Origin of the sequence: Bradyrhizobium jicamae (genome assembly GCF_001440395.1) — a bacterium.
In the GTDB taxonomy this organism is placed as follows: Bacteria; Pseudomonadota; Alphaproteobacteria; order Rhizobiales; family Xanthobacteraceae; genus Bradyrhizobium; species Bradyrhizobium jicamae.
Map to the genome: position 1 here is coordinate 56126 of NZ_LLXZ01000177.1, position 54019 is coordinate 110144.

Genomic DNA, 54019 nt, shown 5'->3' on the forward strand with positions numbered 1-54019 from the left:
TCTTGGCGGTGCCGGCCTCGTCGATGATCGCGTCGATGCCGGTGGCGTTGATGCCGTTCTTGCAGAACAGATGCGTCGCCGCGTTGAGCAGGCGGTCGCGCGCGGATTCCTCGTCGCCCGCGGGGAGGTGCTTCTTCTTCGAAACCGATTTGGCCATGCGCGGCAGTTAATCGAACCGCAGCGCAATCATCAAGCCGCATCTTTGCGTCGAAAATAATCGCCAGCAGGCGGCAACTGCATCGCGCGTGAGCAGCATCGCTCTGATCAATTTCCGGGCAGGCGCTCCTAAGCGACGAGAGACGTTCGGCTTTTGATTTCGACCGGTTCTGGCACGCTTAATGCAGGAAACAGAACGTTCGGTATCCTACCAGGGAGAGAAAACGATGACCGCGGTCGCCCAGAAAACAGTGCTCACCGGCTGCCTAGCGCCGATCGACAAAGGCGGGCTCGAGCAGCTCATTGCCAACGATGGAACCGCGCCATCGCGCCGCTCTGGCGTTCCCGGCCTCGACTGCGTATAATCATGATGCAGTCGGGTGGTCGCGCGGATGTCGATATTCTCAGGCAGATTTGGTCTTGCAACAGTCGCAGCGTTGCTGTGCCTGGGCGCGCCGGCGGCGCATGCGCAGGCTTCGCCGATCAGCTACTGGACTCCCGGCTGGCCGATGGGGTTCAGCGGTGATGCGGGCGAGGGCGTGAACGCCTACGGCAATTTTCCGAGCTTTGACTTCCGCGACCTCGGCAACGGCTCCGCCGTCGCGCGCTATAATTTCTCCAACGGCTTCTTCGTCGGCAGCCAGCGCAACACCATGGGGTTTGCCGGCCTCAGCCAGAGCGCGTTCGGCGGCTTCGGATCGATCTACAGCGAAGGCACGCAGTTCGGCTACAGCCTGAAGAACGCCGGCGGGCCGCCGATCACGTTCTTTGCCGGCGTCGATACGCTGAAATACAACAGTGGCATCGGCAGCAGCGCGTTCGCACCATTCGATTCCAAGTCGGGCACGCTGCCCGTTTCAAGCGCCTATGCCGGTGTCGAATTCCAGCCGACGTCGAATCTCAGTCTGTCGCTCGGGGTCGGCGTCGTCCAGCAGACGGGACGGCTCGACAGCGAGATCAATTCGCTGCCCGGCGCTTCGTCTTTCTCCGTCGGTAACCGCCGCTACTAGAGCAGATCCGGAAAAGTGTGTAGCGGTTTTCCCTCGCGACAAACGCGACCGCGTTTGCGCGGAGATCATGCTCAAACAAAAAGATGAAGCGGGATGACGATTCGAAGAAAAGTCATCACGCTTGAGTCTCAGTCGTCCCGCTGTACCAACTCGACGGTGATGCCCTCGGGCCCCTCGAAGAGCCGCAGCTTTCGGCCGATGTAGTCCATCTCGTCGCTCAGCACAGTTACGCCGTTGGCCACGAGGTGCGCAGTAGCAGCCTCAATGTCGTCGACGCGGAACGCGAGGTGATTGAAGCCCCGTTTTCGCAGGTTCGTCGGGTGCGCACCCGGATCGGTCCCAGGCGGCGGGTCGAACTCAAGCAGCTGGATCTCGAAATGATAGGCTCCTTCGAGTGCGAGGGTGATGTGCTGCGCTTTCATGCTCGGCATGCCCATGTACCGGGCGGGAACGCCACCGTCGATCGTTGCGACGTGATCCTTTCTGAAACCAAGGAGCGCGAAGAACCCGATCGCCGGGCCGGCGTCGGCGACTGCGATCGTAACATGATCCGGATTGAGTATCATTTTGTCACTCCGTGTGATCAACGCCGTGCGGACGCTCCCGAGTATGCCTTGTGAACGAGGCTGGTTGAGAGGCCGCTGCGCCCGTTCACAACACTGTTATTGCGACCTGTCGCGCCCGTCGCTCCCTCAACTGGGCGTGTCGGGCTTGTTGTTGTATCCTCACCGGAGCACCTGCACGGTCGCCAGGAGGAGTTACATGACTATTGTCGTACTCAACCGCCGCAACCTCCTCGCTGTTGGCGGCTCCATCCTCGCAACCGGGGTTTCCGGGCTCCTGATGCCCGTGCGCGCGCAAGGTCTCGCACCGACCCCTTCGATGTCGGGCGGGGCTAACAACTACCGCGCGGGCGCGCCGACAGTGGATCGGATCGGCAAGGGCGGCTTCTGGATGAGTGGCACCGTGCGCCGCGCAGGCGACGGCGCTCCGCTTGCCGGGCAGCGCATCCAGATCTGGGCGCACACCACTGAAGGGCGGGAGCACGAGCCGCAGAGTCATGGCGCCACGCTCACCGACAAGGACGGGGCGTTTCGTCTCGAGATGCCGCAGATCGTTCCCATCTTCGGCCAGCCGCATGGTCACCTCGCCTATGACAGCGGCGAATTCAAAACCGTCTTTCTACGTCCGGTGATGCGGAGCGCAAAGGATACCAGCCTGGAGGCGCACTTCGTTCTTCAGCCGGTCTAACCGAGTTGCCAACGAAGGGATGGACATTAGCCCGGGTGGCCCTGGTCTGGGTCGCCCTTGCAGCCGCAATTTGCGTGCCGATTGCCGCTGCAGCGGTGAGCCCGCTGCTCGCATGGCGCGATCCGGTCTACATCCTGGCCTGCTTCGCCGGGATTGTCGCGCTGGGGCTCATGCTCGTTCAGCCTCTGCTGATTGCTGGATACTTGCCGGGACTGTCGGCTCATCGTGGCCGGCGTACACATCTCTGGATCGGAGGTGCGCTCGTCGTGGCGGTGGTGATCCACGTCGGCGGCCTCTGGATCACCAGTCCGCCCGACATGATTGACGCCCTTGTGTTCGCATCGCCGACGCCGTTCTCACCCTGGGGTGTGGTCGCGATGTGGGCAATCTTCGCCGTCGCGATTTTTGCTGCCCTCCGCCGGCGATTGGGAATACGGCCGCGAACGTGGCGCATCGCCCATACACTGCTCGCGATCGTCATCGTCGTAGGCAGTGTGGTCCATGGCCTCCTGATCGAGGGCACGATGGAGACGATATCGAAGGCTGTGCTTTGCGCGCTGGTCCTCGCGGCGGCCATAAAGGTCATGACTGACCTGCAGGTGTGGAGAAAGCGAGCGAAGTTACGCGGTGAGAGCATCGCGCGACAGTAAGCCAGGCAGAATCGATGGTGCCGCGAAGCTTACACTTGAGGGGACAGTGACGAGCGCGAGCTATTGCTCCGATGACAGGCGGATCATCTGGCGCCCGTCATTCATCGCCTTCAGACTGTTGACGTAGTTCTCAGGACGCTGCCAGCGGTGAGGAACCTTCAATCCCATGAATTCCGCGATGCTGCCGATAAACGCAGTGCAATTGGTGGTCTCGGCATTCCAGACCGGTGAACTCGCCTGCAATTTCTTGATGTAGGCGAAAACCCTCTTTGCGTCCGGCTCATTCAGGTAAACGCGGTAACTGGCGGTCAAGTACTGCGGATCAAGATCGCCATAACTCGCCCCGGTCTCGGACGGCACCCACATCAGATGACCAAGTACATAAGGGACGTTGTCTCCCGCAGGGGTAAGACCCGCGACTTCAACGGCTCGCTCGCTTGTCTTCCCGAACCAGACGAAAGCGTGTCCCCAGCTCGCCGCCGTTCTGGCTCTGAAATCTACGTAGTACGGGCCCTTTGCCGATCCCGGCTTCCGGGTCGACTGTGACGCCGATTTCGATTCATCACTGGAAACAAGCGCGTTCGCGTTGGCGACGCGCTTGTAACCTTCCTGTATGTGGGAAATGAAACGCTCCAGATCGCCCCGAGTGTCAATCTCGCGTGCGGAAGCTGGATGGATTTCGCACGCCAGCGGGACAGCGAGAGTGAATCCCGCGAGCAAACACAGTGCTAATCTCTTCGGCCCACTTGCCACAGTTCGCCCTTCAGCTGTCGAAGGTCAGAATCGACGAGATCCGACTCAGTACCGCGTATAGGGCCGCGGCGCGACGGGCGTCTTGCCGACCGGAGTCTTCCCGATTGGGGTCTTGCCAATCGGCATCTTGCCGACCTGGGCGGTCTGATAGACGGGCTGTGCGCGCGGGATATCGGCAGCGCTGGCGGCAGTCACCAGTGCAAGCGTCGCACCCGCGATAATCACAATCTTCTTCACAGTACTGTGTCCTCTATGTTGGAGAAGCAAGGCGGTCAGCCGCGCTTTCCTCAGCCGCGCCGGGACATGAATATCCGAATGCGTCTACAGTACGGCAGGTTGGCCGCGTTCGAGCGATAGGTCTGCAGTGCGGCAGTTATGAAACAGGTTGGAACCTGAATTTCCGCCGTGGATCACAAGTCACCAATCCCACGCACGTTCGCGATCCCCAACGCCTTGATGCGTGAGGCCAGCGTTGTCGGCTTGATGTCGAGCATCTCGGCGGCGCCGCCGGGGCCGAACACCTTGCCGGAGCAGGCCTGGAGCGCGGCGAGAATGTTGGCGCGTTCGTGCGCGCGCATTTCCGCTGATGTCATGACGGCGGGACGGCTATCTGCTTTCACGCGCGCCGCGGTGGGGGAGGGCTGAACGCCTGATACGTCGGGTAGATCGATGCGCAGGCGGCCGTTCTGAGCGAGAATAGCTGCGCGCTCGATCACGTTTTGCAGTTCGCGGACATTGCCCGGCCAGTCGTAGCGCGAAAGCCTGCGTGCATCGCCTTCTGACAGACGCAGGTCGGATTTCAGCGCCTTGCTCTCGCGCGTCAGAAAATGCTGCGCCAGCAGCGGAATGTCCTCGCGCCGCTCGCGCAGCGGCACTGATTCCACCGGGAAGACGTTGAGGCGGAAGTAGAGATCCTCGCGAAACCGGCCGCGCTGCACTTCCTGCTTGAGATCGCGGTTGGTGGCGGCGATCAGGCGCACGTCGACGGCGCGAGTACGCTCCTCGCCGACGCGTTCGAAATTGCCCTCCTGCAGCACGCGCAACAGCTTGCCCTGCAGCTCCAGCGGGATCTCGCCGATCTCGTCGAGGAACAGCGTGCCGCCGTCGGCGAGTTCGAAGCGTCCGATGCGGTCGCGCATCGCGCCGGTGAAGGCGCCTCTGATATGGCCGAAGAACTCGCTTTCAAAGAGTTCGCGCGGGATCGCCGCGCAATTGACCCGGATCAGCGGCCGGTCGCGGCGGCTGCTCGCCTCGTGGATCGCGCGCGCGATCAATTCCTTGCCGGTGCCGGATTCACCCGTGATCATCACGGCGGCCGAGGTCGGCGCCACCAGCTTGACCTGGCGCAGCGTCTTCTGGATCGCTTCGCTCTGGCCGATGATGCCGCGCGGATTGGTCTCGATGCGGATTTCTTCCTGCAAGTAAGCGTTTTCCAGTTCCAGCCGCTCGCGCAGGCGGTCGACTTCGGCAAGCGCGGCGTGCAGCTTCTCGTCGGCCTCGCGCCGCTGGCTGACATCGCGGAACACGATGACGGCGCCGACCACCACGCCGCGGTCGCGGATCGGCGTCGAGGTGTATTCGACCCAGACCGGCGTGCCGTCCTTGCGCCAGAACACCTCGCCCTCGACCTGATGCACGGCGCCGTCGCGAAACGCCGCATAGATCGGGCAGTCATGATCGGGATAGTGCCGCCCGTCATGGTGGGTGTGATGGACGATCGGGTGGATTTCCTTGCCGACCAGCTCTTCCGCGCCCCAGCCCAGCATCCGTTCGGCGGCCGGATTGACGAAGGTGGTCTTGCCCTCGGCGTTGACGCCGTAAATGCCTTCGCCGGCGGCGCGCAGGATCAGCTGGTTTTCGCGTTCGATATCCCTGAACACCCGCTCAACCCGCTGCCAGGTCGCGATCCCACCGCGCATGTGGTCTTCGGCCGCGGCATCCACATAGCGGCGGCGGCGCGCATCGAGATCGCTCATCGTGAGCAGCACCAGCGCGCGCTCGTCGCCCGGCACCAGCGAGCCGGCATATTCCAGGCGCAGGCTTTGCCCCGTCGCATGACGCGGCGTGAGCGCATTGGTCCAGTACGCGCCCTTGTCGAGCACGGCCTGGGTGAAAACGATCAGCGCGGGCAATTGTCCTGTGTGCAGCTTGCTCACCTTGGTCTGCCGCAGCAGGGCACGATCGTAGCCGAGCAGGGTGCAGGCGGCCGGATTGGCGTCGAGGATCTGGTCGGCGTGGGGATCGAGCAGCAGCGTCGGCTCGATCGCGAACTCGAACGCGGCTGTGCGCCATTCGACATCCTGCGGCGGGGCGGTTGAACCAAGGGCGAGATCCATCCGGTCGTAACTCCGAAAATTCGTAATCTGACTACGATATTTCGTTTAACACGAATTTTCGTAATCGCCAATCTCAGCGGAATCGCTGTGATGTCAGCGCCATCGCCGAAAAACGAGGCTGGCATATGCCTTGCTTAATTAGGGGGCAACGTCGCGCAGGAGGGCTGATGTCTACCTTCGACAACCCATTCGATCCGAACCGCCGTCTCCACGCCGGTGGCTGCTCATGCGGCCGGCATGTCAGCGAAGCCGAGCATCAGGCCGCGCAACTGCAGGCCCAGTCCGCCATCGAGAGCGAGAAGCGCTACGAGGGCGTCGTCGCCTCGGCCGTGATGCGGGCGATGTTTCCGCAGGATGTCGCGCGGCGCGCATTCCTGAAATCGGTGGGGGCTGCAACCGCCGCCGCCGCGCTGTCGCAATTCTTCCCGCTCAAGACCGCGACCGAAGCGTTCGCGCAGGGCGGGCCATTGGAAAAGAAGGACCTCAAGGTAGGCTTCATCCCGATCACTTGCGCCACGCCGATCATCATGGCGGCGCCGATGGGATTCTATGCCAAGAACGGCCTCAACGTCGAAGTGATCAAGACCGCCGGCTGGGCCGTCATTCGCGACAAGACCATCAACAAGGAATACGACGCGGCGCACATGCTGTCGCCGATGCCACTCGCCATCACCATGGGTGCCGGCTCCAATCCGATTCCCTACACCATGCCGGCGGTCGAGAACATCAACGGCCAGGCGATCACGCTGTCGATCAAGCACAAGGACAAGCGCAATCCGAAGGACTGGAAGGGTTTCAAGTTCGCCGTGCCCTTCGACTATTCGATGCACAATTATCTCTTGCGCTATTATCTCGCCGAGCACGGCCTCGATCCCGATACCGACGTGCAGATCCGCGCGGTGCCGCCGCCGGAGATGGTCGCCAATCTGCGCGCCGACAATATCGACGGCTTTCTTGGCCCCGATCCGATGAACCAGCGCGCGGTGTTCGACGGCGCAGGCTTCATCCACATCCTCACCAAGGATATCTGGGAAGGGCATCCGTGCTGCGCCTTCGCCGCGTCGAAGGAATTCGTCACGACGATGCCGAATACCTATGGCGCCTTGCTCAAGTCGATCATCCAGGCGACCGCGTATGCGCACAAGGCGGAGAACCGCAAGGAGATCGCGAACGCGATCGCGCCGGCCAACTATCTGAACCAGCCGCCGATCGTGCTGGAGCAGATCCTGACCGGCACCTTCGCCGACGGCCTCGGCAACATCGTCACGCAGCCGAACCGCGTCGATTTCGATCCGTTCCCTTGGCAGTCGTTTGCGGTCTGGATCATGACCCAGATGAAGCGCTGGGGTCAGATCAAGGGCGACATCGACTATGCGGGCATCGCCGCGCAGGTCTATCTCGCAACTGATGCCACAAGGCTGATGAAGGAAGCGGGGCTAACGCCGCCCACGGCGACGACCAAGAGTTTCTCGGTGATGGGCAAGGCTTTCGATCCCGCCAAGCCCGAGGATTATCTCGCCAGCTTCAAGATCAGGAAGGCGTCGTGATGACGAGCTTCGCCTTTTCCTCCTCCCCGCAAGCGGGGAGAAGGAGATGACCTCATCCCTTCGCTTCCGCGCGGCCGTGGTCTCGATCGTGCTGTTGGCCGCGTTCCTCGGCATCTGGCATCTCGCCACGCGGCCGACGGCGGCCGCCACCAACATGTCGCCGGAATACGCCAAGCTGATGGGGCTGACGGCAACGCAAGGCAAATCGGCGATGCCGGGCCCGCTCGATGTCGGTGCCAAATTGTGGGAGCACCTCAGGCAGCCGTTCTACGACAACGGTCCGAACGACAAGGGGCTCGGCATCCAGCTCGGCTATTCCATCGCGCGCGTCGGCCTTGGTTATTTTCTCGCGGTGATGGTCGCGATCCCGCTCGGCTTTCTGATCGGCATGTCGCCTTTGATCAGCAAGGCGCTCGATCCCTTCATCCAGGTGCTGAAGCCGATCTCGCCGCTCGCCTGGATGCCGCTCGCGCTCTACACCATCAAGGACTCCTCGATTTCGGCGATCTTCGTCATTTTCATCTGTTCGGTGTGGCCGATGCTGCTCAACACCGCGTTCGGGGTCGCTTCCGTGCGAAAGGAATGGATCAATGTCGCGCGCACGCTGGAGGTCGGCACGGTCAGGCGCGCCTTCACCGTGATCCTGCCGGCGGCGGCGCCGACGATCCTCACGGGCATGCGGATCTCGATCGGCATCGCCTGGCTGGTGATCGTCGCCGCCGAGATGCTCGTCGGCGGCACCGGCATCGGCTACTTCGTCTGGAACGAGTGGAACAACCTCTCGATCACCAACGTCATCATCGCCATCCTCATGATCGGCATCGTCGGCATGCTGCTCGACCAGATCCTCGCGCGGTTCACGCGCATGGTCACCTTTCCGGAATAGCTGTGATGACCGACAAGTTCATTTCCATCGAAGGCATCGCGCGGCGTTACCCGGAGGCAGGGGGCGACCAGACCACGATCTTCGAAGATCTTTGGCTGTCAATGAGCCGCGGCGAATTCGGCTGCGTGATCGGCCATTCCGGCTGCGGCAAGACCACGGTGCTGAACATCCTGGCTGGGCTCGATCAGCCGAGCGAGGGCGCTGTCATCGTCGACGGGCAGGCGATCGAGGGGACGAGCCTCGACCGTGCCGTGATCTTCCAGAGCCATGCGCTGCTGCCGTGGCGCACGGTGCTCGGCAACGTCGCCTATGCCGTGACCTCGAAATGGCGCAACTGGGACCGCGCCAAGGTCAAAGCGCATGCGCAGAAGTTCATCGATCTCGTGGGCCTGACCGGCTCCGAGCACAAGCGCCCGTCGGAATTGTCCGGCGGCATGAAGCAGCGCGTCGGGATTGCGCGCGCGCTCTCGATCACGCCAAAGATCATGCTGATGGACGAGCCGTTCTCGGCGCTCGACGCGCTGACGCGCGGCACGTTGCAGGACGAGGTCCGGCGCATTTGCCTGGAGACCGGACAGACCGCGTTCATGATCACCCATGACGTGGACGAGGCGATCTATCTCGCCGACAAGATATTTCTGATGACCAACGGTCCGGGCGCAGTACTCGCCGAGATCGTGGAAAATCCGCTGCCGAAGGATCGCGGTCGCATCGATCTGCACCGTCATCCGCTGTACTACGCGCTGCGCAATCACATCGTCGATTTCCTTGTCAGCCGCAGCAAGACGTTTGCGACAACCGTGACCGACCACGATCCGCGCAACGTGCCCGTGGTGCGGATCGGGAAGCCGGAACTGGTGGTCGCCGCGGAGTCCGAGCATTCAACACAGGCGTCATGGCCGGGCGTGTCCCGGCCATCCACGTCTTCCTAGATCGCCAGCAAGACGTGGATGCCCGGCACAAGGCCGGGCATGACGAGAGTTAGAAGGAGACGGAGCATGAAGCGCGAAGACCTCACCGAAAAGCTGCTCGACATCAAGCGCGAGAAGGGCTGGAGCTGGAAACACATCTGCGAAAAGATCGGCGGCTATTCGGAAGTGCTGATCGTCGGCGCCATCATGGGCCAGATGAAGCTGACGAAGCCGCAGGCTGCCAATGCGGGCGAGCTGTTCGGGCTGTCCAAATCGGAAGTCGCGATGCTCAACGAGGTGCCGATGCGCGGCACCGGCACGCCGATGCCGCCGACCGATCCGCTGATTTACCGTTTCTATGAGATGGTGATGGTCAACGGCCCGGCCTGGAAGGCGCTGATCGAGGAGGAATTCGGCGACGGCATCATGTCGGCGATCGATTTCGACATGGCGATCGACCGCGTCGCCAATCCAAAGGGCGACCGGGTCAAGATCACGATGTCCGGCAAATTCCTGCCATACAAATATTACGGTGCCAGCGGGAACGTGCCGGAGTATGGATTTAAGGAAGAGTGACGCACTCTCCACCGTCATTGCGAGCAAAGCGAAGCAATCCATCTCACGGCATAACGGATAGATGGATTGCTTCGTCGCTTGCGCTCCTCGCAATGACGGCAGGAGAGACCGTCACCCGAACGCCGCCCGCACTTCCCCGATCGGCGCCATCTCGCGCACAAAGGTGAACGCGCCGTGATCCTTCATCTCGCGGGCACTCTTTAGGAACGCCGCAAGCGCGTAACGCTCCATGGCGCCGCCGACGCTGATGCGCTTGACGCCGGCTTTCGAGAGCTGATCGACGGTCAGCGTCGGATCGGCAAAGCCCATCACCAGGTTGAACGGCTTGCCGACCGACGACACCACGGTGCGGATCGTCTCGAGGTCGTAGAGGCCGGGCGAGTACAGGACATCCGCGCCTGCAGCCTCGAACGCCTGCAGCCGCTTGATGGTGTCGTCGATATCCTTGCGGCCGTGCAGGAAATTTTCGGCGCGCGCGGTCAGCGTGAACGGAAAGGGCAGCTTGCGCGCCGCCTCGACGGATGCCTGCACGCGCTCGACCGCAAGCGCAAAATCGTAGATCGGTTTGCGCGGATCGCCGGTCGAATCCTCGATCGAGCCGCCGACCACGCCTGCTTCGGTTGCGCGCGCGATCGCCTTTGCCGCCGTGTTCGGATCGTCGGCGCCGCAATTTTCCAGGTCGGCGTTGACGGGCAGGTCGGTGGCATCAGCAATCGCCCGGCAATTCTCGATGATGGCGTCCAGGCTGACGGTCGTGCTGCCGAGCGTGTTGGCGAGGCCGAGGCTCGTGGTCGCCAGCGCCTCAAAACCCATCGCGGCAAGCAGTTTTGCTGTGCCGGCATCCCAGGGATTGGGAATGATGAACGCGCCGGGCCGCGCATGCAGCGCGCGAAACGCTTCGGCTTTTTCCGTCTGAGTTCGCATCGTTAGCTCCGCTTGGTTTGTCGGTTCGGTCGGAGCCAAAACTAGCGGGCTGTCGCCCATCAGCCAAATTTGTTATTTCTCTTGGTATAATCAGCTTTTTGCATGAGTCTGACATGGACAGCGATGCGCTTCTCACCTTCCTGACCATTCATCGCCGCGGCGGCATTTCGAGTGCGGCCAAGGCGCTTCACCGTTCGCAGCCGGCGATCTCCCGGCGCATTGCGCTGTTGGAGCAGGAACTCGGTGTGCCGCTGTTCGAGCGGATCGCGGGCCGCACCATGTTGAGCGATGCGGGGAGGGTGCTGGTGCCCTATGCCGAGCGCGCCGTCGCCGCGGCCCAGGATGCCGAGAATGCCGTTCGCGCGCTGGCGCAGCCGAATTCAGGACCGGTCGCGCTCGCCGTGGTCGGCACGCTCGCCGGTGGCCGGCTGTCGGCAATCCTAAAACGCTTCGCCGCCGAGCATCCCGACGTGGAATTGAGCCTGCGCACGGCAACCAGCGCCGAAGTCAGCGACCTGATCCGCCGCGGTGAGGCGACCATCGGCCTGCGCTATGACCGCGACCGCTCGCGCGATCTCGATTGCGAATTGCTGTTCTCCGAACCGCTGCAGGTGGTGTGCGCGCTGGATCATCCGCGCGCCGGCCATCGGATCGCAAAGCTAGCCGATCTCCGCGGCGAGCGCTGGATCGCATTTCCGATCGTGCCGGGCAGGCGCGAGATCACGGCCGCGCATGTCTTTGCGCTGTTTCAGATCCATGGCCTGGGCGAAATCGAGTGGACGCCGGTCGACAGCCTGACCGCGCAGAAGCGGCTGGTCGAAGCGGGACTTGGCATTGCGCTGCTGTCGGAGAGCAATGCCGCCGAAGAGTTGCGACACAAGACGATCTCGACCATCGGCGTCGGCGATCTCAAGGCGAGCTACGATGTGGTGGCAGTAACGCGCCGCGGCGGTTTCTTGAGCGCGGCGGCGCGGCGGTTGCTGGAGATTGTTCGGAAGGAATATCGCTAGGTCATCTCAACGTCATTCCGGGATGGTCCGAAGGACCAGACCTCAGGGGTGCAATTGCACCCCGGGGAATCTTGAGATTCCGGATCGCCGCTTCGCGTCGTCCGGAATGACGCTGGAGGGTTACGTCCCCGCCTTCACCTGGGCGACCGCGGCCGCCATCAGCTCATCCATCTTGACGCGGACCTCGGCGGCGGAAATGGCGACGCCCTTGGCGGCAAAATCCTTCGCGACCTTGTTCTGGACGTCGGTGTCGCCAGCTTCCTCGAAATCGGCGGCAACCACTTCCTTGGAATAGTCGGTGGCGGCGTCGCCGGTCAGTCCGAGCTTCTCCGCTGCCCAAAGACCGAGCAGCTTGTTGCGGCGTGCCTCAGCCTTGAACTTCTGTTCCGAGTCGAGGGCGAATTTCTTCTCAAAACCTTCCTCGCGCTTGTCGAAAGTGGTCATTTCTTCGGTTCCAATCCCGGCCAAAAGGTAAACGGGGCCGCGTTGTCGCGGCCCGATCGACTACCTAGATAGAGGGGGCGAATCGGTAAAACAACGGGCCGTTAGGCCGCAGGCAACCGGGATAAGTTGGCCTCAATCGGGCCGGGTCGATTGTGCTGGATGGGCCAATCGGATAGGTTGCCGTCAGGCGAGGTTCTCGTTCTGTTTCCGGTCGCTTCAGTTCGGGATCTTGCCTTCACGGCAGCTCCGTCGTGGTCACAAACCCTTGTCATCCGGAGCACACCAAATTCATGGATTTCAACAAAACACGGTACATCCCAATGAGCCGTCGACGCCGTATCTATGAGGGCAAGGCCAAGGTCCTGTATGAAGGCCCGGAGCCGGGAACCCTGATTCAGCACTTCAAGGACGATGCGACCGCGTTCAATGCCAAGAAACACCAGGTGATCGAGGGCAAGGGCGTCCTCAACAACCGGATTTCGGAGTACCTGTTTCAGCACCTCAACGATATCGGGGTGCCGACCCATTTCATCCGCCGCCTCAACATGCGCGAGCAGCTGATTCGCGAGGTCGAGATCGTGCCGCTGGAGGTGGTGGTACGGAACGTCGCGGCCGGCTCGCTGTCGCAGCGCCTCGGCATCGAGGAGGGCACGCAGCTCCCGCGCTCGATCATCGAGTTCTATTACAAGAACGACCAGCTCAACGACCCCATGGTGTCGGAAGAGCACATCACAGCCTTCGGCTGGGCGACGCCGCAGGAAATCGACGACATCATGGCGCTCGCCATCCGCGTCAACGACTTCCTCACTGGCCTCTTCCTCGGCATCGGCATCCGTCTGGTCGATTTCAAGATGGAATGCGGCCGCCTGTTCGAGAACGAGATGATGCGGATCATCGTCGCCGACGAAATCTCGCCCGACTCATGTCGGCTGTGGGATATCAAGTCGAACGAGAAGCTCGACAAGGACCGTTTCCGCCGCGACCTCGGAGGCCTGCTTGAGGCCTATACCGAAGTGGCGAAGCGCCTGGGCATTCTGATGGAGAACGAGCGCCCGGCCGGTTCGGGTCCGGTGCTGGTGAAGAGCTAAACTGGGGCAAGTCTCGTGAAGGCACGCGTTACCGTTACGTTGAAATCCGGAATTCTCGATCCGCAAGGCAAGGCCATCGAGGGCGCGCTGAAATCGCTCGGCGTCGATGGCGTCGCCAGCGTCCGTCAGGGCAAGGTGTTCGACATCGAATTGTCGGGCGCCGACAAGGCCAAGGCCGAGGCGGCATTGAAGGATGCCGCCGACAAGCTGTTGGCGAACACCGTGATCGAGAACTACCGGGTCGAACTTCTCTAGGCACTTTCCATGAAATCAGCCGTCCTCGTCTTCCCCGGCATCAACCGCGAGCGCGACATGGCGCGCGCCCTCAAGCTCGCTTCGGGTAACGAAGCCGCGATGGTCTGGCATGCCGAGACCGAGCTGCCGAAGGGTACCGATCTCGTGGTCGTGCCCGGCGGGTTCTCCTATGGTGACTATCTGCGCTGCGGCGCGATCGCTGCGCGCGCGCCGGTCATGGACGCGGTGCGCAAGCATGCGGCCGATGGCGGGCTGGTGCTCGGCGTCTGCAACGGTTTTCAGATCCTCTGCGAAGCGGGACTGCTGCCCGGCGTGCTGATGCGCAATGCGCGGCTGAAATTCATCTGCAAGGACGTTCACCTGCGGGTCGAACGTTCCGACTCGCCGTTCACGCGCGGCTACAATGCCGGGCAGGTCATCCGCGTGCCGGTCGCCCATGGCGAGGGCAATTACGAAGCCGACGAGGAGACGGTGAAGCGGCTCGAGGGTGAGGGGCGGGTGCTTTATCGCTATTGCACCCCTGAGGGCATCGTCGACGAGGAGTCCAACATCAACGGCGCGGCGGAATCGATCGCTGGTATCGTCAACGAGCGCGGCAACGTGCTCGGCATGATGCCGCATCCTGAAAACCACGTCGAAGACATCATGGGCTGCACCGACGGCCGCGGCCTGTTCGCGGGGCTAGCCGCACATCTGGAAAAAGCCGCGTGAAGTTGTTCGCGGTGCGCCTGTCAGCCGTCGTTGCGGCGCTGCTGTTCGCCATCCCGGCGTATGCGCAGGACTATCCCAAGCGTCCCATCAGCATGATCGTGCCGTTCGCGGCCGGCGGCACCTCCGACGTGATCGCGCGCGTGGTGGCCGAGGAGATGGCCAAGTCGCTCGGGCAGCCGATCGTGATCGAGAACGTCGCGGGCGCCGGCGGCTCGACCGCGCTGACGCGTGCTGCGCGCGCGGAGGCCGACGGTTACACCATCGCGATCGGCAATGCCGGCACCAGTGCTGCGACCTACACGATCTATCCGAAACTGTCGTTCACGCCGGAATCCTTTCTGCCGATCGCGGTCGTGGCGAAGACCTTCGGCATCATCGCCATACGCAAGGATTTCCCGGCAAAGAACCTGCAGGACTTCATCGCCTATGCGAAGAAGAATCCCGGCAAGGTCAATCTCGGCCACGCCGGTGTCGGCTCCTCGAATTTCCTGATCTGCAAGAGCTTTGTGCAGGCCGCCGGCATCGAGGTCCAGCTTGTCGGCTATCGTGGCGCGGCGCCGGCGCTGACGGACGCAATCGGCGGGCAGATTGACGGCGTCTGCGATTCCGCTGCCTCGGTGTCGCAGGCAATCGACGACAAGCTCGTCAGAGGCCTCGTCGTCGGCTCGACGGTGCGGCTCGCAACCTTGCCCGATCTGCCGACCTCGGCAGAAGCCGGGCTTCCCGATTTCGAGGCGCAAGGCTGGAACGGCCTGTTCGCGCCAAAGGGGACGCCGCCTGCGGTGATCGCGAAACTGAACGCCGCGGCCAAGGCCGCTGTTGAGAGCGAGGCGGTGAAGAAGCGTTTTCACGATCTCTCCACCGTCGCGCCAGATGCCAATGAGCACGCGAGCGACGTGCTCGGGCAGTTGGTGACGCGCGACGTCGACAAATACAGGAAGCTGCTGGAAGAGAAGAAGTAGCGCTCGACAACAGTCGAAATGAAAAAGCCCCGCTTGAAGCGGGGCTTTTTGTTGTCCGCTTGGTCATCGGCCGGTCGGCGAGCCGGGGCCTGTCGGCGCGATTGTCGAACCGCTGGGCGAGGGGTTGATGAGCGTGTTCCCGGACGGGTTCAGACCGCTGTTCCGACCCGCAGTCGCACTGCCGGCGCCATTGCTCATGCCGGTGCTGGGGTTAGTACCCGTCGCGCTGCCGGTGGTCGTTCCGCCGGTGGACGGCCCGGTCGCAGTGCTGCTGCCTGGCGCGCCGCCCGTGCCTGAACTTCCGCCCGCAGAGCCGCTGCCGGACTGCGCGAGCGCGACGGTGCTCGTGAACGCCAGCGCGGTCGCCAATCCCAATGTCGCGAGTTTCATAGCTGATCCTTTTCTTGTTGCGCTTGGGGCAAACGAGGTCCGCCGGACCACGTTCCTCTCCGCCGATCACAGATCGTTGCTGTTCCGTTGGAAGTGGCTGCAGGGCCACACGTGTGGGATCTCAGCGATATGTTCGTGTCCATTCACAACTGAAGATTGTTCGATTGAACTTGCCGCGCTATCAAGGCCACTAAGGACCGTTCGCCCGGTTTGACTGGAAATGCCCACATGCCCGTTGCCATCGTTGTTTTGCTGCTCGACATCACCCTGATCTGGCACGCATCGAAGACCGGGCGCCTTCAGCCCTGGGCTTTCATCATCCTGATGATCCCCTTTGTCGGCGCGCTCGCCTACATCGTCGTTGAACTGATCCCGGAGTGGTTCGGCAGCCCCGGCGCGCAACAGGCGCGCAAGCGCGTCGCGGAAAGGCTCGATCCGGAAAAGCGCTATCGTGAGCTGTGTGAGCGGCTCGCAGGCACTGACACCATCGCGAACCGCGAGGTGCTTGCAGCCGAATGCCTGAAGGTTGGGCGCTTCGACGAAGCCGAGCGGCACTACGACCATGTCCTCACGCTGCCGATGGGCAAAGAGCCGGCCTACGCGCTGGGCAAGGCGCAGGCGCAATTCGGTCTCAACCGTCCGGCGGATGTGCTCGCGACACTGGATGATCTGAAACAACACTGGCCCGATTTTGAATCGGCCGAGGGACATCTGCTCTATGCCCGTGCCTTGGCCGAGGTCGGACGCGTCGACGAGGCGCTCGACGAATACCATGCGCTCGTGGCTTATTTTCCGGGCGCCGAGGCCAAGGTGCGTTACGGGATGCTGCTGAGCATGACAGGACGCACCGCCGAGGCCAGGATCGTGTTCAACGAATTGCTGCTCTCGATGCGGCGCGCGCCGAAATATCTGCGCGATGCGCAGGCGGAGTGGCTTTCGATCGCCGAAAAGCAATTGTCGGCCTGATCCCGCCGGCGGGCTTCATCCACCCTTGTTCCCGCGCAGCCGGTCGATCCATTTGCGATAATGGCCGCGCGGGACGGTCATCGCGGCGACGCCGGCCATCACGAGCACGAGGCCGAGCGCGAGATTTGCCGGCACGGCTTCGCCGAGCAGCACTACCGACAGGCCGACGCCGATCGGAATCCGCAGATAGCCCTGCGCGTTGGTGGTCAGCGTGCCGAGCCGCGTCAGGCACATGTAGAACAGCATCAGCCCGAACGCGCTGGAGACGATCCCCATAGCTGTTGTCGCGACCAGCGCCTCCGTCGTCGGCCGCAAGGTCCAGGGATGATCGATAAGAAGCGCGAACGGCAGCAGCACCATGCCGCCGAACAGCAGCGAGCCCGCGGCCACCACCATGGGATCGTAGTCCGTCAGCCGCAAGCCGAAGATCGTGGCGCATGCGAACGAGATGGTGGCGATCAGGATGACGATCTCGGCCAGGATGTTGGCATCGAGCGTTGCGAGCGCGTCGAGGCCGATGATCAAGGCCGTTCCGGCCAGCCCCAGAATGGCGCCGATCAGCTTCAGCAGCGTGGCCGGCTCATGCCGCGTGATGCCCCAGGTGATGAGAAACGCGAAGATCGGCGTCGTCGAGGCCAGCACGACGGTATTCGATGCCGGCACATATTGCTGCGCCCAGGTAATCAGCAGAAACGGCAGCGTCGAATTGATGGTCTGTTGCTGCGCGAACAGCTTCCAGGCCTTGATGTCCGTCGGCATCCGCACGCCGCGCACCCGCAGAACCGCGAACAGAAAGGCCGCTGCAATCAACGAGCGCGCCGAGATGAACGTGATCGGCGGGATCGAGCCGAGGCCGATCTTGGTCAGCGGATAGGTCGAGCTCCAGCAGCACGCCAGCGCGAGCAGCAACGCATAGTCGCGCCAGCCGCGACGGGGCTGTGGCGCTTCAGGTGGCAACGGCGTCCACAGGCTTCTTCCATTTCACCCGCTTGATCGTGCCGGAAAAGGTGAGCAGCGCCCGCTCGCCCGACCTCAGCATGCCCCGCACGAAGATCAGCGAGCCGCCGGCGCGGGTGACCTCGCCGGTACATTCGACCAGCTCGCCCTCGCGGGCGGCATCGAGGAACTCTGAGGAAAACGACACCGTAACCCCGGGGCTCTGCAGCACGGCGCCGGCGAGCGCGAACAGGCAGTAGTCGGCAAAGGTCATGAAGCAGCCGCCATGGACGTTGCCGCCGCCGTTGAGGTGTTTTTTCGCGACCCGGAACGCACAGGTGATGCGGCCGTTCTCATCCATCCGGTGGTAGAACGGGCCGGCATGGGTCTCGAAATGGTCGCGTTTCCAGGTCCGCCATCCCTTGAATTCGCCCTCGGTTTCGACGTGGAGATCGGGGCGGAGGTCGAATGCGGTCTTGGCGAGCTGGTTCACGAAATCTGGCCTTCAATTGTCGGTTTGGGTCCTTAAATCCGATCCATCCCCGCAGTGCAAACGCCGATCCTGCAAGGCACCCCGCGCAAAGCTCTGGACAGGGCAAAAATGCCCCCTAAAAGGCCTTTTCGCACCCCCTCGATCTTCCTAATAAGAGACCCATGAACGAGCCCCAGATCACCCCCGAACTCGTCGCCAGCCATGGTTTGAAGCCCGATGAGTATGAGCGCATCCTCAAGCTGATCGGGCGGGTGCCGACCTTCACCGAGCTCGGGATCTTCTCGGCGATGTGGAACGAGCACTGCTCGTACAAATCCTCCCGCATCCATCTGCGCGGGCTGCCGACCAAGGCGCCGTGGGTGATCCAGGGCCCCGGCGAGAACGCCGGCGTCATCGACATCGGCGACGGCCAGGCGGTCGTCTTCAAGATGGAGAGCCACAACCACCCGAGCTACATCGAGCCCTATCAGGGCGCGACCACAGGCGTCGGCGGCATTCTGCGCGACGTCTTCACCATGGGCGCGCGGCCGATCGCCTGCCTCAATGCGCTGAGCTTTGGCGCGCCGGAACACCCCAAGACGCGGCATCTGGTGTCGGGCGTGGTCGCCGGCGTCGGCGGCTATGGCAATTCCTTCGGCGTGCCGACGGTCGGTGGGCAGGTGCGTTTCCACACCCGCTATGACGGCAACATCCTGGTCAATGCAATGGCGGTGGGCCTCGCCGAGACCGACAAGATTTTCTATGCGGCGGCCTCCGGCGTGAACATGCCGATCGTCTATCTCGGCTCCAAGACCGGGCGCGACGGCATCCACGGCGCCTCGATGGCGTCGGCCGAGTTCGACGACAATTCCGAGGAGAAGCGCCCGACCGTGCAGGTCGGCGATCCCTTCGCCGAGAAGCTGCTGCTGGAGGCCTGCCTCGAGATCATGGAAAAGGGCTGCGTTATCGCGATCCAGGACATGGGCGCGGCGGGCCTGACCTGCTCGGCGGTCGAGATGGGCGCCAAGGGCGACCTCGGCGTCGAGCTCGATCTCAACGCGGTGCCGACGCGCGAAACCGGCATGAGCGCCTATGAGATGATGCTCTCGGAGAGCCAGGAGCGCATGCTCATGGTGCTCAAGCCCGAGAAGGAAAAAGAGGCCGAGGCGATCTTCACCAAGTGGGGACTGGACTTTGCCGTCGTCGGCTACACCACGCCGACCAAGCGCTTCGTGGTCAAGCATGGCGGCGACGTGATGGCCGACCTGCCGATCAAGGAGCTCGGCGACGAGGCGCCGGTCTATGACCGGCCGCATGTCCCGTCCGCGGCGCTGCCGGTGGTGCAGGCGCGCGAGGTCAAGGCGCCGATCGGAATTATGCCGGCGCTGGAGAAGCTGATCGCCACACCCGAGCTGTGCTCGAAGCGCTGGGTGTGGGAGCAATACGACCACGTCATTCTGGGTAACACCGTGCAGCGCCCGGGCGGCGATGCCGCCGTGGTACGGGTCGAGGATGGGCCGAAGGGGCTCGCGCTCACCGTCGACGTCACGCCGCGCTATTGCGAGGCCGACCCGTTCGAGGGTGGCAAGCAGGCGGTGGCGGAAGCCTGGCGCAACATCACCGCGGTCGGCGGCCGGCCGCTCGCGATTACCGACAATCTCAATTTCGGCAATCCGGAACGGCCCGAGATCATGGGCCAGTTCGTCGGCTGTCTGAAGGGAATTTCCGCCGCTTGCAGCGCGCTCGACTTCCCGGTCGTCTCCGGCAACGTCTCGCTCTACAACGAGACCAACGGCCGCGGCATCCTGCCGACACCCTCGATCGGCGGCGTTGGTCTGCTCGACGACTTCACCAAGTCCGCCTCGCTGGCGTTCAAGGCCGCCGGCGAAGCGATCCTGTTGATCGGCGACACCCAGGGCTGGCTCGGACAGTCCGTGTATCTGCGTGACGTTTGCGGCCGCGAGGAGGGCGCCCCGCCGCCGGTCGATCTGGCGGCCGAGAAGCGCAACGGCGACGTGGTGCGCGGCATGATCCATGCCGGCACCGCGACCGCGGTGCATGACATCTCCGACGGCGGGCTGTTGATTGCGCTGGCCGAGATGGCGATTGCCAGCGGCATCGGCGCGCAGCTCTTGGCCGCGCCAAGCTCGATCGTGCCGCACGCGTACTGGTACGGCGAAGATCAGGCGCGCTACATCGTAACGGTGCCGGCGGCGGATGCCGGCCTGGTGCTGGCCAAGATGAAGGGCGCCGGCGTGCCGTGTGCGCGGATCGGCACCACCGGTGGCGATGCGGTCGCGGTTGCGGGCGAGGGGCAGGTGGCGGTGAACGCGCTCAAGACAGCGTTCGAGCACTGGCTGCCGGCCTATATGAGCGGCAAGGCGGCGTAGCGACGCTGCAACTTCGTAGCCCGCATGAGCGCAGCGACATGCGGGGCCAGTGTCCGCGTCGTCCCGCATATCGCTGCGCTCATGCGGGCTACAGGGCTACAACACCTTCGTCGCGCCCGGGATCTGCCGCAACGCGCGCGTCAGTGCCCAGCTGAATGCGACCGTCAGCACGAAACCGACTGTCGCCTTCACGATCGCCGGCAAATCATAGTCGAACAGCCAGTATTGCAGCCAAAGCGCGATCGGGTAATGCACCAGGAACATGCCGTAGGCATCCGCCTGCATCGGATCGAGCAGCTTGGCTGAGCCCGATTGCCTGAACCGCTGGAAAAAGGCCAGGATCAGAAACATGATGGCCACGCTGAAGACGGTGAAGCAGATGGCATAGAGCGCTTCATACCAGTCCGGCAACGGCGACGGGTTGCCCAGTATTTCGCGCTTGATGAAGATCAGCACCCACAACAGGCAATACGGAACGATCGCCAGCACCATCCAGTCCCAGCTGACCTTCGCCATCCTTCCGTCTGCCGCGAGCAGCCCGCGATCCATTTGCGCAACGCCGATGCCGGCGCCGAAAAAGAAATAGCTCGCATAGAGCATGATGCGCCCGTGCTGCACCGAGAACGGCCCGAACTCGAACCAGCTGCTATGTCCGTAGTGGACCAGCCCGGGAACGTAGAACGCAGCGGTGACGGCAAGCATGACCGCGAAGAACACCGCGGGCCGGCGACGGCCGTGCAGCGAGAGACGATTGATCGGATCGAGCAGATGGGGCGACAGCCGGTACAGCAGGCAGGCAACCAGGTCGAAGGCGAACAAGACCCAGAGGAACCAGATAGGCCCGCTCGGCCACGGGCCCTTCGTGATCATATTCCAATAATATTCCGAAAAGCCGATCTCGGGATGGTGCCGGAGCGAGATGGCGTAATAGGCGAGCGGAATGACCGTGAAGGCGCAGATCGCGAAGGGTAAGGCAAGCCGAAGCAGGCGATCCTGCAAATAGTTCAGCGGTCCCTTCCGGGCGATACCGGACCATGCGAACAGGCCCGACAGGAAGAAGAACATCGCCATGAAGAAACTGTCGGTGGCGAGCACGATCATGTCGAAGCCGAAGAAGTACTTCGGGTCGGTATGGCCGAAATAGGTATAGGGAATCACGGCGTGGTGGAGCAGCACCACCAGCGTCAGGAAGGTGCGGGCGCGATCAAGCGATAGGTTGCGCGATTTGGCCTTGGGCACGGCGCCCACATCGGCGCTCACCGAACTGGAAATCGTCGTCATGGGCACGCGCCCCCGTGCAGGTTGTTTGCGTCAAATCTTGCTCCCGGGAACCCGATTCAGCAAGGCCGGTAGGGCGCGGCAAAATCCCGTCGCCCGGCGGCTGAGTTCGCGCGGGAACCAGCCGAGCAACTCGCCGTTAGGATCGGTGAATTCGTCGGCCGCCGCTATTGGCCTAAGGTCCCCCGGAGCACGCGATGACAATCCTCAAATGGGCGCTGATCTTCTTGCTGGTGTCGATCGTCGCCGGTCTTCTCGGCTTCACCGGCATTTCGGCGGCTTCCGCCGACATCGCCCGCTTCCTGTTCTATGTCTTCGTCGCGATCTTCCTGGTGCTCCTGATCCTCGGGCTAACGATATTCAGGGCATAGCTACGCATGCGGTCATTCCGGTTTCGATGCTTTCGCATACGCGGAATGATGCCGTCTCTGCCTTACGCCACTTCCTCGATCGTCACCTTGTCCGGATAGAACGCTAGGTGGCCTGCGATTTCGGCCATGGCCGGGAAGGGCGTCTCATAGGTCCAGATCGAATTTTCGATGCGCTTGCCGTCGGCATTGATGCTGAAATAGTTCGCATCCCCCTTGTAGGGGCAGTGCGTGGTCCGCTCGGTGCGGGCGAGCAGCGCCATGTTGGCGTCCTCGCGCGGCACATATTGCACTGCCGGATAGCTGGCTTCCCTGAGCGTCAGCGCATGGGTGGTATCGGCGACGACCACGCCGCCTGCCGAGACCCTGATACGCTTGGGGTTTGCCGTTATCGTGATCGGATGGTCGGGACCGGGCAATTTCATGGTTCTTTGGCCTCTTTTTAGGTCAGCCCGAAATGATCGGGCGCGACCGGATCTCGCGGTGTCAAACCGTTCGGCCGGGAATATAGTGACGCCGGGCGTGACCTAGAAGAGCGTACGCGCTAGGTTTGGCCGTCACGGTCGCGCGAGCCGGGCCGTGATTCGAAACACCTGACGGAGACATGCTGGATGCCGATGGACGCCCACGATATCGAATCGATGATCAAGGCAGCTATCCCCGATGCCGAGGTGACGATCCGCGATCTCGCAGGCGATGGCGACCACTACGCCGCGACCGTGATCTCGGAATCCTTCCGTGGCAAGTCGCGCGTGCAGCAGCATCAGATCGTGTATCAGTCGCTCAAGGGCCAGATGGGCGGCGTGCTGCACGCGCTGGCGCTGCAGACCGGGGTACCGGAGGGCTAACCCCCGACCAGCCACGCGGGGGCACCAATGACGAACGATCCGCACGGCGCGATGTTTCGCACGATCGTGCCGCACCAGCACAGCCGCGTCACCTATGCGGAGCTGTTCTTCGACCTCGTCTTCGTCTTTGCCGTCACCCAGATCTCGCACACGCTGCTCGCGCACTTCACCGTTCTCGGCGCGCTGCAGGTCACGGTGCTTTTTCTGGCCGTGTGGTGGGTCTGGGTTTTTACCTCCTGGATTACCAACTGGCTCAATCCGGAGAAGACGCCGGTCCGGCTCCTGCTGTTTGCGATGATGCTGGGCGGGCTGGTGCTGTCGACGTCGATCCCGAAGGCGTTTGACGAGCGCGGCCTGTGGTTCGCCATCGCCTATGCGACGATGCAGGTCGGCAAGACGATATTTCTGTGGCTGTCGACGCCGGTCTCGCGCCCGCGCGTCAGGATGAATGCCATCCGGATCGCCGCCTGGCTCTCGACATCGGCCATCTTCTGGATCGCGGGCGGACTGGCCGAAGGTCAGTCGCGGCTGGCGCTGTGGGCCGTTGCGCTCGTCATCGAATACATTTCGCCGGCGGTGCGGTTCTGGATTCCGCGCTATGGCGCGTCCTCGGTCGCGGACTGGATGATCGAAGGCGGCCACATGGCCGAGCGTTGCGCGCTGTTCATCATCATCGCGCTCGGCGAATCCATCGTCGTCATCGGCGCGACTTTCGCCGAACTCACCTGGACGGGCGAAAACGTTCTGGGGTTCGTCTCGGCCCTGCTCGGCAGCATCGCGATGTGGTGGATCTATTTCCACATCGGTGCCGAGGCTGCCTCCGAACAGCTTTCAAAATCGAGCGAGCCGGGAAGGCTGGCGCTGCTTGCCTATACCTATCTGCACATGCCGATCGTGGCCGGCATCATCGTTACGGCGGTGGCGGATGAGTTGGTGCTGAAGCACCCGGGCGGTCATTCCGATCTGAAGACCGTGACGAGCGCGATCGGCGGCCCCTTGCTGTTTCTGTTCGGGACCGTGCTGTTCAAGCAGAGTTTTCGCGGCTTTCTTCAGCTCTCGCATGGCGCCGGCATCATCGCGCTCTGCGTGCTCGCATGGTTTGCCAGCGACCTTTCGCCGCTGATGCTATCCATCCTGACCACCGCAATCCTGATCGGCGTCGCGATGTGGGAAACGTTCTCGCTGCGATCCGGCCAAGCAGAATAGCGCCTTCAATCAAGCCTTGAACTCAATCAAGCCTTGAATTCAGTCAAGCCTTGGCCGCCTGACCGGGATCAGTTGCGGCGAGTTATGCTGATCGACGACGTTCTTGAGCACGAGCGTTGAGAGCTGGACGACGAGCGCCCGAAGCCGTGCATTTTCCTCGATCAGCGCCACCCGCTCGGTGTCTGCTTCGTCGTCCCAGTCCGTATCATTGTGAACCGATCCGGCATTGTGGCTGCTGGACGCTGGATATGCATTGCCCATGACTGACATCCCCTGACACGAACTCACCCCGAGCCATGCTACTGGCAAAGATACGGCTGAGTCCGCGTCAAAAATTGGACCTTTCGAAGGGGAAACGACAGCGGAGATGGACCCTTTTGCGGGCGGGTCGATAAAGATGAACACTTGTTAAGAAGTTTGGTTATAGTGCGTTCGGTAAAGGTGTGGGGACGCGCGGCGGCGTATGCACCTTTCCATCTAACCTAGACCAGCGCGATCACTCAGTGCCCACGGGGGTACCGTGGTGGGAATACGCGCCTATGAAACAGAGCGAAGCAAGAGTACGGATCATTCAAGAGTGGGACCGCTGGATACTATCGCAGGCGATCGAGCCGGACGGACCGACTGGTAAAGACTCGTTGAAGTTCTTTCACGAATTGCAGGACGCAGCATCACCGCTACTGGATTTCCAGTCGCGCGGACAGGACAAGTGGCGCATCATTCATGCGTGGCTCCTGGGAGCAGACCGATTGCACGATGACTGGATATCGGTTGCGCCCCGGATCGCCCCGACACGCAGGTTCCGGCCAGAGCGCAAGCGATCGTTTTGCAAGACGTGAACTGCAAAATTCGCGGCCAGCCTCAGTCTGAGGCGGCCAGCGCGTGAACCGAAAACATCCTGTCCCGGTCGGTCCAGGATTCCCGCACCGACCAGCCGGATTCACGCGCCAGGGCGGTGAAGCGGTCGAGGCTGTATTTATAGCTCGACTCGGTGTGGATGCTCTCGCCGGGGCGGAATGAAAAATTCCGTCCCAGGATGCGCACGTTCTGAGCCTTCTTGGAAATCAAGTGCATCTCGATGCGATGGCGCTCGCGGTTATAGACCGAGCGATGCATGAAGGCGGAGACGTCGAAATTGCCGCCGAGCTCGCGGTTGATGCGGACCAGGACGTTGAGATTGAATTTGGCGGTGACGCCGGCGGCGTCGTTATAGGCGTCGTATAGCACGCGCTCGTTCTTTTCGAGGTCGACGCCGATGATCATCTGCGCGCCGTCGCCCAGAATGTCGCGGGCGCTGCGCAGGAAGGCGCGCGCCTCATCCGGATCGAAATTGCCGAGCGTCGATCCCGGAAAGAAACCGACCTTCGGCATCCCTTCGATCTCCGCCGGCAGGGCAAACGGCGCGGTGAAATCGGCAGCCACCGGATACACGCCGAGATCGGGAAAATCCTTGCGCAAGGCTACGGCCTGCGCGTTCAGGAAGTCGCCTGAAATATCGACCGGGACATAGGCGGAAAAATCGCAGCGCTCCAGCAGCAGCCGGACCTTGGTGGTGGCGCCGGCGCCGAACTCCACGAGGGCTGCGCCTTTCGGAATGATGGCGGCGATCTCGTCGCCGTGGCCGCGCAGGATGCCGAGTTCGGTCCGGGTCGGGTAATATTCCGGCAGCACCGTGATCTGCTCGAACAGCTCGGAGCCCGCGGCGTCGTAGAAATATTTTGGCGACAGCCGTTTTGGAAACTGCGAGAGGTCGCCGATCACGTCGCTGGCAAAGGCGGAAGTCTGCTCATCGAACTGATACGTCTGGGCCAAAGCGGCGGCGTGCACATTCATGATACTCTCCTGAACGCGCTTTCCGGCGCGCAATGATGGTCGAAGACATCAGGCGTAATCGGCGAGGCGCAGCCCCGTGAATTGCCAGCGGTGATGCGGGTAGAAGAAGTTACGGTAGGTGATACGGCTGTGGCCGGCGGGAGTTGCAAGCGAGGAGCCGCGCAGCACCAGCTGGTTGACCATGAACTTGCCGTTATATTCGCCGAGCGCACCCTCGATGGCGCGGTAGCCGGGGTAGGGGGCGTAGGCGCTGCGGGTCCACTGCCAGACGATGCCGAAGGCATCGTTGAGCTGGCCGGCGCGGGCGGCGACTTCCCATTCCATCTCGGTCGGCAGGTGCCTGCCGGCCCAGCGCGCGAACGCGTCCGCCTCGTAATAGCTGACATGGCTGACCGGGGCGGCCGGGTCGACCGGCTGCAAGCCGCCCAGCGTCATGATCCGCCATTCGCCACCAGTCTGGCGCCAGTGGCCGGGCGCCTGCCAGCCCTCGTTGGTCGCGGCAGCAAAGCCGTCCATCAGCCACAGCGTGGCGGTGCCGTAGCCGCCGTCCTGCATGAAAGCCAGCCATTCGGCATTGGTCACGAGGTTGCGCGCGAGCCGAACCGGGCCGACAAGGGCGCGGTGCGCGGGCTTTTCATTGTCGAAATGGAAGCTGTCGTCGGTGTGCCCGACGGTGTGGATGCCCTCGTTGAGGGTGACCCATTCCTCCGCCGAGCGGTGCTGCGCCGGGAAGCGCCATGCCGGATCATAGGCCGGCGGGATCGGGTTCTGGGCGAAGGCGTGCAGGATATCGGTCAGCATCAATTCCTGATGCTGCTGCTCGTGGTTGAGGCCGACCTCGACCAGCGGGACGAGCCCGGCGAGGCGCTCCTCGCCGGCGGTCTGGAAGAATTTGATCACGGCGGCGTCGACATGGCGGCGATAGGCGGTGACCTCGTCCGCGCTCGGGCGGGTCAGATGGCCGCGCTGGTGGCGGGCGTGCCGCGGGCCGGCGCTGACATAGTAGGAATTGAACAGAAAGGCGTAGTCGGGGTGAAAGGGCTGGTAACCCTCGCAGTGCTCGCCGAGCAGGAATTGCTCGAAAAACCAGGTGGTATGGGCGCGATGCCACTTCGCCGGGCTGGCGTCCGGCATCGACTGGATGAGCTGGTCCTCGGGGCTCAAGGGGGCGGCCCGGCGCTCGGTCTCCCCGCGGACGGCCAGATAGGCTTCCACCAAATTCTGGGCGAGGGTGCCGGAATCGGAGAAAAGTGACGGGGCTGATGTCGCGTACTCGGCGGCGGCTACTGATTTCGTCACAGGTATCTCCGTTCGAAGGAGAGAACGTTAGTCCGGGAAGCAGGTTCCAAACGGGCAGTCCGTCCTAAATAGGGGTTCCGTTCCGGGAAAAAAGCCTTCCGCCCCTACGATATTAATGCTGTCACACAATGGGCGGCGGCCGCGTCCGGCACTCCGATCGGCCCCGCGCATGCCAGCTCCTCGGCATTTTACTTTGGATGAACAACGGTTTGGGCTACATATAGAGCCAGTAACCGGGTTACATGGTCGGCCCAACGGGCGAAGCCGCAGGGGGCTGTGCGCCTTAAAAGGAAGCGAATATGAGCATCGAGCAATTCATCGCCAACGAAGTGAAGTCGAACGACGTCGTGCTGTTCATGAAGGGCACGCCGCAGTTTCCGCAGTGCGGTTTCTCCGGCCAGGTGGTCCAGATCCTTGACCACGTCGGTGTCGGCTACAAGGGCCTGAACGTTCTCGAATCCGCCGAGCTTCGCAACGGCATCAAGGAATATTCGAACTGGCCGACCATTCCGCAGCTCTACGTCAAGGGCGAGTTCATCGGCGGCTGCGACATCATCCGCGAGATGTTCCAGGCCGGTGAATTGCAGCAGCTGTTTGCCGACAAGGGCGTCACGCTCAACGCGGCGGCCTCTGCCTGAGCGGCCTTGCGCGCCAGGTTGGCCAGGCGCGGCTCGAAGTCATCGTTGCCGACATCACCTCCTTGCGCGTTGACGCCATCGTCAACGCGGCAAATTCGTCGCTGCTTGGCGGCGGTGGCGTGGATGGCGCGATCCACGATGCGGCCGGGCCGGAATTGCTGGCCGAATGCCGGACGCTCAACGGCTGCGAGACCGGCGACGCCAAGATCACCAAAGGATACCGGCTCCCCGCACGGCATGTGATCCATGCCGTTGGACCAGTTTGGTACGGCGGTAACCGCGGCGAAGATGCGCAGCTTGCATCGTGCTACCGTCGAAGTATTGAACTTTGCCGTGCCCACAATCTTGCTTCGATAGCGTTTCCAGCCATTTCGACCGGTGTCTTCCGGTTCCCGGCGGATCGGGCAGCCAAAATTGCCGTCAAGACGGTGGTCGATGCGCTGCCCTCGGCACCTGACCTGACACACGCAATATTCTGCTGCTTTTCGGCGCAGAGCGGCAAATTGCATCAGGACGTTTTGGACGCCTTCGGCAGCCCTTGTCCCTGATCGTGCCTCCGCTACACTTCCCCGTGAATTCCGGGGAGAGGGGTCCAATGAATTCACGCCAAATCCTGCACGCGCTCGCCGCTGGCGCACTGTTGCTCGCGGCATCACCGGCCCGCGCCGAAGGCACTTTCGATCTTCCAGCGGGCGCGCGATTCAACAAGGACAAGCTCGCCAAGATCACCGAGTTCTTCAAGAACGAGGTGGCGACCGGCAAGATCGCCGGTGCCAATGTTCTGATCCAGCAGCACGGCAAGCCAATTTATCACGAGACCTTCGGCGTGCAGGACGTGGCCTCCAAGGCGCCGATCTCTGACAAGACCATCTTCCGCCTGTCTTCGCTGACCAAGGCGATCACCTCTGTCGTGGCGATGCAGTTGGTTCAGGACGGCAAGATCAAGCTCGACGATCCCGTCTCGAAGTACATTCCCTCCTTCGCAAACATGAAGGTCGGCGTGGAGAAAAAGGCCGAAGACGGCACCAAGACACTTGAACTGGTGCCACTGACCCGGCCCATCACCGTTCTCGACCTGATGCGTCATACCTCCGGCATCACCTATGGCTTCTATGGCGATAGTCTGGTGCGCAAGGCCTACAAGGAGGCCAATCTCTATGCGGGCGAATTCGACCTCGCCGAATTCGCCGAGCGGATCGCCAAGCTGCCGCTGCACAACCAGCCGGGCGCGCTCTGGCAATACGGCCATTCCACCGACATTCTGGCGCGGATCATGGAGATCGTGTCCGGGAAGCCATTGCTCGAGATCGAGAAGGAAAAGCTGCTCGATCCGCTCGGCATGACTGACACCAACTTCTTCGTCACCGAACCGGAGCGGCTGCAGCGGCTCGCCCAACCGTTGCCGAACGACAGTGATTTCCGGGTCGGCCGCCTGTACAGGACCGAGGTTCGCCAGAAGTGGGAATCCGCCAGCGGCGGCATGGTTTCGACCATGTCGGATTTTTCGAAATTTGCGCAGATGCTTGCCAATGGCGGGACGTTCGAGGGCAAGACCTATCTCAGCCCGAAGACGTTCGAACTGTTGACGTCGGACCACGCCGGAAAGGACTCCGGTGTTGCGCGGGATCATTATTATTTCCCCGGTGACGGGTTCGGCATGGGGCTTGGGCTTGCCGTGCGCACCGATCCCGGTCACGCCAAGCCGCCGCCGCCGGGATCGCTGGGCGAACTGAAATGGGATGGCGCCAGCGGCTGCTATATGGTGGTCGACCGCAAACAGGACATGTTCTTCGTGGTGTTGGAGCAGACGCCGACGGAGCGCCAGCGCGTCCAGCGGACGCTGAAGCAGTTGGTCTATGAAGCGATGGAGAACTGACGGCGCCATTCGGCGCTGCCTTGTCGCGGCGGCGCTCGCGGTGCTTTCTCTCGGCGGCTCGCCGCATGCGTTGCGGGGCGAGCCGAAGGCTACTGACGCGCCAACTTTCTCGCGCGCAGCACTTGACCAGTTTGGCGACTACGTTCGCAGCGAGATCACGGCCGGCAAGATTCCCGGCGCAGTCATGCTGATCCAGCAGCACGGCAAGCTGGTTGATCTCGAAAGTTTCGGCGTGCGGGACCCGGGGACCGGCGCGCCGATGACGCCGGATACCATTTTCCAGATCTATTCGATGTCGAAAGCCGTCACCTCGGTTGCCGCGATGATGCTGGTCGACGACGGCAAGCTGGCTCTTGATGACCCCGTGTCGAAATACATTCCGTCCTTTGCGGACGCGAAAGTCGGCGTCGATGTTTCCGATGAAGCAGGAAAGTATCCGCTCAAGCTTGAGCCGTTGAAACGGCCGATCACGATCAGGGACCTGCTGCGGCACACGTCGGGGATCACTTACGGCTTCTTCGGCGAAACCGCGGTGCAGAAACTCTATGCCGACCCCAAGCTTTATGCCGGTGACTTCGACAATGCCGAATTCGCCGACCGGATCGCGACACTGCCACTCGCCGATCAGCCGGCAGTGCGTTGGAACTACAGCCATTCAACCGACGTGCTCGGCCGTGTCGTCGAAGTGGCCTCGGGGCAGACTCTATTTCAATTCGAGAAGCAGCGGCTGTTCGATCCGCTGGGGATGTCCGAGACAACGTACTACGTCGCAGATACATCGAAGTGGGCGCGCATCGCCCAGGCATATCCCGTCGATCGTTTTCGCGTAGCCGGAATCAGGGATCCGGCATTGCCGCGGCGCTGGGAATCCGGCGGTGCGGGCCTGGTCTCGACGGCCGGCGACTACGCGCGCTTCCTGCAAATGCTGCTGAACGGCGGCGAGCTGGACGGCAAGCGTTATCTCAAGCCCGAGACGGTCGCACTGATGACGTCCGATCAGATCGGACCGGAGACCGGGATCATTCACGATCCCTTCTATTTCCCGGGCCCGACCTCCGGCTTCGGCCTTGGCTTTGCCGTGCGCACCTCGCCGCCGCCGGGTACGACGTGGCCGCTCGGCGAATACCGCTGGGATGCGGCGGGGGGCAGCTTCTACTTCGTCGATCCCAAGGACGACTTGCTCGTTGTCTTCATGGTGCAGGCCCCGACGCAGGGCGGACGCATTCAACTGACGCTGAAGACGATGATGTTTGAGGCGCTCGGCAAGGGGCAGCGCAAAGATTGACTTCTTCGCCGAACCAGGGCGTGGATTCATAACGCGCGGCCAGCCAGAGCCGGATAGATGCGAGTCGAGGTAGTTGGCGGCGAAGTAGACATCAACCTGATGAATCCGTCGAAAATGACCCGGAGCGGTCATCTGGCTGTCCCAATTCGAACTCCAACCTTAAAGGTGACAAAATTTCGGACCTTGAGAAGAGTGGACGAGAATTGCTGCATAAGTGGGAGTGCATGAATGAGCCCTTCCGGATCTTTGATCGCGATCCTGCCGTGTAATGACCTTGATGCGTCGGAGCGGTTCTACAATCGATTAGGCTTCGCGCGCCCGGACAGCCAAAGGCCTGCTCCGGGAGAACCTGACACCTATCGCATGCTGTCGAACTCGAAAGGCGGATATCTGCATTTGACGGACGCGGTCGAGGGATGGCTAACACCGGGCAGAAACCCTTTCGGGCTTTATCTTTACCTTGAGAGTGTTGACGCTGCGGCGCGCGAATTTCAGCAATCACCCGAAGACAAGCCGTGGGGGATGTACGAATTTGCCATGTCTGATCCAGATGAAACGTTGGTCCGTGTCGGGTGGCCAACCCGTCTCCGCGCCGGAGCTGAATAATTCGTCCGCAGTTGGCCCAAGCGTGATGACGTTTCTTTGAAACGTCATCACGCTTATTTTTTGTTGGGGCATGTCTCCGCGCAGACGCGTTCGCGGTTGTCGCCAGGGAAAGCCGCTATACACTTTGCGCTAACGCGGCCCTGCGGGTCCGGATCATGCTCTAGACCACCGCGTTGCGCGCGATCGTCTCGCGATAGAACGACGCACTGAGCTTGGGTGTGCGGCGCTGTGTAGCGAAGTCGACGTGGTAGAGGCCGAAGCGCTGCTCATATCCATCCGACCATTCGAAATTGTCCATCAGGCTCCACAGGAAATATCCGTGCACGGGCACGCCTTCTGATGTCGCGCGCTGCAACTGCGTCAGATAGTTGCGCAGGTACATGATGCGATCGACGTCATAGATGGTTCCGTCCGCAGCAGGCTCGTCGCTCCCCGACGTTCCGTTCTCGGTGATATAGATCGACTTCACGTTCCACAGCTTGGCCACATGACGCGGCACCCAGTACATCGTCTCGGGGCCGGGCCTCAGCCATGTCGCCTTCATGTGCGGGAACGATTTGGGAAATGGCGCCAGGGTGAAGCCGCGTTCGTTGTCGGCGGCAATGACGTAATGATCGGGCATGTAGACATTGAGCCCGATAAAATCGATCGGGGAGGCGATGATGCGCAGATCTTCGGCGGTGTGTTTCGGCGCATCTTTGCCGGCCTGGGCGAGATAGGCATCGGTGTATTTTCCCTCGAGTATCGCGGTCAGATAGCCGGCATTGAGCTCGCGCGTCGCCATTTCGGCGGCGCGGATGTTCGCAGGCGTTTCGATGGCCGGGATGCAGCTCACGGCATTCTCCGCCGGACCGACCCTGATTCCGGCTGGTCCATTGGCCCGGATCGCCTGAACCGCGAGACCGTGCCCCAGCGCGACATGGTGCCGGACCTGCTTCACGTCAGATGGGGATAGTTTGAGCCCCGGCGCATCTGAACCCCACTCATGGCCGTGATGGACGAGCCTGGAGCATTCGTTGATGGTGAAGAAGTGCTTCACCCGGTCGCTTAGGCGTCCCGTGACATGGGCTGCGTAATCCGCAAATGCCTTTGACGTATCGCGCGAGGTCCAGCCGCCGAAGCGGTCCTGCAGCGCCTGCGGCAGGTCCCAGTGATACAGCGTCGCGAACGGCTGGATGCCGTTCGCCAACAACTCGTCGACAAGGCGGTTGTAGAAATCGAGGCCCTTTGGGTTCGGCGTGCCGGTTCCTTCCGGGAAGACGCGCGGCCATGCGATCGAGAAGCGGTAGGCCTTGGTGCCCAGCGCCTTCATCAGCTGGATGTCTTCCTTGTAGAGACGATAGTGATCGGTCGCGGTGTCGCCATTGCTGCGATCGGAGATGGTGCCGGGCGTGTGGGAAAAACGGTCCCAGATCGACGGGCCGCGGCCGTCCGCGTTCACGGCGCCCTCGACCTGATAGGACGAGGTCGCCGTACCCCAGAGAAATCCGCTCGGAAAGCCGGAAGAGGGCCTTTGATTCTGCGTCCCGGCCGCTTGACCCGATTGCGCGAGGCCGGACCCGGCCGACAGCATCGGTATTCCGAGGGCCGACCAGGCTGCAATTTGGCCAAACCGGCGTCGGGAAAATCGGAAGAACGGCATCATTTCACTCATCAAAGCGGGATCAATTTTGAGCAAACAAGGCTCATTTTTGAAGGAGCCGAATATCACCGTTTCCGTACTCGCGCGCAATTGTACACCCGCGGGGATCAGCGGGTCGACAGGCCTGCCGCGCGCGGTTAAACAGTCCCATCTATTCGTCTGTCAGGGAGCAGGACCAATCGGCATTCGCACGCCGCTGGCGCTTTTATTTCTATCGCTGGGTATCGTTGCCGCGGTGTGGTGGTGGCTGGCCACGCCGGTGGCGCTGACGCGCGCACCGATCGATGACGCGGCGAAGCTGGAGTGCGTTTCCTACGCGCCGTTCCGCAACGAACAGACGCCGCATGATCCGACACTCATCGTCAAGCCGGAGCAGATCGCGGAGGACCTGGTCGAACTCGCCAAGGTGTCCAAATGCATCCGCACCTATTCGATCGACAACGGGCTCGACAAGGTGCCAGAGCTTGCATCCAGGGTCGGACTGAAGGTTCTGCTCGGCGTCTGGCTCGGGCGCGATCGCGCCAAGAACGCTCAACTCTGCGACATTGCGATCTCGCTGGCGAAGGATCATCCCGGCACCGTTGCGGCGCTCATCGTCGGCAGCGAAGTGCTGCTGCGCGGCGATATGACGGTCGGCGACCTTCGCCAGACCATCCAATCGGTCAAGCCGCGCGTGAATGTGCCGGTGACGTACGCCGATGTCTGGGAATTCTGGCTGCGTTACCGCGAAGTCGGTGCTGACGTCGACTTCGTCACCGCGCATTTCCTGCCCTATTGGGAGGACGTTCCGCCGCGTGCCGAGGATGCCGCAGCCCATGTCGACGATATCCGCAAGCAGGTCGTCGCGGCCTTTCCCGGCAAGGAAATTTTGATCGGTGAAACCGGCTGGCCCAGCTATGGGCGGATGCGCGACGGCGCGCTGGCTTCCCGCGTCAATCAGGCGCGTTTCGTTTCCCAGATTCTCGAGCGGGCGCGACAGGACAATTTTCGTGTCAATTTTTTCGAGGCCTATGACGAGCCGTGGAAGCGGCGCTGGGAAGGAACGGTAGGCGGCTATTGGGGGCTATTCGACGGGACCGAGCGCAAGCTGAAATACCCGGCGGGGGTCGCCATCAGCAACTATCCGTTCTGGAAGCTGCAGATGGCAGGCGGGCTGCTGCTCTGCGTGGGCGTGTTCGCGGTAGGCCTACTCATGCCGAAGCGCCGGCCGTCGGCGGCGCCATTGTCCTCGTGGGCCGCGGTCGCCATATCCGCGAGCGCCAGCGGGATATTGCTCGGCATCAGCGTCGACAAGATGCTGCACGAGAGCTACGGCATCGGCGGCTGGCTGCTCCAGGGCTTCATGCTGATGGCGGCCGTGGCCGCGCCGCTGTTGTCCACCTACGCGCTGATGTCGGGGCGGGCGCTTCCGGCGTTTCTTGAAGTGCTGGGGCCGCCGAAGGGCCTCACTCCGTTCTTCATGAGCAACATGCTGGGCGTCACGCTGATCGTGACGACGCTGTTGGCTGCGCAGACAGCGCTCAGCCTGATCTTCGATGCGCGCTGGCGCGATTTCCCGTTCGCCGCCCTGACCATGGCTGTGGTGCCGTTCTGGACATTGGCGTTTCTCAATGGGCCGAAATCCGGCGAGCGGCCGCTCTCGGAAGCCGTGTTCGCCGGACTGTTTGCGCTGGCAGCGGTCTATGTCGTCTTCAACGAAGGTTTCGAGAACTGGCAGGCAATGTGGACCGGCGCGGTGTATCTGCTGCTCGCCAGCGCGCTGTGGCGGGCGCGCACGCCTGCCACAGCCTGAGCTCGGATCGGTTCACGGCTCGCGCGGCTCACGCCCCGCGCACGATCTCGCGCACGATTGCAACCGTCTCCTCGATCATCGCGGCGCTGACGTCGAGATGCGTGCAGGCGCGGATGCGGCCATCCATCATCGCGAGCAGCACGCCGCGCTTGCGTAAGGCCTCGACCATCTTGTCGCCGGCGATTCCGGCGCCGTCAGGCTTGAAGAACACCAGATTGGTCTCGGGCTCCTGCACCTCGATGCCGTTGATCTGCGACAGGCCCCGCGCCAGCGCCCGCGCATTGGCATGATCGTCGGCGAGGCGGTCGACGTGATGGTCGAGCGCGTAGACGCAGGCAGCCGCGCAAACGCCGGCCTGCCGCATCGAGCCGCCGAGGCGCTGCTTCCAGCGCCAGACATCGTCGATGAAGGCACGGGTACCAGCGATCACGCCGCCGATCGGCGCACCGAGGCCTTTTGAGAAATCGATCCACGCCGAATCCCAGCCCGCGGCCATGTCGCGTGCCGATATTTTGGTGGCAACGCAGGCGTTCAAAAGCCGCGCACCGTCCATATGGGTGATCAGCCCGTTCGCCCTGGCGATCTCCACGACTTCGTCGAGCGCCGCCTTCTTCCAGATCGTGCCGCCGCCGATATTGGCGGTCTGCTCGACGCTGACGAGGGTCTGCGGCGGTTGATAGCGCGAGCGCGGGTGCAGGGCGGCGCGGAATGTTGCCGGCGTGAACTGCCCATCCTCGCCCGGCAACTGCGTGATCTGGAAACCGCCGAGCGCCGCATGCGCGCCGCCTTCGCGCGCGATGATATGCGCGGTGGCCTGAGCGAGAATTTCGTCGCCCGGCCGGCAATGCGCCAGCGTCGCCGCAACGTTGCACATCGTGCCCGACGGCATGAACACGGCGGCTTCCTTGCCGAGCAGGTCCGCCACGCGCTCGCACAGCAGGTTCACGGTCGGATCATCGCCGATCTGCTCGTCGCCAACCTCCGCCCGCGCCATCGCCTCGCGCATCGCAGGCGTCGGCCGCGTCTGCGTGTCTGAGAGCAGGTTGATGCGGATGGGATCGGCCTTGGGGTCGCGCGGGGCAGGGGTGTAGTGCATGGGGGAGTCTCACAGCTTTTTCGTCATGGCCGGGCTTGTCCGGCCATCCACGTCTTCTTTTGCAGAGGCGACAATAAAGGCGTGGATGCCCGGGACAAGCCCGGGCATGACGGAACAGCCATTCGCGCTCAAACAAAAGGCCCCGGCAAAACCGGGGCCTTCGATATCTCTGAACTCAGAACCGATCAGCGCGAATAGAATTCGACGATCAGGTGCGGCTCCATCTGCACCGCGAACGGCACGTCCGACAGCGCCGGGATGCGGGTGAACTTCGCGATCATCTTGGAGTGATCGGCTTCAATGAAGTCGGGCACGTCGCGCTCGCCGAGCTGGCTGGCTTCCAGAACCGGGGTGAGCTGCTTGGAGGATTCCTTGATCTCGACGAGGTCGCCGGGCTTGAGCTTGTAGCTCGAAATGTTGACGCGGCGGCCGTTCACCTTGATGTGGCCGTGGTTGATGAACTGGCGCGCGGCGAACATCGTGGCGACGAACTTGGCGCGATAGACCACGGTGTCGAGACGGCGCTCCAGGAGGCCGATCAGGTTTTCACCGGTGTCGCCCTTCATCCGGCCGGCCTCGACATAGATGCCGTGGAATTGGCGCTCGCTGATGTTGGCGTAGTAGCCCTTGAGCTTCTGCTTGGCGCGGAGCTGCACGCCGAAGTCGGAAAGCTTGCCCTTGCGGCGCTGGCCGTGCTGGCCGGGGCCGTACTCACGACGGTTCACGGGGCTCTTCGGGCGGCCCCAGATGTTCTGGCCCATACGGCGATCGATCTTGTATTTCGCCTCACTGCGCTTTGTCATCGCGTCCTCTGGTTTAAGAGTTTGAGTGTTGAGGAAACGCGCCCTCCTGTGCACCGGAATTAACCGGGGCCGACAGATCCGCCTCGAAAGCTCGGGGAAGACCACGGGTCGCGAAACGCATCGCGGGCCGAAACCGGCCCGCGAGCAAGCGGGGTATTAGGGAGAAACCGCCGTCCTGTCAACGAAATGGATGTCATTCCAGGTCTGGTCCTGCGGACCATCCCGGAATGACCGCGCCCAGGGGCCGTCAGGTTGCGACCGCCCGGACCGGTTTGGGCTCGGCTTGCTGCCGGCTGGCCCGCAATTCGGCAGCTATTTCGCCGTTCAGCACCTGTTCCAGCCGATTCAGGGCCTTCGCCATGGGGGCGGCGTCGGTAACCCGGTGATCCCAGCGCAGGACGACATCGATGGTCTGGTCGGGCTTTTCTATCCCATAGCTCAGGACGAAGGGCCCGGGGCTGATGGCGTGGAGTTGGCCCGCCCCATAGGCGGCCACCGAGGTGACGCCAAAACTGCCGAAATAATTGGCCCGCTGGCGGCCGAAATTGAGCCCGATCGCCCAGAACAGGCGGCGCAGGGGCAGGGGCAGTCGGGTGGTGCGCAGGATCTTCCGGAACGCCGGCACCTTGTCGATCGGGGCCTTCTTGGCGTGCCGGATCAGGGCCTCGACCTCGAAAAGCTGCATTTCGTCGGGCGCAGCGACCTTCTGCGGCAACACGCAATCCTGGCCGTCCTCGACCCGGGCGATCGCCACCATCGCGATGCTGCGTGGCAATTCGTAGAAGGCAGGTATCGGCCATTTGACGTAGAGGGTGCGCAGGATCGGGTGTTCCCTTGCCACCAGCGCGAACGCCTTGACGAAGATCGCGGCCCAGCCCACCCGCTCGGCGGCCTGGGCGCGGGCTTCGTGCAGGGTGCGGATATGAAGCGGGCGCGTCAGCGAAACAAAGGGCACGCGGATCGAGGCGTGCATGAGGTCGGCCACCAGGCGGCGCGGCAGTGTGATTTTTCGAACCGTTCCGCGCATCGCTCCGCCCGGGGTTTCCGCATAGACAAATTAAATGGCAGAAGGGCCTCTTATAGCCTGCCGGCCCTCATCTAGCACGAACAAGGCGTTTTGACGCCAGAAGGTTCGGGTATCCGGGATCGCACGGTCAGCCCGGCAGCGCGCCCCCGAGGCGACGTAAACCGCAAGGACATTGAAGGACTTGCCGCCGTTTCGGCACCTATCGCTTGATCCCGTCAAGGCTCGCGGCGATGCCGCGCTGGAATAGCGACCAGTCAAAGCCGAGCGCCAGCGCGACATAGCCGCGGTCGATCATCTGGTTGGCCTGCTCGGCGGTACGCGCCACGCCGCCGATCGGCACGCCGCTCCTGAGGATGCCTGCCTCGGCCCGCTTCATCAGTGCCATCACCTCGCGATCGTCAGGCAGGCCGCGCTTGTTGATGGAGGTCGCGAGGTCGCCGGGGCCGATCACCGCGAGGTCGATGCCCGGTGTTGCCATGATCTCGTCGATGCGCTCGACCGCCTCCACATGCTCGACGGTGATCATGCAGATCATGTCATCGTCGGCGGTCGCCATGTAATCGGCCATCGATACGCCCCAGCGAAACGGCGCGTGAAACGGCCCCCATAGCCGCTCGCCCTTTGGCGGATAGCGCACGCTGCGCACGGCCTTTTCGGCGTCAGCGCGGCTGCAGATCATCGGAAAGTTGATGCCGAGCGCGCCGAGGTCCATCGGCGCTTTCGCAAGGAAGGGCTCGTTGGCGGCGATCCGCACCATCGGCACGCAGGGCGTGCCCGAGGTGGCCGTGATCATCGCATGTGCCGAGCCGAGATCGATCGGGCCATGTTCGAGATCGATGATGATCCAGTCGAGGCCGGAACGGCCCATGATCTGCACAGTCTGGATCGAGGGGATGGTTGCAATGGCGCCGAAGGTCGGACGTCCCTCGCGCCACAATTGGCGGAGGCGGTTCAGCGGCGCAGGCTTTGCGGGGGTCAAGGGAAACTCCTTCATCAAATGATTCATTGAAAAATTCGGCGCGCGGCATTCTTGGATAAATCAGGCAGTTCGAAGCGGTCTTGAGAAATCGGACGGATGGCTGGCCGGCAACTGGACCGAGCATACACGCATGCCGAGCGCTTGGCTGGCCCTTAACCAAGGGGCTTTGCGACATCATCGCCCGGACATCGGCGTCTCGTCCCGGTATAGTCCCCTGCACAATAAACCCAGGGGAGAAGACAAAGATGAGGACAATACTGGTCGCTGCCGCACTTGCGGCCCTTACCGTCGGCGCATCTGCTCAAGACAAGCGGCCCGACTATGGCACGGCGGTCAATGTCACGGGTGCGAAGAAGATCGCAGCCGGCGTCGTCGCCGAATGCCAGAAGAACGGATGGAACGTGGCCGTCGCCGTGGTCGATAATCATGGATTCCTCGTGTACTTCGAACGCATGGACAACACGCAGACGGCCAGCATGGACATCGCCGTCGGTAAGGCGAAGGCTGCGGCCACCTATCGGCGCCCGACGCGCGTCTTCATGGAGGTGATCAACAAGGGCGGGCCGGCCACGGCCACGCTTCCCGGCATCTTCGCCTCGCCCGGCGGATTGCCGATCATGGTCGACGGCAAGGTCACCGGCGGCGTGGGCGTGAGCGGCGTCACCGGCGACCAGGACGAGCAATGCGCCAAGGCCGGCCTCGGGACTACATAGCAAATTGAATCCTGCGCCCCAGCGTACAGGCGGCGGCACGGTTCTGTTATAGCCGTGTCCCGCCTTGACTAATCGGCAGCGGCCACAGTCGCGCTTTTGAAAATGCGTGATCGCGGCTTCGGGCCATTTTCAGAAACCGACTTGTTCAGAACTCGACTTGGCCCCGGATACAAGTCTCTTCACCTTTCAAGAGCGGATGCGGGGCAACCGCATCAACGTGTTCGCTTCGGCCAATACTGGAAATCATTCCGGACGGTGTTTTCTTATCCAATCCGGATTGCCGCGGGGAGGCGATTGGGAGCGGATCGGCGGATCGGAGTGATCGGACGAAATTAGACGCACCCGCAATTCATCACCGACCTTCAATTGGTCCGTGTCATACCAGTCGACCGAATTGACGCCGTCAATACCACCCACCTGGCAATGAATTCCTGGTATCGTTTCCGTCGACGAAGCCGCGATTGATGAAGCATTCGGCTCATTGCCTACCCAGCTCAAAATGACAGACAGGACGCCTGTCTCACTCACACCACCCGGTCGTCAGCTTTTCACCATTTCTCCAAACCTCGAAGCAAAGCATTCGCTTCTCCCTGTTGTCAGTAGGGTCCATTCAGGCCTCGCAGTCTATTGCAATGGGATGCCCTGCCGACCATGTCGCGAGGCTCGCTATGGTTCACGGTTAATGTTTGCTTGGGTCATAAACAGACATGGCCGATCCTGGCCTCCGACGCCCGCTATGCTCCTGAACCCGGACATTGCTTATCGCGGCCGCCGGTTACTTTCAGTCAGCTTTTCTGAATACACGCCCACAGGCGATTTTACGCCAGCACGCGCCCGCCGAAAAACGGCATCAGCGCGCGGTTCAGCGCGTGCGGGCGGCTGGAGGTGAAGATCATCTCGGCCCCGGCCTCGCTGCTTTGCCGGCCCGGTGATCCGAGCAGCTCGGACGCGCGCCGGGCAATCGCCGGCGCCGGATCGATCCACGCGACCGGCCATGGCGCGAGCTTTGTCAGGCGGTCGAGCAGCAGCGGATAGTGGGTGCAGGCCAGCACAATGGTGTCGGTGCGATCGGCGCCATCGCCGACAAAGCAGGGGGCGAGTTCGGCGGCGATATCCTCGTCGCGCACGTCCTTGCCGCTCAGCGCGGATTCGGCGAGCGAGGCAAGTTCTGCCGATCCCACCAGCGTCACTTCGCAGCCCTGCGCGAAATCATCGATCAGTCGTCGGGTATATTCGCGCTTGACGGTGCCCTTGGTGCCGAGCACCGACACGCGCCTGGTCTTCGAACTGGCGCAGGCCGGCTTGATCGCAGGCACCGTGCCAACGAACGGCACGCTATAGGCGTTGCGCAGATGCGACATGACCAGCGTGGACGCGGTGTTGCAGGCGATCACCACCAGAACGGGGGCGTAGCGCGCGATCAGTTCGCCGACCAGCGGCACCACGCGGGCGATGATCTCTTCCTCGCTGTGATGGCCATAGGGAAAGAACGCGTCGTCAGCGACATAGACATAGTGTGCCTCGGGCCGGACGCGCACGATCTCGCGCAGCACCGAGAGGCCGCCAAGGCCGGAGTCGAAGACGAGAATTTTGGGCGGTGAGGACACGCTGCGACCTTAGCCGATTTGCGGTTACCGTTAGGTTGCTTCGAGGGTGCCCGCGAGGGGCGTGCAGGTTGTCGACGGCGAATACGACGATTTGGAGCCATTTGGATCGGCTTGGCAAGGCCGGAAAACTGCAAGGGCGGCACCCAGGATGCCCTTGCAGTATCCTGAGACGACGGATGGCTGCTCGCCCCTTGCACGCTCGCTGCCAATCGATCACGTGGACTGAGGAAGTCGCGCGATGACCTTGATTTCAAAATCGAAGCCGGCCAGCCAGTTCACGCCCACCGCGGTCCAGTTAGGATAGGGCGGCTCACCAATCTCCTTCATGCGAACTGCGTTGAAGGCCTCCCACTGTGCGGCCGGATTGGTATGGAACGTGGTCACGTCAACGACGTCGTCAAACGTGCAACCGGCAGACTTCAGCACGGCCGAGAGATTGTCGAAGGCAAGCTGGACCTGCTTTTCGAAGACCGGCTCGGGCGACCCGTCATCGCGGCTGCCGACCTGGCCCGAGACGAACAGAAGGTCACCCGAGCGGATCGCCGCCGAATAACTGTTGATCTCATAGAGCGCCTGCCGGCCGGCAGGGAAGATTGCATCGCGTTTGGCCATAACGTCACTCCTGTTCAACGGCTAGCCAGACCTCTACGGGCCCGGCTGCTGGCATCCTACTCGCGCAGTAAATTGACATACGCTCCGTATGTTTTTATAGGTTACATACGCGGCGTATGTCAACTAGCATACGGAGCGTATGTAATTTGCGGGGATATCGGTGGCCGCGAAGCGACGCGCACAGATGGTGGAGGAAACCCGGGCAAAGCTCATCCAGGCCGCCCGTAAGGCTTTCGCGACCAAGGGCTATGCGGCGGCGTCGATGGACGATTTAACCGCCGAGGCCGGCCTGACGCGCGGTGCGCTCTATCACAACTTCGGCGACAAGAAGGGTCTGCTGCAGGCCGTGATCGGCCAGATCGACGCGGAAATGGTGGCGCGAATGCGCGCTGCACAAGACCAGGCGGAGACCCGGTGGCTCGGCTTTCTCGCCGAGGGCGTCGCCTACATCGAAATGGCGCTGGAGCCGGAGATCCAGCGCATCATGCTGCTGGACGGGCCGGCCGTGCTCGGCGATCCATCGCTATGGCCCAATCAGACTGCGTGTCTTCGCGCGACGACGCAAACGATCCAGACGCTTATCGACGAAGGAACGGTAAGGCCGATGGATGCAGAAGCTGCCGCGCGGCTCATCAATGGAGCGGCGCTCAACGCTTCGCTCTGGATTGCCGCAGCCGACGATCCGCACGCCGTCTTTGCGAAGGCTGTCGAGGCCTTCCGATATCTCGCGGTTGGGTTGCGCCAGGCCGAGAGCTGACCGTCAAGCGTTCCGACGGGTGCGTAATCAGCTCTCGCCGAACACACGCTTGAAGATCGTGTCGACGTGCTTGAAGTGATAGCCGAGGTCGAACTGCTCCTCGATTTCGGCATCGCTCAGATGCTTCTTCACGTCGGGGTCTTTCTTCAGCAGCGTCTGGAAGTCGCCTTCGCCGCGCCAGACCGGCATGGCGTTGCGCTGGACGTATTTGTAGGCGTCCTCGCGGCTGGCGCCCTTTTGCGTCAGCGCGATCAGGAGCCGCTGCGAATGCACGAGCCCGCCGAGGCGGTCGAGGTTCTTCTGCATGTTGGCGGGGTAGATCAGGAGCTTCTCGATCAGCCCGGCAAGGCGCATCAGCGCGAAGTCGAGCGTCACGGTCGCGTCCGGCCCGATCATGCGTTCGGCGGAAGAGTGCGAGATGTCGCGCTCGTGCCAGAGGGCTACGTTTTCCATCGCAGGCATCGCATAGGCGCGCACCATGCGCGACAGGCCGGTGAGATTTTCCGACAGCACCGGGTTGCGCTTGTGCGGCATCGCCGACGAGCCCTTCTGGCCCTCGGAGAAGAATTCCTCGGCCTCCAGCACCTCGGTGCGCTGTAGATGGCGGATTTCGATCGACAGCCGCTCGACGGAAGAGGCGATCACACCGAGCGTTGCAAAATACATCGCATGGCGGTCGCGCGGGATCACTTGCGTGGAGACCGGCTCCGGCTCCAGTCCCATCGCTTTCGCAACGTGCTCTTCGACCCGCGGGTCGATCTGGGCAAAGGTGCCGACCGCGCCCGAAATCGCACAGGTCGCGACCTCCTTGCGGGCGGCGACGAGCCGCTCACGCGCGCGGGAGAATTCCGCATAGGCATAGGCGAGCTTGAGCCCGAACGTCACCGGCTCGGCGTGAATGCCGTGGGAGCGGCCGATGGTCGGCGTCATCTTGTGCTCGAACGCGCGCTTCTTCAGCGCGGCCAGAACCTTGTCGATATCGGATATCAGGATATCAGCGGCGCGGGTCAGCTGCACGTTGAGGCAGGTGTCGAGCACGTCGGAGGAGGTCATGCCCTGGTGGACAAAGCGCGCCTCGGGGCCGACGATTTCGGCGAGGTGAGTCAGGAAGGCGATGACGTCGTGCTTGGTCTCGCGCTCGATCTCGTCGATGCGGGCGACGTCGAAGGTGGCATCCCTGGCCTTGGCCCAGATCGTCTTCGCAGCTTCCTTCGGGATGACGCCAAGTTCCGCCTGCGCATCCGCCGCATGCGCCTCGATCTCGAACCAGATCTTGAAGCGGGTCTGGGGCTCCCAGATGGAGGCCATTTCCGGGCGGGTATAGCGGGGGATCATCGACGACTCCGGGCAGGTGGGCGGGGCGCTCACGGGCGGCTCCGGCCGAATGTTTTTTACGCCGCGCTTTAGCAAATCGTGCTGGGGGAGGCCACCCATACGGGACTGCCAGAGGGGGAAATCCGTCTGGCCGGACCAAAAAAAGCCTGGCGCCGCCGCTAAAGGCTCGCCAGCCCGCACTCGACGGCAAGCCGGACAAGCTGGGCATCCGTGCGCATGCCGGTCTTGGTCTTGATCAGGTAGTGGTAGTTCTGCACGGTCTTCATGCTGAGGTTGAGGTTGGCCGCGATCTGCTCCGTGGTCGCACCGGCCGCCAGTTGTCGCAAGATCTCGATTTCCCGTTCGCCGAGCTGGTCGAGCGCCGATCCCGTGGGGGAGAGGCTTTCCAGCGCCAGCACGCGGGCGATGTCGTCGCTGATCGCCTGCTCGCCGCGGAGTATCGCGCGGATCGCCCGGATCAGCTCGCCAGGGGCGGAGCCTTTGGTCACATAGCCGTTCGCCCCGGCATTGAACGCCGCCTTCACCTGCGTCGCCTCGCTATGCATGCTGAAGACGAGAATGCGGGTGCTGGAACTGCGCGAGCGGATGTTCCTGACAGCTTCGAGGCCGCTGGCGCCCGGCATCAGGACGTCCATCACCACGACCGCGGGCGCGTGCGCCTTGAATGCGCGGTAGGCGTCGGCCGCGTTGTCGGCCTCGGCCACCACATGGAAATCATCCTGATGTTCGAGGACGCGTCGGTAGCCTTGGCGGACCACGGGATGGTCGTCGACGAGCAGGATCGAAATACCTTGCGTCTGTGGCGCGGTCATCAGGCTGCAAGCGGGATCGTGGCGGCCACGCTCACGCCGCGATTGGCATCCGCGATCGACAGCGAGCCGCCCAGCGCGGTGATCCGTTCGCGAATACCCGTCAGCCCGAAGCCGGAGGACGCCGCCACCCTGGCTGCGTCGCCGCCGCCATCGTCCTCGACATGGACCAGCAGCGCGTTTTCCGTCCCCGTGCGCCGCTCGATCCGGAGCACGATCTCGCGCGCCGAACTGTGCCGCAGGGAGTTGGTCAGGCACTCCTGGGCGACCCGATAGGCGGTCGCCGCCACGGTGCCGCGGACATCGGCGAGGTCGCCCTTGAGGTCGAGCTGGATCATCGGCTGCGTGGCATTGCGCGACCGCCAGCTATCGACGAGATCGACAAGGCAGGCTTCCAGCCCGAGTTCCTCGGCCGGCGGATGGCGCAGGCGGTTCAGTGCATCCCGAAGGCTCGCCATGATGCGATGGGTGGCTTGCGAGATCATCCGCGCGTCCTCGGCAATCTCGCCCTTGTTCTGGTGCTGTGTCTGTGCGTCGGCAGCCTCGATCGTGTTGGCAAAGGCCAGGATCGCGGTCAGGTTCTGCCCGAACTCGTCGTGCAATTCGCGGGCAAGCGCGCGCCGCTCGTCGCTGCGGATTTCCAATAGACGCCGGGTCAGCGCGGCGCGTTCCTCCATGGACTGCGCAAGGCGGTCACCGAGATCGCCGACGGCCTGTCCGATCATGGCAAGTTCCATCGATCGGAAGCGGGGCAATGACGGCCGGTATTGGCCGCGGGCCATGCGCTGCAGGGCGGTGACGATCTGCTGTGCGGGCGCCAGCGTATGCGCGATCGCCAGCGATGCGAGGAGCGCGATTGCCACCGCCATCAGCAAGGCGAGGTTGATGTTGTCGAGGACGTGCTGCCAGGCCAGCGCGATGGCCGAATCCGGGTCGGGCGCGGCCGAGACGCTGCCTGCATTGACGGCGCGCGTGCTGATCGGCCGGACGACCGGCGCGTGACTGCCGAGCAGGGTGTGCACGGCGGCCGCGAACCAGAGCGGCGGCGTTTGGCCGATCCCCTTGCTCTGGCCGCAGAGCGGCCCCTCGAACGCGCCGGCGGGCTCTATCCGAACGCAGATGCCCGGCGAAATCAGGCTCATCGTTTGAATGGTGCGCCATTCCGGTACTGGCACCAGTTGCTCGCGCATTCTGCTGCTGCGCAACATCAATTCGCGCCAGTACAGCGCTTCCAGCGCGACCGAGACGCGTTCGGCGGAAGCGGCCGTGGCGCGATCGACGCTGCGATAGGCGTCGATGGTCGCCCAGATGGTGGCCGCTCCAAGGCACAGGGTGACGACGATGAACAGGCGGGCGACGAGTTGAAGCACGAGGCGCATACGATCACTCCGCAGCGTGTCAGAGAGCCTAACAGCACCGCCGATTGGGGCCAATTGCAAGCGGGGTCGTGAGGTCCAGCTTGGGAAATTTTCCCAACGAACCTTGGGCAGATCTCTTTGGACGGCGCCGTGACGGCTGATCTAACAAGGCCAAAGGGTCCGCTCGCTGCCCGGCGCCGTGCGGCGCGGCGGCCGTCAAGGGAGCTGCGCAGCATGAGTGCCACGGCAAGCGCCGACACCTTATCGTCCGCAGATACATCGGAACGCAGCGTCCTGCTGTTGTGGATGATCTTCACCGGATTGTCGGTCTTTGCCGTCGTCGTGCTCTGGCGCTACGGCTTGCTCCATCTCATGGTCGTCTCCGACCGCACCTACATTTCGAGCGTCATCGCCGTCCTCTACATCGTCACCTGCTTCCATTGCTTCTGGCGCAGCCGCGCGATCGCGCGCGAGGGCGAGATCGCGCGCCGCTGCCGCGCTATCCTGTCGGCTCCCGGCGGGGCGAGGAGCCTTGATGACGTGCGTGCGCTTCCGGGCGGCCTGGTGCCGGATCACATCCGCAACCTGGTGATGAAGGCGCAGGCACAGCCCACCGGGCGGATCGACCAGACGCTCTTACTGCGCTCGCTCGCCGATCGCCTGCGCGGCTCCAACGGGTTTGGCGCCTTCGTATCAGACACGCTGATGAAGCTCGGGCTGCTCGGCACCATCATCGGCTTCATCATCATGCTGGCGCCGATCGCAACGCTGGACGCGGCCGACAAGGCCGCGATGAAGTCGTCCATGGGCCTGATGAGCGACGGCATGGCAGTGGCCATGTACACGACGCTGGCCGGCCTGATCGGCTCCATCCTCGTCAAGATTCAATACTACATGCTGGATGCCGCGACCCAGCGGGTGTTTTCCGACGCCGTCATGCTGACCGAGACGCACGTCACGCCCACGCTGGAACGCCGCCATGATGGATGATTTCGGTCTCTATCCGCGCGAGGAGCCGTTCGATCCGCTCGGCGTGATGCTGTTCAAGGCGCTTCAGGTGATCGCATTCCTGTTCTTCCTGGCGCTGCTGGCGGTCTCGCCGGATGCCAAGGACGGCAAGATCGATTCCAAGGCCGAGTTCATCATCACCATGGACTGGCCCGACAATCATCCTGATGACCTCGACCTGTTCGTGCAGGACCCCGCCGGCAACATCGCCTGGTACCGCCGCCGCGAGGCCGGCTTCCTCACGCTCGACCGCGACGATCGCGGCGGCGCCAACGACTTCATCGTCGTCAACGGCAAGAAGATTCGCTCGCCGATCCGGGAGGAGATCGTCACCGTGCGCGGCGTCGTCCCCGGCGAGTACACGGTCAACATCTCGCACTTTCAGGCCACCACCGGCGAGCCCGTCGCGGTGAAGGTGAAGGTCCAGAAACTCAACCCGACCGCGCAGGTGATCTTCGACGACCGGCTGACGGTGGACCACACCGGCGACGAAAAGACCGCGCTGCGCTTCTGGCTCGATGCCGAGGGCAAGGTGGTCGACGTTCAGCAGCGGCACAAGTCGCTGATGGAAACGTTCCGCAATGTCCGCTCCAACGGCGCGGACCTCGATCCGAAAACCGGTGTCAGGATGCGCCGTGAATAATTTGCAATCGGTCGTGCTCACGCTCTCCATCAGCTACGCGCTGATCGGCGCGCTGCTGCTGATTGTTCTCGTCTATGCGCGGCTGCCCTGGTCGGCCAAGGCGGTCGCGGTGGTCGTGACCAGCGCGTTCTACATTGCGAGCTTCATCGGCGTTCGCGGCTTGCTGGGCTGGGCCAGCGTCGACGCGCTGCCCGCAAGCTTCAAGCTGCTGCAGGCCCGGATCGTCGAGCCGCACTCGCTGGAGGGCGATCCGGGCTCGATCTACCTCTGGGTCGAGGCGCTCGACGATGGCAATCGGCCGAGCGGCGTTCCGCGGGCGTTTCGCATTCCCTATAGCGACAGGCTCGCGCAAAGGACCGACAAGGCGGCCAGCGAGATCGCCGCCGGGCGACCGCAGGGCGGTCGCGCCGCCGATTTTGGCGATGGCGCGGGTAACCTTCTCCAGGCCGCCCGGGAATACATCATGCCGACAGCGATCATTGATACGTCGGGAGGCGACCCCTCCACGGGCGAGGGATTGGCCGCAGTGCCCCGCGACGGCGACGGGGTGTCGTTCACGCCGCTGCTCCCGCCGCGAATGCCGCCAAAGGACGTGCAGTAGGCTGCCAGTAGGGCGAGGAGGGCCGGCGCCGGTCGGTCAATCACGGATTATTGACTGACAGATATTGAAATCTGTCAGCGAGACATGCTATATCCATTGCCGACGCTGGTATTTGGCGTCACCCGGCTCGCTGGTTTTGAGCCCGGGTACTTGCAAAGGACTACCGTTATGACTGCCCACATCATTCATCTGGCTACCCAAATCCAGCGCTGGCTCGACCAGAGCGTCGCCCGTCATCTGGCCGCCCAGGCCGAGCGGCTGGAACCGGCGAAACATTAAGCTCGTCCGGGGCATTACAGGGGGATTAGAATGACCACTCGTCCGATCGTCTCGCAGGTGCGCGCATGAACGAAGTCGTGGTTCTGACCCCCGAGCGAATCCTGGAAGTTACCGAGGACGTTTTGCGCCGCTACGGGCTCGCCAAGGCAACGGTGGTGGACGTCGCCCGTGCGCTCGATGTCAGCCACGGCAGTGTCTACCGCCATTTCCCCAGCAAGGCCTCGTTGCGCGAGGCGGTGGCCAAGCGCTGGCTCGACCGTCTCAGCGCGCCCCTCTTGAAGGTCGCGCAAGCGTCCGGCCCGGCGCCGGCGCGGCTGGACAAGTGGCTGCGCACGATGTTCGCGATCAAGCACGAGCGGCTCGGCGACGACCCGGAAATGTTTGCGACCTACCTGACGCTGGCACGCGAAGCCTGCAAGGCCGTGTCCTGCCACAAGGACTGCCTGGTCGATCAGATCGCGCTGATCCTGTCCGACGGCGTGAAGCAGGGCACGTTCGAGGTCGCCGACGTCAAGGCGACGGCGCGCGCCATTTTCGATGCCACCAGCCGCTTCCACCATCCCGCGCATGCCGAGGAATGGAACGAACCCGGTGCCCCCGCGCGGATCGATGCGCTTCTTGGGCTGCTGCTCAAGGGCCTGGAAGGCCGCGCAAGCGCTGACGTTTCTTCTGAAGCCGGGCCGTAAGGACAAGCTCTTTTTCCAGTGAGACGTGAAATCTGATTTTGGGGGCCCGCTTCGGCGGGCCCTCGTTTTTCTCGTGGGTCGATCCTCGGGAGGCGAGGCTGAGACAGGAGTCGATGTCCCGAAAACCTGCTTTCTCAGTGGGGGACCTTGTACGCATCCAGCTGCCATCCATATACCATCCAATCAGATGGTCTGTGGATGGAGAGATTCGTGATGAGTAACATACGGGAACTTCGACCCAAGCCGCCTGAAACAGAGAAAATCACGATCAATCTTGGCTATGTCGACCTCGGTCAGGTCGATCTCATGGTTCAGGAAGGGTTCTACTCCAACCGTACCGATTTCATCCGGACGGCGGTCAGGAACCAGCTCGAACGTCACGCCGACGTCGTAAGGCAGTCAACGGCCCGGAAAAGTCTGGACCTCGGACTGCGAAGCTACAGTCGCGAGGATCTCGAAGCGGTGCAGCGAGCCGGCGAGACGCTGCACATCAATGTTCTGGGCCTTGCCAGCATCTCCCAAGACGTCACGCCCGAGCTCGCTCGCGCGACCATTGCCTCGGTCTCCGTGCTGGGGGCATTGCACGCCAGTCCGGCGGTCAAGGCCGCCCTCGCTGACAGGATAAGGTGAAGGCGATGCTGAACCAGGACATCATTCGGGAGGCGACACGCCTCACGCGCGCGGGCCAACTCGTTGAGGCCACCGCGCTCCTTCAGCGCATGCTTCGCGGTGAGAATGCGCCTAACGCGCCATCGCATGGCAGCGATCGCATCGCTCTTGCGGGACCGCTCATCATTGATGCCAAGGCTAATGCGGTTGAGGAGACGGATCGTCATCCGCAATCAGAGCCAGCCACATCAGCGCAACCGATCACGCTCCGCGCGTTACTCGACCACAAAGAGAGGCGCTCCGGGATCGGACTGCGCGGCATAATCAAGCGCCCCCCGCCGTCCACATCGGACATCGTGCCGGAGGGCGCCGGGTTCATCGAAGGCATGTACAGCAGTCCCGCGGGAAGTCGTGCCTACAGGCTTTTCATCCCGAGCCGCTATCAGGGGCGACCGCTTCCTTTGGTCGTCATGCTTCACGGCTGTACCCAGTCGCCGGAAGATTTCGCCGCCGGTACGAGGATGAACTTCATCGCCGAGGAACAAAATTGCTTCGTGGTCTATCCTGCTCAGCCCAGCCAGGCCAATCAGGCGAAATGCTGGAACTGGTTTCGCACAGCCGACCAGCAGCGAGGCAGAGGTGAACCCTCGCTTATCGCGGGGATCACCCGCCAGATCATGCGCGACTATTCAGTTGATCGAAAGCGCGTCTACGTTGGTGGGCTGTCGGCTGGAGCGGCCGCCGCGGCTGTCATGGGCGCAACATATGACGATCTGTACGCGGCAATCGGCATACATTCCGGCCTCGCGTGCGGGGTTGCCACGGATCTTCCCTCTGCGCTTGTCGCGATGCGACAAGGCGGCCCCGATCACAAGGTCAGTTCAGGTGGCCGAACCGCCGTTCCGACCATTATTTTTCACGGCGATCGCGACACTACCGTTCATCCAAACAATGGCGACCAAATTCTTGAGCAGTCTGTGAGAACGATCAGGACACAAAAGAAGGTGCATCACGGGCAAGTACCCGGAGGGCATGCCTATACAAGAACGATCCTGAGCGATGCGAGCGGACGTGGAATCTTGGAGCACTGGAATATCCACGGGGCCGGACACGCATGGTCCGGAGGCAGCGCTGCGGGCTCCTACACTGATCCGCGGGGACCGGACGCAACGAGGGAAATGCTTCGTTTTTTCCTCGAGCATTCGCTCCCGCAGGAGCAGGGCCGCTCGATCTGATCAGCCTGACGGTCAGCAGGCGCACCCGGCCTGATTGCACGTCACAAGCCGCTGTTGTTTGATATCCATCAAGACAGGCGCAGGTGCGTGCGCGATGATGGATGCGGAGGAAAATGTGCGGCTGGCTATCTTTGCCGATATCCATGCCAACCGGCAGGCGTTCAGCGCGTGCCTCAATGCCGCGCGCGCCCGCGGCGCGGAGCGGATCGTCTGCCTGGGCGATGTCGTCGGCTATGGCGCCGATCCCGAATGGGCGGTCGATACCGTGATGGGCCTCGTCGATGACGGTGCGCTTGCGGTCATCGGCAATCACGATCACGCCGTCAGCATCCCGTCGGAGAACATGAATGCCGCAGCCACGGCTGCGATCGAGTGGACGCGCGGCAGGCTGAGTGCGCCGCAGCGGCGCTTTCTCGCAGAATTACCCCTGACGCGCCGCGACGACGATCGCCTCTACGTGCACTCCGAAGCCTCGCACCCGGCGCGCTGGCGCTACGTCCGCGACACGCCGGATGCCGCGCGCAGCATCGAGGCCACCGACGCCCATGTCACCCTCTGCGGACATATCCATCGTCCCGCGCTCTATTCGATGTCGCCGGCGGCGAAGATGACGAGTTTCATCCCGACCACGGACGTGCCGGTGCAATTGCTCGGCGGCCGGCGCTGGCTCGCCGTTCTCGGCTCCGTCGGCCAGCCGCGCGACGGCGATCCGGCGGCCTCGTTCGCGATGCTCGACACGGCCTCGCGCGAGATCACCTATTGCCGCGTGCCGTATGATGTGGAGGCGGCAGCGGATCGGATTCGCGCCAACGGCCTGCCGCATTGGCTGGCCGACCGTTTGCTCATGGGGAAATAACGGATGGCGAAGCCCGCAATCGCGCCCGGCGCAGAACTTGACGGCTTCACGGTCGGCGAGCGCGTCCATCAGGGCGGCATGGCGACGCTGTGGACCGTGACCCATCCCGGCATCACCGTGCCGATCTTGATGAAGGTGCCGCGGGTTTCCGAAGGCGAGGATCCGGCCGCCATCGTCAGCTTTGAAATGGAGCAGATGATCCTGCCGCGGCTGGCCGGGCCGCACGTACCCGGCTGCTTCGGCAGCGGCGATTTCGCCCGTCAGGCCTATGTCGTCATGGAGCGCATCCCCGGCAAGACGCTCCTGAGCCGGATCGACAGGCTCCCGATTCCCTATGAAGAGGCGAGGGTGATCGGAGGACAGATCGCGACCGCACTGGCGGACCTGCACCGCCAGAACGTCATCCACCACGACATCAAGCCGAGCAGCATCATGTTCCGCCCATCCGGCGAATGCGTGCTGATCGATTTCGGCCTGTCGCATCACAACCAGTTGCCGGATTTGCTGCAGGAAGAGTTTCGTCTGCCTTACGGCACCGCGCCCTACATGGCGCCGGAGCGCCTGCTCGGCGTGCGCGACGATCCGCGCAGCGACCTGTTTTCGCTGGGCGTGCTGCTGTATTTCTTCACCACCGGTGAGCGGCCGTTCGGCGAGAGCGAAACGCTCCGCGGCATGCGCCGGCGGCTGTGGCGCGATCCCTATCCGCCGCGCAGATTGCGCCACGATTATCCGCCCTGGCTGCAGGAAATCGTGCTGCGGTGCCTGGAGATCGAGCCGGTGTGGCGTCATCCGACGGCTTCGCAACTGGCGTTCGATCTGGCCCATCCCGACCAGGTCAAGCTGACGGCGCGGTCCGAGCGACTGAAGCGGGATCCGCTCAGCACGGTATGGCGCCGCCGCTTCAACCAGGGCGTGGCCGTGCCGAAATCGAAATCCGATGTCGCGGCGCAACTCGCTTCGGGGCCGATCGTGGTCGTGGCGCTCGACACCGAGGAGGGGTCGCCGATGCTCAACGATTGCCTGCGCCGGACCGCCGCTCAACTACTCTCGACATTGCCGTCGGCGCGGCTCGCCTGCCTCAACGTGCTCAAGCTCGGCCGCATCACCATCGACCGGACGCTCGACGAGCAGGGCAACAACAAGCATATCGACCGCATGGTCGCGCTCCGGCATTGGGCGCAGCCGCTGGAGCTCGACGAAGGCCGGCTGACGGTGCACGTGCTGGAGGCGATCGATCCCGCCGCCGCGATCCTGGAGTTCACGAGGGTCAATCATGTCGATCACATCGTGATGGGTGCGCGACAGAACTCGATGCTGCGCAGCTTACTCGGCAGCGTCGCCGGCAAGGTCGCCGCCGAAGCCGCTTGCAGCGTGACGGTGGTACGGCCGCCACGGTCGGCGGTGGTGGCGGAAGGCGATGGGTAGCGCCGGATCGCGGCGCGCATTCACTCGAGGGTCTGAACGGGCGGGGCCTTTGCGCGCGGCGGGTTCGGCGCGGGATAGCTGGTGGCGCGGCCGCTTCGTTCGGCCGGACCGGCGGGGCCTACGGCTTCCGCCCTCGCGCCGCGCACACTCTCGCGTGACGATTGCCGCCGATGCCGCGACGAGCGCGAGCCTTCCAGTCCCCAGGAGCGCGAGATCGAAGGCCCGGCGGTGTAGCCGACGAAGGCGCCGGCCACAGCCCCGACCGGCCCAAGCACGACGGCGCCGG

Annotated in this window: 58 protein-coding genes and 2 pseudogenes (1 of these 60 only partly in view); 35 read left to right on the plus strand and 25 right to left on the minus strand. The window is 63.0% G+C overall.

The annotated features are described in order from the left end of the window. Positions 1-157: the 5' portion of a TetR/AcrR family transcriptional regulator gene (locus CQ12_RS29750; RefSeq protein ID WP_057838844.1), read on the minus strand. It extends 494 nt beyond the left edge of the window; only the first 157 of its 651 coding nucleotides appear in the window; the start codon lies at positions 155-157; its stop codon lies off the left edge, out of view. A 226-nt stretch (positions 158-383) separates the two neighbouring features. Here CQ12_RS29750 and CQ12_RS44330 point away from each other — a divergent pair. Both CQ12_RS44330 and CQ12_RS29760 read left to right on the plus strand, forming a co-directional pair. Next, a pseudogene (locus tag CQ12_RS44330) lies at positions 384-482 on the plus strand (OsmC family protein); the annotation flags it as partial. A gap of 66 nt (positions 483-548) precedes the next feature. Next, positions 549-1166 carry a hypothetical protein gene (locus CQ12_RS29760; protein ID WP_057838902.1) on the plus strand — a complete coding sequence of 206 codons (618 nt, stop codon included), beginning with the start codon at positions 549-551 and terminating at the stop codon, positions 1164-1166. 128 nt (positions 1167-1294) lie between these two features. On the opposite strand, the gene CQ12_RS29765 is transcribed toward CQ12_RS29760, so the two are convergent. Then, the gene (locus CQ12_RS29765; protein ID WP_057838846.1) at positions 1295-1732 is read right to left on the minus strand and encodes a VOC family protein; all 438 of its coding nucleotides are present in this window, start codon (positions 1730-1732) and stop codon (positions 1295-1297) included. A 196-nt stretch (positions 1733-1928) separates the two neighbouring features. Between CQ12_RS29765 and CQ12_RS29770 the strand changes: the two genes are divergently transcribed. Then, positions 1929-2417 (plus strand): peptidase associated/transthyretin-like domain-containing protein, encoded by a 489-nt coding sequence (locus CQ12_RS29770; protein WP_057838847.1) that lies wholly within the window; start codon positions 1929-1931, stop codon positions 2415-2417. Positions 2418-2452: 35 nt separating this feature from the next. Next, positions 2453-3067, plus strand: coding sequence for a ferric reductase-like transmembrane domain-containing protein (locus CQ12_RS29775; RefSeq protein ID WP_057838848.1), 615 nt, complete (start codon positions 2453-2455; stop codon positions 3065-3067). A gap of 60 nt (positions 3068-3127) precedes the next feature. On the opposite strand, the gene CQ12_RS29780 is transcribed toward CQ12_RS29775, so the two are convergent. The 3 genes from CQ12_RS29780 to CQ12_RS29790 form a co-directional block, all read right to left on the minus strand. Further along, a complete protein-coding gene (locus CQ12_RS29780) occupies positions 3128-3820 on the minus strand; it encodes a hypothetical protein (protein ID WP_057838849.1) in 693 nt (230 codons plus the stop codon). 45 nt (positions 3821-3865) lie between these two features. Beyond that, entirely contained in the window at positions 3866-4057 is a 192-nt protein-coding gene (locus CQ12_RS29785; protein ID WP_057838850.1) for a hypothetical protein, read from the minus strand. 173 nt (positions 4058-4230) lie between these two features. After that, complete coding sequence (locus tag CQ12_RS29790; protein WP_057838851.1) at positions 4231-6156, minus strand: sigma 54-interacting transcriptional regulator; 1926 nt, start codon at positions 6154-6156, stop codon at positions 4231-4233. Positions 6157-6323: 167 nt separating this feature from the next. On the opposite strand from CQ12_RS29790, the gene CQ12_RS29795 reads away from it, so the two are divergent. From CQ12_RS29795 to cynS, 4 genes are all read left to right on the plus strand, one after another. Then, positions 6324-7703: a CmpA/NrtA family ABC transporter substrate-binding protein gene (locus CQ12_RS29795; protein WP_057838852.1), complete on the plus strand. Its 1380-nt coding sequence runs from the start codon at positions 6324-6326 to the stop codon at positions 7701-7703. Between the two features lie 46 nt (positions 7704-7749). Continuing rightward, positions 7750-8589, plus strand: coding sequence for a nitrate ABC transporter permease (gene ntrB, locus CQ12_RS29800; protein ID WP_057838853.1), 840 nt, complete (start codon positions 7750-7752; stop codon positions 8587-8589). A 5-nt stretch (positions 8590-8594) separates the two neighbouring features. Continuing rightward, positions 8595-9521, plus strand: coding sequence for an ABC transporter ATP-binding protein (locus tag CQ12_RS29805; protein ID WP_057838854.1), 927 nt, complete (start codon positions 8595-8597; stop codon positions 9519-9521). 66 nt (positions 9522-9587) lie between these two features. After that, entirely contained in the window at positions 9588-10076 is a 489-nt protein-coding gene (gene cynS / locus CQ12_RS29810) for a cyanase (RefSeq protein WP_057838855.1), read from the plus strand. Between the two features lie 111 nt (positions 10077-10187). Here the strand turns inward: cynS and CQ12_RS29815 are convergent, their stop codons facing one another. Continuing rightward, positions 10188-11000 (minus strand): isocitrate lyase/PEP mutase family protein, encoded by an 813-nt coding sequence (locus CQ12_RS29815; RefSeq protein ID WP_057838903.1) that lies wholly within the window; start codon positions 10998-11000, stop codon positions 10188-10190. Positions 11001-11113: 113 nt separating this feature from the next. Here CQ12_RS29815 and CQ12_RS29820 point away from each other — a divergent pair, with 113 nt between their 5' ends. Continuing rightward, positions 11114-12010, plus strand: coding sequence for a LysR family transcriptional regulator (locus tag CQ12_RS29820; protein ID WP_057838856.1), 897 nt, complete (start codon positions 11114-11116; stop codon positions 12008-12010). Positions 12011-12130: 120 nt separating this feature from the next. On the opposite strand, the gene CQ12_RS29825 is transcribed toward CQ12_RS29820, so the two are convergent. After that, positions 12131-12454: a DUF1476 domain-containing protein gene (locus CQ12_RS29825; RefSeq protein ID WP_057838857.1), complete on the minus strand. Its 324-nt coding sequence runs from the start codon at positions 12452-12454 to the stop codon at positions 12131-12133. A 320-nt stretch (positions 12455-12774) separates the two neighbouring features. On the opposite strand from CQ12_RS29825, the gene purC reads away from it, so the two are divergent. The 5 genes from purC (at position 12775) to CQ12_RS29855 (ending at position 16826) form a co-directional block, all read left to right on the plus strand. Then, positions 12775-13542, plus strand: a complete 768-nt coding sequence (gene purC, locus CQ12_RS29830; RefSeq protein WP_008974302.1) for a phosphoribosylaminoimidazolesuccinocarboxamide synthase — start codon at positions 12775-12777, stop codon at positions 13540-13542. Positions 13543-13557: 15 nt separating this feature from the next. After that, positions 13558-13797, plus strand: coding sequence for a phosphoribosylformylglycinamidine synthase subunit PurS (gene purS / locus CQ12_RS29835; protein ID WP_057838858.1), 240 nt, complete (start codon positions 13558-13560; stop codon positions 13795-13797). A gap of 9 nt (positions 13798-13806) precedes the next feature. Beyond that, entirely contained in the window at positions 13807-14508 is a 702-nt protein-coding gene (gene purQ, locus CQ12_RS29840) for a phosphoribosylformylglycinamidine synthase subunit PurQ (protein ID WP_057838859.1), read from the plus strand. Further along, positions 14505-15470 (plus strand): tripartite tricarboxylate transporter substrate-binding protein, encoded by a 966-nt coding sequence (locus tag CQ12_RS29845; RefSeq protein ID WP_057838860.1) that lies wholly within the window; start codon positions 14505-14507, stop codon positions 15468-15470. Before purQ ends, CQ12_RS29845 begins: the two co-directional genes overlap by 4 nt. Positions 15471-16088: 618 nt before the next feature. Then, positions 16089-16826, plus strand: coding sequence for a tetratricopeptide repeat protein (locus CQ12_RS29855; RefSeq protein ID WP_057838862.1), 738 nt, complete (start codon positions 16089-16091; stop codon positions 16824-16826). Between the two features lie 15 nt (positions 16827-16841). On the opposite strand, the gene CQ12_RS29860 is transcribed toward CQ12_RS29855, so the two are convergent. Together CQ12_RS29860 and CQ12_RS29865 are read right to left on the minus strand one after the other, a co-directional pair. Further along, positions 16842-17783, minus strand: a complete 942-nt coding sequence (locus tag CQ12_RS29860) for a DMT family transporter (protein ID WP_245310231.1) — start codon at positions 17781-17783, stop codon at positions 16842-16844. Beyond that, entirely contained in the window at positions 17773-18255 is a 483-nt protein-coding gene (locus CQ12_RS29865) for a PaaI family thioesterase (RefSeq protein WP_057838864.1), read from the minus strand. Before CQ12_RS29865 ends, CQ12_RS29860 begins: the two co-directional genes overlap by 11 nt. 161 nt (positions 18256-18416) lie before the next feature. On the opposite strand from CQ12_RS29865, the gene purL reads away from it, so the two are divergent. Further along, on the plus strand, positions 18417-20624 hold the full coding sequence (purL, locus tag CQ12_RS29870; protein WP_057838865.1) for a phosphoribosylformylglycinamidine synthase subunit PurL: 2208 nt from the start codon (positions 18417-18419) through the stop codon (positions 20622-20624). A 96-nt stretch (positions 20625-20720) separates the two neighbouring features. Here the strand turns inward: purL and CQ12_RS29875 are convergent, their stop codons facing one another. Beyond that, positions 20721-21905: an acyltransferase family protein gene (locus CQ12_RS29875; protein WP_057838866.1), complete on the minus strand. Its 1185-nt coding sequence runs from the start codon at positions 21903-21905 to the stop codon at positions 20721-20723. Positions 21906-22099: 194 nt separating this feature from the next. On the opposite strand from CQ12_RS29875, the gene CQ12_RS42890 reads away from it, so the two are divergent. Next, entirely contained in the window at positions 22100-22273 is a 174-nt protein-coding gene (locus CQ12_RS42890) for a DUF1328 domain-containing protein (RefSeq protein WP_065750295.1), read from the plus strand. A gap of 62 nt (positions 22274-22335) precedes the next feature. Here the strand turns inward: CQ12_RS42890 and CQ12_RS29880 are convergent, their stop codons facing one another. Next, positions 22336-22695: a DUF427 domain-containing protein gene (locus tag CQ12_RS29880; RefSeq protein WP_057838867.1), complete on the minus strand. Its 360-nt coding sequence runs from the start codon at positions 22693-22695 to the stop codon at positions 22336-22338. Between the two features lie 186 nt (positions 22696-22881). Here CQ12_RS29880 and CQ12_RS29885 point away from each other — a divergent pair, with 186 nt between their 5' ends. Next, entirely contained in the window at positions 22882-23118 is a 237-nt protein-coding gene (locus CQ12_RS29885; protein ID WP_057838868.1) for a BolA family protein, read from the plus strand. A gap of 27 nt (positions 23119-23145) precedes the next feature. Further along, the gene (locus CQ12_RS29890; protein ID WP_057838869.1) at positions 23146-24324 is read left to right on the plus strand and encodes a low temperature requirement protein A; all 1179 of its coding nucleotides are present in this window, start codon (positions 23146-23148) and stop codon (positions 24322-24324) included. 39 nt (positions 24325-24363) lie between these two features. Here the strand turns inward: CQ12_RS29890 and CQ12_RS29895 are convergent, their stop codons facing one another. Further along, positions 24364-24585, minus strand: coding sequence for a hypothetical protein (locus CQ12_RS29895; protein WP_057838870.1), 222 nt, complete (start codon positions 24583-24585; stop codon positions 24364-24366). A gap of 278 nt (positions 24586-24863) precedes the next feature. Between CQ12_RS29895 and CQ12_RS29900 the strand changes: the two genes are divergently transcribed. Continuing rightward, positions 24864-25163, plus strand: a complete 300-nt coding sequence (locus CQ12_RS29900) for a hypothetical protein (protein WP_057838871.1) — start codon at positions 24864-24866, stop codon at positions 25161-25163. Positions 25164-25185: 22 nt separating this feature from the next. Here the strand turns inward: CQ12_RS29900 and egtD are convergent, their stop codons facing one another. Together egtD and egtB are read right to left on the minus strand one after the other, a co-directional pair. After that, entirely contained in the window at positions 25186-26157 is a 972-nt protein-coding gene (gene egtD, locus CQ12_RS29905; RefSeq protein ID WP_057838872.1) for an L-histidine N(alpha)-methyltransferase, read from the minus strand. A gap of 48 nt (positions 26158-26205) precedes the next feature. Next, on the minus strand, positions 26206-27456 hold the full coding sequence (gene egtB / locus CQ12_RS29910; protein ID WP_057838873.1) for an ergothioneine biosynthesis protein EgtB: 1251 nt from the start codon (positions 27454-27456) through the stop codon (positions 26206-26208). A gap of 299 nt (positions 27457-27755) precedes the next feature. Here egtB and grxD point away from each other — a divergent pair, with 299 nt between their 5' ends. The 5 genes from grxD to CQ12_RS29935 all read left to right on the plus strand — a co-directional run bounded on the left by grxD (position 27756) and on the right by CQ12_RS29935 (position 31861). Further along, positions 27756-28094, plus strand: coding sequence for a Grx4 family monothiol glutaredoxin (grxD, locus tag CQ12_RS29915; RefSeq protein ID WP_057838874.1), 339 nt, complete (start codon positions 27756-27758; stop codon positions 28092-28094). After that, positions 28091-28642: an O-acetyl-ADP-ribose deacetylase gene (locus CQ12_RS29920; protein WP_057838875.1), complete on the plus strand. Its 552-nt coding sequence runs from the start codon at positions 28091-28093 to the stop codon at positions 28640-28642. The genes grxD and CQ12_RS29920 overlap by 4 nt, the downstream gene beginning before the upstream one ends. A gap of 47 nt (positions 28643-28689) precedes the next feature. Further along, positions 28690-29970, plus strand: a complete 1281-nt coding sequence (locus CQ12_RS29925) for a serine hydrolase domain-containing protein (protein WP_057838876.1) — start codon at positions 28690-28692, stop codon at positions 29968-29970. Continuing rightward, the gene (locus CQ12_RS29930; RefSeq protein WP_057838877.1) at positions 29951-31255 is read left to right on the plus strand and encodes a serine hydrolase domain-containing protein; all 1305 of its coding nucleotides are present in this window, start codon (positions 29951-29953) and stop codon (positions 31253-31255) included. The genes CQ12_RS29925 and CQ12_RS29930 overlap by 20 nt, the downstream gene beginning before the upstream one ends. 228 nt (positions 31256-31483) lie before the next feature. Continuing rightward, a complete protein-coding gene (locus CQ12_RS29935; protein ID WP_057838878.1) occupies positions 31484-31861 on the plus strand; it encodes a VOC family protein in 378 nt (125 codons plus the stop codon). Between the two features lie 160 nt (positions 31862-32021). Here CQ12_RS29935 and CQ12_RS29940 read toward each other — a convergent pair whose 3' ends face one another. Beyond that, positions 32022-33503 (minus strand): GH1 family beta-glucosidase, encoded by a 1482-nt coding sequence (locus CQ12_RS29940; RefSeq protein WP_057838904.1) that lies wholly within the window; start codon positions 33501-33503, stop codon positions 32022-32024. A 235-nt stretch (positions 33504-33738) separates the two neighbouring features. Between CQ12_RS29940 and CQ12_RS29945 the strand changes: the two genes are divergently transcribed. Next, positions 33739-35295: a glycoside hydrolase family 17 protein gene (locus CQ12_RS29945; RefSeq protein WP_057838879.1), complete on the plus strand. Its 1557-nt coding sequence runs from the start codon at positions 33739-33741 to the stop codon at positions 35293-35295. Between the two features lie 28 nt (positions 35296-35323). On the opposite strand, the gene CQ12_RS29950 is transcribed toward CQ12_RS29945, so the two are convergent. The 4 genes from CQ12_RS29950 to CQ12_RS29965 all read right to left on the minus strand — a co-directional run bounded on the left by CQ12_RS29950 (position 35324) and on the right by CQ12_RS29965 (position 39200). Continuing rightward, the gene (locus tag CQ12_RS29950) at positions 35324-36391 is read right to left on the minus strand and encodes a threonine aldolase family protein (protein WP_057838880.1); all 1068 of its coding nucleotides are present in this window, start codon (positions 36389-36391) and stop codon (positions 35324-35326) included. Between the two features lie 185 nt (positions 36392-36576). Next, on the minus strand, positions 36577-37194 hold the full coding sequence (rpsD, locus tag CQ12_RS29955; protein ID WP_057838881.1) for a 30S ribosomal protein S4: 618 nt from the start codon (positions 37192-37194) through the stop codon (positions 36577-36579). A 247-nt stretch (positions 37195-37441) separates the two neighbouring features. Next, positions 37442-38221: a hypothetical protein gene (locus tag CQ12_RS29960; RefSeq protein WP_057838882.1), complete on the minus strand. Its 780-nt coding sequence runs from the start codon at positions 38219-38221 to the stop codon at positions 37442-37444. A gap of 199 nt (positions 38222-38420) precedes the next feature. Next, positions 38421-39200, minus strand: a complete 780-nt coding sequence (locus tag CQ12_RS29965) for an HpcH/HpaI aldolase family protein (protein WP_245310232.1) — start codon at positions 39198-39200, stop codon at positions 38421-38423. A 245-nt stretch (positions 39201-39445) separates the two neighbouring features. On the opposite strand from CQ12_RS29965, the gene CQ12_RS29970 reads away from it, so the two are divergent. After that, the gene (locus tag CQ12_RS29970; RefSeq protein WP_057838883.1) at positions 39446-39913 is read left to right on the plus strand and encodes a GlcG/HbpS family heme-binding protein; all 468 of its coding nucleotides are present in this window, start codon (positions 39446-39448) and stop codon (positions 39911-39913) included. 818 nt (positions 39914-40731) lie between these two features. On the opposite strand, the gene murI is transcribed toward CQ12_RS29970, so the two are convergent. Both murI and CQ12_RS29980 read right to left on the minus strand, forming a co-directional pair. Next, positions 40732-41520, minus strand: coding sequence for a glutamate racemase (gene murI, locus CQ12_RS29975; RefSeq protein ID WP_057838884.1), 789 nt, complete (start codon positions 41518-41520; stop codon positions 40732-40734). A 213-nt stretch (positions 41521-41733) separates the two neighbouring features. Beyond that, positions 41734-42132 carry a RidA family protein gene (locus CQ12_RS29980; RefSeq protein ID WP_057838885.1) on the minus strand — a complete coding sequence of 133 codons (399 nt, stop codon included), beginning with the start codon at positions 42130-42132 and terminating at the stop codon, positions 41734-41736. A 160-nt stretch (positions 42133-42292) separates the two neighbouring features. On the opposite strand from CQ12_RS29980, the gene CQ12_RS29985 reads away from it, so the two are divergent. Beyond that, positions 42293-42889 carry a TetR/AcrR family transcriptional regulator gene (locus CQ12_RS29985; protein ID WP_057838886.1) on the plus strand — a complete coding sequence of 199 codons (597 nt, stop codon included), beginning with the start codon at positions 42293-42295 and terminating at the stop codon, positions 42887-42889. A 27-nt stretch (positions 42890-42916) separates the two neighbouring features. Here CQ12_RS29985 and purB read toward each other — a convergent pair whose 3' ends face one another. The 3 genes from purB to CQ12_RS30000 all read right to left on the minus strand — a co-directional run bounded on the left by purB (position 42917) and on the right by CQ12_RS30000 (position 46412). Beyond that, entirely contained in the window at positions 42917-44224 is a 1308-nt protein-coding gene (gene purB / locus CQ12_RS29990; RefSeq protein ID WP_057838906.1) for an adenylosuccinate lyase, read from the minus strand. 158 nt (positions 44225-44382) lie between these two features. Beyond that, positions 44383-45036, minus strand: a complete 654-nt coding sequence (locus CQ12_RS29995) for a response regulator (protein ID WP_057838887.1) — start codon at positions 45034-45036, stop codon at positions 44383-44385. Continuing rightward, positions 45036-46412, minus strand: a complete 1377-nt coding sequence (locus CQ12_RS30000; protein ID WP_057838888.1) for a sensor histidine kinase — start codon at positions 46410-46412, stop codon at positions 45036-45038. The genes CQ12_RS29995 and CQ12_RS30000 overlap by 1 nt, the downstream gene beginning before the upstream one ends. 213 nt (positions 46413-46625) lie before the next feature. On the opposite strand from CQ12_RS30000, the gene CQ12_RS30005 reads away from it, so the two are divergent. The 8 genes from CQ12_RS30005 (at position 46626) to CQ12_RS30045 (ending at position 53733) form a co-directional block, all read left to right on the plus strand. After that, positions 46626-47381: a MotA/TolQ/ExbB proton channel family protein gene (locus CQ12_RS30005; RefSeq protein WP_057838907.1), complete on the plus strand. Its 756-nt coding sequence runs from the start codon at positions 46626-46628 to the stop codon at positions 47379-47381. Further along, positions 47371-48042 carry a hypothetical protein gene (locus CQ12_RS30010; protein ID WP_057838889.1) on the plus strand — a complete coding sequence of 224 codons (672 nt, stop codon included), beginning with the start codon at positions 47371-47373 and terminating at the stop codon, positions 48040-48042. Before CQ12_RS30005 ends, CQ12_RS30010 begins: the two co-directional genes overlap by 11 nt. Further along, positions 48035-48643, plus strand: coding sequence for a hypothetical protein (locus tag CQ12_RS30015; protein ID WP_057838890.1), 609 nt, complete (start codon positions 48035-48037; stop codon positions 48641-48643). The genes CQ12_RS30010 and CQ12_RS30015 overlap by 8 nt, the downstream gene beginning before the upstream one ends. A 344-nt stretch (positions 48644-48987) precedes the next feature. Beyond that, a complete protein-coding gene (locus CQ12_RS30025) occupies positions 48988-49608 on the plus strand; it encodes a TetR/AcrR family transcriptional regulator (protein WP_057838892.1) in 621 nt (206 codons plus the stop codon). A gap of 213 nt (positions 49609-49821) precedes the next feature. Further along, positions 49822-50238, plus strand: coding sequence for a CopG family transcriptional regulator (locus CQ12_RS30030; RefSeq protein WP_245310233.1), 417 nt, complete (start codon positions 49822-49824; stop codon positions 50236-50238). A 5-nt stretch (positions 50239-50243) separates the two neighbouring features. After that, positions 50244-51452, plus strand: coding sequence for an extracellular catalytic domain type 1 short-chain-length polyhydroxyalkanoate depolymerase (locus CQ12_RS30035; protein ID WP_057838908.1), 1209 nt, complete (start codon positions 50244-50246; stop codon positions 51450-51452). A 115-nt stretch (positions 51453-51567) separates the two neighbouring features. Next, a complete protein-coding gene (locus CQ12_RS30040) occupies positions 51568-52308 on the plus strand; it encodes a metallophosphoesterase family protein (RefSeq protein WP_057838909.1) in 741 nt (246 codons plus the stop codon). A gap of 3 nt (positions 52309-52311) precedes the next feature. Beyond that, positions 52312-53733, plus strand: a complete 1422-nt coding sequence (locus CQ12_RS30045) for a bifunctional serine/threonine-protein kinase/universal stress protein (protein WP_057838894.1) — start codon at positions 52312-52314, stop codon at positions 53731-53733. 20 nt (positions 53734-53753) lie between these two features. On the opposite strand, the pseudogene CQ12_RS45295 reads toward CQ12_RS30045, so the two are convergent. Further along, positions 53754-54019: pseudogene (locus CQ12_RS45295) on the minus strand (hypothetical protein); the annotation flags it as partial.

Bases quoted from the DNA above. Each gene is read 5' to 3' on its own strand.
- egtD (WP_057838872.1), bottom strand. From the start codon at position 26,157: ATGAATGTGCACGCCGCCGCTTTGGCCCAGACGTATCAGTTCGATGAG.
- CQ12_RS29765 (WP_057838846.1), bottom strand. From the start codon at position 1,732: ATGATACTCAATCCGGATCATGTTACGATCGCAGTCGCCGACGCCGGC.
- CQ12_RS29970 (WP_057838883.1), top strand. From the start codon at position 39,446: ATGAGGACAATACTGGTCGCTGCCGCACTTGCGGCCCTTACCGTCGGC.
- CQ12_RS30010 (WP_057838889.1), top strand. From the start codon at position 47,371: ATGATGGATGATTTCGGTCTCTATCCGCGCGAGGAGCCGTTCGATCCG.
- purL (WP_057838865.1), top strand. From the start codon at position 18,417: ATGAACGAGCCCCAGATCACCCCCGAACTCGTCGCCAGCCATGGTTTG.
- CQ12_RS29825 (WP_057838857.1), bottom strand. From the start codon at position 12,454: ATGACCACTTTCGACAAGCGCGAGGAAGGTTTTGAGAAGAAATTCGCC.
- CQ12_RS30000 (WP_057838888.1), bottom strand. From the start codon at position 46,412: ATGCGCCTCGTGCTTCAACTCGTCGCCCGCCTGTTCATCGTCGTCACC.
- cynS (WP_057838855.1), top strand. From the start codon at position 9,588: ATGAAGCGCGAAGACCTCACCGAAAAGCTGCTCGACATCAAGCGCGAG.
- purC (WP_008974302.1), top strand. From the start codon at position 12,775: ATGAGCCGTCGACGCCGTATCTATGAGGGCAAGGCCAAGGTCCTGTAT.
- CQ12_RS29925 (WP_057838876.1), top strand. From the start codon at position 28,690: ATGAATTCACGCCAAATCCTGCACGCGCTCGCCGCTGGCGCACTGTTG.
- CQ12_RS30030 (WP_245310233.1), top strand. From the start codon at position 49,822: ATGAGTAACATACGGGAACTTCGACCCAAGCCGCCTGAAACAGAGAAA.
- CQ12_RS29960 (WP_057838882.1), bottom strand. From the start codon at position 38,221: ATGCGCGGAACGGTTCGAAAAATCACACTGCCGCGCCGCCTGGTGGCC.
- CQ12_RS29880 (WP_057838867.1), bottom strand. From the start codon at position 22,695: ATGAAATTGCCCGGTCCCGACCATCCGATCACGATAACGGCAAACCCC.
- CQ12_RS29795 (WP_057838852.1), top strand. From the start codon at position 6,324: ATGTCTACCTTCGACAACCCATTCGATCCGAACCGCCGTCTCCACGCC.
- rpsD (WP_057838881.1), bottom strand. From the start codon at position 37,194: ATGACAAAGCGCAGTGAGGCGAAATACAAGATCGATCGCCGTATGGGC.
- CQ12_RS29895 (WP_057838870.1), bottom strand. From the start codon at position 24,585: ATGGGCAATGCATATCCAGCGTCCAGCAGCCACAATGCCGGATCGGTT.
- CQ12_RS30035 (WP_057838908.1), top strand. From the start codon at position 50,244: ATGCTGAACCAGGACATCATTCGGGAGGCGACACGCCTCACGCGCGCG.
- grxD (WP_057838874.1), top strand. From the start codon at position 27,756: ATGAGCATCGAGCAATTCATCGCCAACGAAGTGAAGTCGAACGACGTC.
- CQ12_RS29890 (WP_057838869.1), top strand. From the start codon at position 23,146: ATGACGAACGATCCGCACGGCGCGATGTTTCGCACGATCGTGCCGCAC.
- CQ12_RS29900 (WP_057838871.1), top strand. From the start codon at position 24,864: ATGAAACAGAGCGAAGCAAGAGTACGGATCATTCAAGAGTGGGACCGC.
- CQ12_RS29940 (WP_057838904.1), bottom strand. From the start codon at position 33,503: ATGCCGTTCTTCCGATTTTCCCGACGCCGGTTTGGCCAAATTGCAGCC.
- CQ12_RS29980 (WP_057838885.1), bottom strand. From the start codon at position 42,132: ATGGCCAAACGCGATGCAATCTTCCCTGCCGGCCGGCAGGCGCTCTAT.
- CQ12_RS29885 (WP_057838868.1), top strand. From the start codon at position 22,882: ATGCCGATGGACGCCCACGATATCGAATCGATGATCAAGGCAGCTATC.
- CQ12_RS29875 (WP_057838866.1), bottom strand. From the start codon at position 21,905: ATGACGACGATTTCCAGTTCGGTGAGCGCCGATGTGGGCGCCGTGCCC.
- CQ12_RS29790 (WP_057838851.1), bottom strand. From the start codon at position 6,156: ATGGATCTCGCCCTTGGTTCAACCGCCCCGCCGCAGGATGTCGAATGG.
- CQ12_RS42890 (WP_065750295.1), top strand. From the start codon at position 22,100: ATGACAATCCTCAAATGGGCGCTGATCTTCTTGCTGGTGTCGATCGTC.
- ntrB (WP_057838853.1), top strand. From the start codon at position 7,750: ATGACCTCATCCCTTCGCTTCCGCGCGGCCGTGGTCTCGATCGTGCTG.
- CQ12_RS29950 (WP_057838880.1), bottom strand. From the start codon at position 36,391: ATGCACTACACCCCTGCCCCGCGCGACCCCAAGGCCGATCCCATCCGC.
- purB (WP_057838906.1), bottom strand. From the start codon at position 44,224: ATGATCCCCCGCTATACCCGCCCGGAAATGGCCTCCATCTGGGAGCCC.
- CQ12_RS29760 (WP_057838902.1), top strand. From the start codon at position 549: ATGTCGATATTCTCAGGCAGATTTGGTCTTGCAACAGTCGCAGCGTTG.
- purQ (WP_057838859.1), top strand. From the start codon at position 13,807: ATGAAATCAGCCGTCCTCGTCTTCCCCGGCATCAACCGCGAGCGCGAC.
- CQ12_RS30025 (WP_057838892.1), top strand. From the start codon at position 48,988: ATGAACGAAGTCGTGGTTCTGACCCCCGAGCGAATCCTGGAAGTTACC.
- CQ12_RS29805 (WP_057838854.1), top strand. From the start codon at position 8,595: ATGACCGACAAGTTCATTTCCATCGAAGGCATCGCGCGGCGTTACCCG.
- CQ12_RS30005 (WP_057838907.1), top strand. From the start codon at position 46,626: ATGAGTGCCACGGCAAGCGCCGACACCTTATCGTCCGCAGATACATCG.
- CQ12_RS30045 (WP_057838894.1), top strand. From the start codon at position 52,312: ATGGCGAAGCCCGCAATCGCGCCCGGCGCAGAACTTGACGGCTTCACG.
- CQ12_RS29995 (WP_057838887.1), bottom strand. From the start codon at position 45,036: ATGACCGCGCCACAGACGCAAGGTATTTCGATCCTGCTCGTCGACGAC.
- CQ12_RS29930 (WP_057838877.1), top strand. From the start codon at position 29,951: ATGAAGCGATGGAGAACTGACGGCGCCATTCGGCGCTGCCTTGTCGCG.
- CQ12_RS29820 (WP_057838856.1), top strand. From the start codon at position 11,114: ATGGACAGCGATGCGCTTCTCACCTTCCTGACCATTCATCGCCGCGGC.
- CQ12_RS29935 (WP_057838878.1), top strand. From the start codon at position 31,484: ATGAGCCCTTCCGGATCTTTGATCGCGATCCTGCCGTGTAATGACCTT.
- CQ12_RS29815 (WP_057838903.1), bottom strand. From the start codon at position 11,000: ATGCGAACTCAGACGGAAAAAGCCGAAGCGTTTCGCGCGCTGCATGCG.
- CQ12_RS29770 (WP_057838847.1), top strand. From the start codon at position 1,929: ATGACTATTGTCGTACTCAACCGCCGCAACCTCCTCGCTGTTGGCGGC.
- CQ12_RS29855 (WP_057838862.1), top strand. From the start codon at position 16,089: ATGCCCGTTGCCATCGTTGTTTTGCTGCTCGACATCACCCTGATCTGG.